Here is a 52,391-nt window from a genome sequence, read left to right on the forward strand (position 1 = left end):
AAAACGATTTCGGCGCCCTCGGCGACACCTCAACTCTCGCCGACCCCTCCGTCGTCGAGGACCTCATCGAAAACCGCGCAAACAAGGGGTGACCGAGCTATGGACGGACAGACCGTGACCGCTGCCCCCGTGCTCATCCTTCTCGGCCCTCCGGGGGCCGGGAAAGGCACGCAGGCGCGCATGCTGGAAGAGAAATTCGGCCTCGTGCAACTTTCCACCGGCGACCTTCTGCGCGCCGCCGTGGCCAATGGCACCGAGGCCGGAAAGCAGGCCAAGGCGGTGATGGAGGCCGGCGGGCTGGTGAGCGATGACATCGTCATCGCCATCCTGCGCGACCGGCTCGCCGAGCCCGATTGCGCCCGCGGCGTGATCCTCGACGGCTTCCCGCGCACCACCGTGCAGGCACAGGCGCTCGACACGCTGCTGGCCGAGACCGGCCAGAAGATCGACGCCGCCGTCAGCCTCGAAGTGGATGACGCGGCCATGGTCGAGCGGATTTCGGGCCGCTACACCTGCGCCGCCTGCGGCGAGGGCTATCACGACAGCTTCAAGCGCCCGGCCAAGGACGGCACCTGCGACAAATGCGGCGGCACGGAGATGAAGCGCCGCTCCGACGACAAGGCCGAGACCGTGGCCAGCCGTCTGGAGGCCTATCACGCCCAGACCGCGCCGCTCATCGGCTATTACGACGGCAAAGGGGCCCTGTCGCGCATCGACGCGATGGGGGCCATCGACAAGATCGCCGCCGATCTCGGCGCGATCGTGGAGGACGCGACGGCCCGCTGAGGGCCGCCGCACCACCGCCCCGGCACCCATGGGGCGGTTTCATACAAGGAGAGGAGGGACCCGCTCATGGCGGATCAAACATCGAGTGGCGAGGCCTACTGGAAGGCCAACCTGCGTATCATCATCGTAAGCCTCATCATCTGGGCCATCTGCTCGTTCGGCTTCGGCATCCTGCTGCGTCCGATGCTTTCGGGCATCAGCGTGGGCGGCACAGACCTGGGCTTCTGGTTTGCCCAGCAGGGCAGCATCCTGGTCTTCCTGGCGCTGATTTTCTTCTACGCCTTCCGGATGAACAAGCTCGATAAAGAGCACGGCGTGGACGAGGAGTAAGACGCCATGGATCAGTTTACCATCAACCTGCTGTTCGTGGGCGCCTCCTTTGCGCTCTATATCGGCATCGCGATCTGGGCCCGCGCGGGCTCCACGTCGGAATTCTATGCCGCGGGCCGCGGCGTGCACCCGGTCACCAACGGCATGGCAACCGCCGCCGACTGGATGTCGGCCGCCTCCTTCATCTCGATGGCGGGCCTCATCGCCTTTGTGGGCTATGACAACTCCACCTATCTGATGGGCTGGACCGGCGGCTACGTGCTGCTCGCGCTGCTGCTCGCGCCCTATCTGCGCAAGTTCGGCAAGTTCACCGTGTCGGAATTCATCGGCGACCGCTTCTATTCGCCGACCGCGCGTCTGGTGGCCGTGATCTGCCTGATCATCGCCTCGACCACCTATGTGATCGGCCAGATGACCGGCGTGGGCGTGGCCTTTGGCCGCTTCCTCGAGGTGGACAGCACCACCGGCCTGCTGATCGGCGCCGTGATCGTCTTCGCCTATGCGGTGTTCGGCGGCATGAAGGGCGTGACCTACACCCAGGTGGCGCAATACTGCGTGCTGATCCTCGCCTATACCATTCCGGCGATCTTCATCTCGCTGCAGCTCACCGGCAACCCGATCCCGGCGCTGGGTCTCTTCGGCAACGCCGCCGACGGCACGCCGCTGCTGCAAACGCTGGACGGCATCGTCACCGATCTGGGCTTCAAGGAATACACCGCCCATAACGGCGACACCTTCAACATGGTGCTCTTCACCCTGTCGCTGATGATCGGCACCGCCGGCCTGCCGCACGTGATCATGCGGTTCTTCACCGTGCCGAAAGTGGCCGATGCACGCTGGTCGGCCGGCTGGGCACTGGTGTTCATCGCCCTGCTCTATCTGACCGCCCCGGCGGTGGGTGCCATGGCGCGTCTGAACATCACCCAGCAGTTCTGGCCCGAAGGCGCCACCGGCGAGCCCGTCGCGCTGGAGACCATCGCCAGCGATCCCGCCTATAACTGGATGAAGACCTGGGAACAGACCGGCCTTCTGGGCTGGGAAGACAAGAACGGTGACGGCAAGATTGCCTATTTCAACGACGGCGACGCAGAGGCCAAAGCCGCGATGGAAGCGGCCGGCTGGGGCTCGGAGAACGAGCTGACCAACTTCAACCGCGACATCCTGGTTCTGGCCAACCCGGAAATCGCCAACCTGCCCGGCTGGGTGATCGGCCTCGTGGCCGCCGGTGGCCTTGCCGCCGCGCTCTCCACCGCCGCCGGTCTGCTTCTGGCGATCTCCTCGGCGGTCTCGCACGACCTCATCAAAGGCTCGATCAATCCGGCGATCTCGGAAAAGGGCGAGCTGATGTCGGCGCGGGTTGCCATGGCCGTGGCCATCGCGGTCGCCACCTATCTCGGCATGAACCCGCCGGGCTTTGCGGCGCAGACCGTGGCACTGGCCTTCGGCCTCGCGGCGGCCTCGATCTTCCCGGTTCTCATGATGGGCATCTTTACCAAGGTGAACAACAAGGGCGCCGTGGCGGGGATGCTGGCGGGTCTGATCACCACGCTGGTCTATATCTTCCTGCACAAGGGCTGGCTGTTCATCCCCGACACCAACTCCTTCACCGATGCGGATCCGCTGCTCGGCACCATCAAGTCGACCTCGTTCGGCGCGGTGGGCGCTCTGATCAACTTCGCGGTGGCCTTCATCGTCTCCAAGGCGACCTCGCCGATCCCGCAGGAGATCAGCGATCTGGTGGAAAGCGTCCGCATCCCGCGCGGTGCCGGCGCTGCCCAGGACCACTAAGTCCAGGGTCTGGCCGCGCCATGCGGCCTTTCCCCTACCCTTTCATCCCGCCCCGCGCTAATCCGGGGCGGGATTTTCTTTCCGCCGATACCGGAGCCTGACCATGCCGCTCGCGCCCGATGACCTCCGCCGTTTCCTGAGCACCGTGCATCCCTACGACACGCTCGATGCCGATGCGATCGAGGGGCTGCTGCCGCAATTCGTGCAGCGCCGGTTGCAGGCGGGCGAAGAGATCTACGCGGCGGGCCAGCCGCTGGAGGGGCTCTATCTCATCCAGTCGGGACAGGCCGAGATCCGCGACGAGAACGATGTCGTGGTCTCGCTGCTGGGACCGCGCAACAGTTTCGGCGAGCGCGGGCTGACCCGCGACGGCATCGCCGCCACCTCGGCCCGCACCGTCGAGGAAACGCTGCTGCTGATGCTGCCGGTCTATGCCTTCAACGCGCTGGTGCGCGACCACGCCGCCGCCAAGCGCTTTTTCGACCGCTCCCGCGCCGCCAAGCCGCGCAAGACCGACCTCGCCCATTCCCGCGTGGAAACGCTCATGGCCGCAAACCCGCTGACCCTGAGCGCCGGGGCCAGCGTGCAGGAGGCGGCCCGGCTCATGGCCGAGCGGCGCGTTTCCTCGGTCTGCGTCACCGAAGGGCCGACGCTGAAGGGCATCCTCACCATCCGCGACGTTTCGGGCAAGGTGGTGGGCGGCGGCCTGCCCTTCGATACGCCGGTGGCGCAGGTGATGACCGCCGATCCGCTCACCCTGCCGCCCTCGGCCATCGGCTCGGACGTGCTGCACATGATGATGGAGCGCCATATCGGCCATGTGCCGGTGACCGAGGGCGGCAAGCTGGTGGGCATCGTCACCCAGACCGACCTGACCCGCTTTCAGGCGGTCAGTTCCGCCGAGCTGGTGGCCGAGATCGCCCGCGCGAGCAGCCCCGCCGAGATGGCCGATGTCACCGCGCGCATTCCGCAGCTTCTGGTGCAGCTCGTGGCGGGCGGCAACCGTCACGAGGTGGTGACCCGGCTGATCACCGACATCGCCGACACCGTCACCCGCCGTCTGCTGGCGCTGGCCGAGGAAAAGCTGGGCGCGGCGCCCGTGCCCTGGCTCTGGCTGGCCTGCGGCTCGCAGGGGCGGCAGGAACAGACCGGGATTTCCGATCAGGACAATTGCCTCTTCCTCGACGACAGCGCCACCGACGACGATCTGGCCTATTTCATGGAGATGGCGAAATTCGTCTCGGACGGGCTCGATCAGGCGGGCTATTACTACTGCCCAGGCGAGATGATGGCGACCAATCCGCGCTGGTGTCAGCGGGTCGGCACCTGGCGGCAGTATTTCGCGGGCTGGATCGCCAAGCCCGATCCGATGGCGCAGATGCTCGCCTCGGTGATGTTCGACCTGCGCCCCATCGGCGGCACCAAGGCGCTGTTCGAGGATCTTCAGGAGGAGACGCTGGCCCGGGCGGCGAAAAACTCGATCTTCGTCTCGCACATGATCGCCAATTCGCTGAAACACACACCGCCGCTGGGTCTCTTGCGCGGCTTCGCGACGATCCGCTCGGGCGAGCACAAGAACACGCTGGATCTCAAGCATAACGGCGTGGTGCCGGTGGTCGATCTCGCCCGCGTCTATGCGCTTCAGGGGCAGCTTGCCGAGGTGAACACCCGCGCCCGGCTCGAGGCGGCGGTGGCGGCGGGGAAACTCTCGGGATCGGGCGGACAGGATCTGCTGGATGCCTACGATCTGATCGCCGAAACGCGGCTCGAGCATCAGGCGGCGCAGGTCAAACGGGGCGAGACGCCCGACAATTATATGGCCCCCGCCGATCTGTCGGATTTTGAGCGAAGTCATCTGCGGGATGCCTTCGTGGTGATAAAGTCGCTGCAATCGGCCCTGGGGCACGGGCGCGGCATATTGGGATAACCCGCGCAAGACGGGGGGGAGGATAGATGTTTCTGGAACTGATCGCCGTGTTCGTGGCCGGCTTCGCCGGCGCCGGAGCGGTCCTGCTGCTGAACAAGCTGACCGGCGGGCGCCTGCCGCGCTGGATGATGCCGGTGGGCGCTGGTCTCGCGATGCTCGCCACCACCATCTCCAGCGAATATAGCTGGTACGAGCGCACCCGCGCGGCGCTGCCCGAGGGCATGACCGTCGCCTCGGTGCACGAGGCCCGGGCCTTCTACCGCCCTTGGACCTATGCGCTGCCGATGGTCGACCGCTTCATCGCGGTCGATCGCGCCAATCGCCGCGCCAACAGCGACACCGAGGGGCTCTATCTCGCCGATCTCTATTTCTTCGCCCGCTGGCAGCCGGTGCAATCGGTCGAGATGATGGTGGATTGCGCCGGCCACCGCCGCGCCGACCCCGCCGGCGGAGACGGCGGCGCGCCGGTCTGGCGCGCCGCCGGGGCCGACGACCCCATCGTCGCGGCGGTCTGCGCGGAGGATGGCGCATGATCTCCAAGCTGGGCCTGCGCCTGAGGATCTTTCTGTTCTTCGTGCTGCTGGGACTGGGCGGCGCCCTCGCGGTGCTGATCGCGCTTTATGTCGGCTATACCCGCGTCGCCGGCAGCAGCGTTGCCAACGGCTTTGTCTTTGCCGGCATCCTCGCGTCGCTGGCGCTGGTCGCGCTCACCGCGGGCATCTGGCTGCTCTTCGACGAGAATGTCGCCAAGCCCATCGAGAAGATCGCCGCCGAGATGCGCGCCCGCGCCCATGCGGGCGTGGCGAAAGAGGTCGACACCCATGCCGCCCGCTACCTCGGCGATCTGGCCCATGCCGCCCGGGCCGTGTCGGACCGGCTGACCGAGGGCGCCATGGAGACCGCGCAGACGGTCGCCTTCGAGACCGAACGTCTGGCCTCGGAAAAGGCCCGGCTCACCGCGCTGCTGACCGAGATCCCCGTCGCGATGATCCTGGTGAGCCCGCGCGGCCAGATCGTGCTTTACGACGGTCAGGCGGCAGAGGTTCTGGCGCAGCTCCATGTGCCCCGGCTGAACGCGCCGCTCACGGATTTCTTCGAGGCCGAAGGGCTGGAGGCCGCCGTGCGCCGGATGCACAAGACCGGCCGCGAGGTACAATTCACCGCCGAGGGCACCGACGGCGCGCAAAGCTATGACGCCAGGCTGAAACCCATGGATGGCGGCGGCTATATGATGGTGATCGAGGGCGCCGAGACGCATATGCCGCCCGAGGCCGAACGTCCGCTGGTCTATGATTTCGACCTGCTCACCCATGACGCGCCCGCCAGCATCGAGGAGGCGCCGCTTTCGGCGCTGAGCTACACGGTGTTCGACACCGAAACCACCGGGCTGCTGCCGCATAAGGACGAGGTGGTGCAGATCGGCGCGGTGCGGGTGCTGAACGGGCGCATCGTGCCCGGCGAGGTGATCGACCAGCTTGTCGATCCCGGCATGCCGATCCCGCCGGCCTCGACCCGGGTGCACAAGGTGACCGACGCCATGGTGCGCGGCCAGCCCGACATCGCCGAGGCCGGCCGGCGCTTTCACCGATTCGCCAAGGGTTCGGTCATCGTGGCGCATAACGCGCCCTTCGACATGGCCTTCCTGCGCCGCCACCGCGATCGCATGGGCGTGCAATGGGATCATCCGATCCTCGACACGGTGCTGCTGTCGGCGGTGCTGTTCGGCGCCAGCCAGACCCATACGCTGGACGCGCTCTGCGAGCGGCTCGGCGTCGAGATCCCGGCGCCGCTGCGCCACACCGCGCTGGGGGATGCCCATGCCACAGCGCAGGTGCTGGTCAAGATGCTGCCGATGCTCGAGGCGCGGGGCATGGCGCGGTTCGGAGAGGTTCTGGACGAGACCCGCAAACATGGCCGGCTGCTGGAAGACCTGAACTGAGATCGTCGAGCGCCGCCTGCAATGCCACGCGCGGCAGGCGGTTCAGCGGCAGCCTTCGCAGCGCGAAGAGCCGCGTGTTCAGCGCCCGATAGGCCGCGTGCAGCGCAATGGCGCGGGGAATGAGCGGCCCGGAGGGCGGCGGCGGCTCCAGCGGCCAGTAGGCGCAGAGCGCGGGCCGCCCGCAGACCGGCAGCGCATCCGCCGCGCGCGGGGTGAGCGCGATGAGGATGCCCCCGGCCGCCTCCGCCAGCGGCGCCTTGGGGATCAGCGGACCGGGATCATGACCGCGCGCCGTCAGAAGCGCCAATGCCAACGGATCGGGCACCGCCGCCGGCGCCAGCCCGGCAGAGCCCACGAGCGCCCGCCCCGCCAGCCGCCGCCGCGACAGAGCTTCGGCAATCAGCGACAGCGCGGCATTGTCGTCGCAAAGGAAGGTGAGCCGCAGCGGGCGCGTCTGCAAGGCCGGCGCCCACCCTGCCCGGCCCAGGCACAGGCTTTCACCGGCCATGCCCAGCGCCTCTCCCAGCCGGTCGGGGGCGGCGCGGTAGAGCCGGGCCGCACCGCGCCGCTCCGGCTCCAGCAGGCCGGCCGCCGAGAGCGCCGACAGATGCGCCGACAGCGTCGACGGCGCAACCGCCAGCGCTTGCGCTAGGGCGCCGGCGGTCATGCCATGCGGCAGGCGGCGCACCAACAGCCCGAACACCCGTGCCCGCAGCGGATGGCCGAGCAGCGACAGCCGTGTGAGAGATGCCCCGTGCATGGCCGATGCCTGGCACAGCGACCCTGAAGACGCGGTTAAGATCGGGCCGGGCAGCAAATCTTTTCGAAAAGATTTGCAAGAGTTTTCGAAAACTCTTGCCTACCCCAACACCGCGCCCAGCGCCTTGTCGAGCTTGTCGACCAGCTCGCCCACCTGATCCTCGGACAGAATGAAGGGCGGTGCCAGCAGCACATGATCGCCGTTCTGGCCGTCGATGGTGCCGCTCATCGGATAGCAGATGAGCCCCTCGGCAAAGGCCGCCTTCTTCAGCTTGCCCGCCACGCCCTTCGAAGGATCGAAGGGCGTCTTGCTCTCGCGGTCCGCGACCAGCTCGACCCCCAGGAACAGCCCGCGCCCGCGGATGTCGCCCACATGCGGGTTCTGCCCGAACCGCTCCTCGAGCGCGGCGCGCAGCAGCGCGCCCGTGGGGGCCACCCGGCCCAGAAGCCCGTCGTCCACCAGCCGCTCCAGCACGGCGCAGGCGCCGGCGCAAGAGGTCGGGTGCCCCAGATAGGTGTGCCCGTGCTGGAAGAACCCCGTCCCGGTTTCGATCGCGGCATAGATCTCGGCCGAGCAGAGCATCGCCCCGATCGGCGCATAGCCCGCGCCCAGCCCCTTGGCCACGGCGCAGATGTCGGGCGCGACCCCGTCCTGCTCGCAGGCAAAAAGCGTGCCCGTCCGGCCCATGCCGCACATCACCTCGTCGAGAATCATCAGGATGCCGTAGCGGTCGCAGATCTCGCGGATGCGCTTGAAATAGCCAGGCACCGCGGGCACCGCCCCCGCCGTGGCGCCGACCACCGGCTCGGCCACGAAAGCCATGACCGTCTCGGGGCCGAGCTCCGTCACCTTGGCCTCGATCTCCGCCGCCAGCCGTTCGCCGTACTGCTCTTCGCTCTCGCCCGGCGCCATGCCACGATAGGCATAACAGGGCGCCACGTGATGCACGTCGATGAGCAGCGGCGCAAAGGGTTCGCGGCGCCAGAGATTGCCCCCCGTCGCCAGCGCGCCCAGCGTGTTGCCGTGATAGCTCTGCCGCCGCGCGATGATGTTCACCCGCTGCGGTTCGCCTTTTTCCAGATGATATTGCCGCGCCAGCTTCAGCGCCGATTCCATCGCCTCGGAGCCGCCGGCGACCACATAGACCCGGTCGAGCCCCTTGGGCGCGAGCGAAATCAGCCGGTCGGCCAGGCGCTCGGCAGGCTCGGAGGTAAAGAACCCCGTATGCGCAAAAGCCACCTGATCGAGTTGCGCCTTCATCGCGGCAACCACCTTGGCATCGCTGTGCCCCAGGCAGGAGACCGCCGCCCCGCCGGAGCCGTCGAGATAGGCCTTCCCTGTGGAATCAAAGAGGTAGACTCCCTCTCCCCGCGCCACCACCGGCGGCGGGGATTTGGTGTGACGCGGAAAAATATGCGACATCCTGGATCATCCTGTAGACTGACGCCGGGTCATTCATAAGCAATATTGCCCTGTTTGCTTCCCTGCGTTCTTCTGGGCACTATCATCATTATAAATTCAATCAAGATCACAGGGAGCAAGATCTGATGAAAAAATCCGTCTTCGGCGCCGTTCTGTCCGGCGCACTCGTCGTTTCTGCCGCCGCCACGGCGCAGGACCAGCAATTCATCTCCATCGGCACCGGCGGCGTGACCGGCGTCTACTACCCGACCGGTGGTGCGATCTGCCGTCTGGTGAACAAGAGCCGCAAGGAACACGGCATCCGCTGCGCCGTGGAATCGACCGGCGGCTCGGTCTACAACATCAACACCATCAAGGCCGGCGAGCTGGAATTCGGCGTCGCCCAGTCGGACTGGCAGTACCACGCCTATAACGGCACCTCGAAATTCGAGGGCAACGCCTTCCCCGAACTGCGCGCGGTGTTCTCGGTGCATGCCGAACCCTTCACCCTGCTCGCCCGCGCCGATTCCGGCGTCGAGAAATTCGAGGATCTCAAAGGCAAGCGCGTGAACGTGGGCAACCCCGGCTCCGGCCAGCGCGCCACGATGGAAGTGGTGATGAGCGCCTTCGGAATCGGCATGGACGATCTGGCGCTGGCGACCGAATACAAGGGCGCCGAGATGGCCCAGCAGCTTTGCGACGGCAATATCGACGCGATGATCTACACCATCGGTCACCCCGCGGCCGCCATCCAGGAAGCCACCACCACCTGTGACGTGAAACTCATCGACGTGGTGGGCGAGCCGATCGACACGCTGGTCGCCGACAACCCCTATTACCGAGTCGCGACCATTCCGGGCGGCATGTATGCGGGCAACCCCGACGACACCACCACCTTCGGCGTCGGCGCGACCTTCGTCTCCTCCACCGACGTGCCCGAGGACGTGGTCTATGTGGTCGCCAAGGCGGTGATGGAGAACCTCGACGATTTCCGCCAACTGCACCCGGCCTTCGCCAATCTCGAGGCCGCGCAGATGGTCAAGGACGGTCTGTCCGCGCCGCTGCACCCGGGCGCCGAGAAAGCCTATAAAGAGCTCGGTCTCATCGAATAAGGCGGATCTTCCGCCACGCGGGCGCCCCTGAGGCGCCCGCAAGCATTTCGGGACTTGCGGGCGCAAAAGACACCGCAAGCCTATAAAAAACATATAATTTCAAAAACGGGGATATGGAGATGGTGGATCAGCCGTCAACGGAACGCAGTGCCGACGATATGGTCGCCGAAGCCGACACCGGCGCGCGCAACCCGACCAACTGGCAAGGCTCGCTCATTCTGGGAACCTGCATCGCCTGGTCGATCTTTCAGCTCTACATCGCCTCGAAGATCCCGGGCATTCTCGCCCAGGCCACGGGCATGAGCATCTTTGCCAATATCGTCGCCCAAGCGCGGTTCGTGCACCTGGCCTTTGCGCTGGCGCTCGCCACCATGGCGTTTCCGCTGACCAAATCCGCCCCGCGCGACCGCATCCCCGCCTATGACTGGGCGCTGATGGTGCTGGGTGTCGCGGCCTGTCTCTATCTCGTGGTCTTCCGCTTCCAGATCGCCGACCGTCCGGGGCTCTGGAGTCCCTCCGACATCACCATGTCCGCCATCGGCATGATCTGCCTGATGATCGCGGTCTATCGCTCGCTCGGCCTGCCGCTAGTGATCATCGCCAGCGCCTTTGTCGCCTTCGCCTTCTTCGGCGGCTATTCCGAATGGGCGCGCAATATCACCAATTACGGCGGCGCCTCGCTGCACAAAGCGCTCGGCCATTACTGGATGCAGACCGAAGGCGTCTTCGGCGTGGCACTCGGGGTTTCGACCTCGATGATCTTCCTCTTCGTGCTCTTCGGCGCCCTGCTCGACCGCGCGGGCGGCGGCAACTGGTTCATCAAGGTCGCCATCGCGCTCCTGGGCGCGCTGCGCGGCGGACCCGCCAAGGCCTCGGTGCTCTCCTCGATGATGACCGGCATGATTTCCGGCTCCTCCATCGCCAACACCGTGACCACCGGCACCTTCACCATTCCGCTGATGAAGCGCATCGGCTTTCCCGCCGAAAAGGCCGGGGCCGTCGAGGTGGCGAGCTCGACCAACGGCCAGCTCACCCCGCCGGTGATGGGGGCCGCCGCCTTCCTGATGGTGGAATATGTCAACATTCCCTATATCGACGTGGTCAAACACGCCTTCCTGCCGGCGGTGATCTCCTACATCGCGCTGCTCTATATCGTGCATCTGGAAAGCCTGAAGATGGGGCTGACCGGGCTCAAGAAGGACGGGCGCAGGATCGGCGTTCTGATGATCATGATCCTGTTCCTGTCGGGCTTCATCTTCCTCGGGCTCTGCACCTTCGCGATGATCGGCATCCGCGCGGCGCTCGACCCGATCATGAGCGAGTCCGTCTATGGCGCGGTGGCGCTGGTGGCGGTGCTTTACGTGGTGCTGGTCTGGGTGTCGTCGAAATTCCCCGACATCGCGATGGACGACCCGAACGCGCCTGTCCCGCACGCGCCGCGCCTGACGCCGACGCTGATCGGCGGGGCCTATTTCGCGCTGCCGATCTTCATCCTCGTCTGGAACCTGATGGTGCGTACCGAAAGCCTGGAACGGCTGTCGCCCGCGCTCTCGGCTTTCTGGGCAACGGTCTTCATGATCATCATCGCGCTGACCCACCGCCCGCTCAAGGCGATGTTCCGGGGCGGTGAGGCGGCAAGCGAGCTCCGCGCAGGATGGGGCGATTTCATCCAGGGCCTGATCCTCGGCGCGCGCAATATGATCGGCATCGGTGTGGCCACCGGCGCCGCCGGCATCATCGTCGGAACGATCTCTCTGACCGGCGCGCATCAGGTCATCGGCCAGGTGATCGAGGTGGTCTCGGGCGGCAACCTGATGGTGCTGCTGATCCTCGTCGCCGTGCTGTCGCTCATCCTCGGGATGGGGCTGCCCACCACCGCGAACTACATCGTGGTCTCCAGCCTCATGGCGCCGGTGATCATCAGCGTCGGCGCGCAGGCCGGTCTGGTGGTGCCGCTGATCGCGGTACATATGTTCGTTTTCTATTTCGGCATCCTTGCCGACGACACGCCGCCGGTGGGGCTTGCCGCCTATGCGGCGGCGGCGATCTCGCGCGGCGATCCGATCAAGACCGGCCTTCAGGGGTTCGGCTACGACATCCGCACGGCGCTCTTGCCCTTCCTCTTCATCTTCAACACCGATCTGCTGCTGATCGACGTGACCTTTGCGCACGCGGTGTTCGTGTTCTTCATCGCGCTGCTGGCCATGCTGCTCTTTGCCGCCGCCACGCAGGGCTATTTCATCGCGAAATCGAAGATCTGGGAAAGCGCGGTGCTGCTCTTCATCGCCTTCATGCTGTTCCGGCCCGGTTTCTTCCTGGACATGGTCGAGGATCCTTTCGTCACCGCTTCGGGCAACGCGGCGCTGGAGCTGATGGCCGAAGAGCCCGACGGGTTCGACCTGCGGCTGATGGTCGAGGGGCCGGATTTCGACACCGGCAAGCTGCGCCCCACCACCGTGGTCATCCCCGCCGTGGCGGGCGATGCGGAGGCGGCGCTTTCGGCGCAGGGGCTGTCGGTCATGGAGGAAGACGGAACGCTGCTGCTGGACGAACCCTTCCCCGGCACGCCGCTCTTCGACCAGCTCGGCACCGAGTACGATTATTACGGCGATAGCCCGGTGGTGATCTCGGCGGTGCAGGTCGAAAGCGAGCGCTTCGCCAAGGAGTGGTTCTTTATCCCGGCGCTGCTGCTGCTGGCGGGGGTCGTGATGATCCAGCGCCCGCGCGCCACGCAACCGGCCTTCTGAGGAGGACAGGCGATGTTCAAGACGATCCTGCTGGCAGTCGATATGAACGACCTGCCGGAATCCGGCCATGTGGCCGAGGCGGCGGTGCGCATGGCGCAATGCGAAGGCGCCAGGCTGCATGTGATCAACGTCATCCCCGGCTCGGGGATGGCGATGGTCGGCTCCTATCTGGGGCCGGATCAGGCCAATGCGATCAAATCCGAGGCGGCGGAAAAGCTGAAGAGCTGGGCCGCCGAGGCGATCCCCGAGGCGCTGCTGGGCGAACTGCATGTGATGCAGGGCACGATCTATCACGAGATCCTCAAGATGGCGCAGAAGGTCGGCGCCGACGTGATCGTGGTCGGCGCCAACCGCCCGGCGCTGAAGGATTACCTCGTCGGCCCCAACGCCGCCCGCGTGGTGCGCCACGCGCCGCAATCGGTGCTGGTGATCCGCTGAGACATCGGCGCAGCTCGGAACACCTGGCAAAAGGTCGTGCAAAGCGTAGTGCGTGCCGTTAAAGGCCTTGCGTTAGTCACATATCGAGAGACCACCAAGCGCATGTTCCCTGATTTCTCTGCGTTCCGGATGCAACATCGCCCGGACGTAAGCGCCCCGATCGGCGTTGGCCTGTCATCCAGCGCCTGTTTCGTCGATTGGTACGGACGGGGCGCCCGGGATGTGCTGGTCTCAGGACACCCATGGTACTTCTCAGGCGGCGTGTATCTTTGCCTTCAAGACTTGCAGAAAAGCGGACCCGACAAACCCGTCTACTTTCCCCCCACCCGTTTGCATGGAATCAACGGGCACTTCGTTTTTCCCGCCCCGCAGCCTGATGGCAGTTTCGATCTACTGAGCTATTCTCCGCGAAATCCAGGACCACGCAGCCGGCAGTCCGGGCGCAGCATCGGTTGGATTCACCGCCACCGAAACGCCGGCAATAGAGACTGCCCGGTCTTTCATGCGCTGCCCGACGATGTTCCCTGCCAAAACGGCTCTCTGGAAAAACAACTGGCGGGCGCGCGCCTTATGTCGATCACGCCGGAATACGACACCGAAGGCCGTCTTTGCGCGGTCATTGTCTCTATCAATACCGACCCAGATGCCTATTGGCCCGACCGTCGCCAGCCCTGGCAACAGGACAACGCCATGAACGCACCCTTCGATTCCCGAGGCGACTGGCGTGGACAAGCCGCAAAGATGCAGGTCCTGCGCTTTCCGTTCGATAAAAACCGCGACCGGCCCCTTTTCGGCAGTCCGAAGATCATCGCAGAGTCCACCAGCCTGTTTACCGTCGATGCTGCACTCCGTCAGGACTCCTCCGGAGAAAAGACGTTGATCATGCGTAGCGATACTGACTTTCTGAGCATCGGCGAGCCAGCCGCTCCCCCGGAGGCGGCGCCCTTACGCATTCGGCTACGGGACCATTTTTTCAACACGCAAATCTTTTCCCCACCCAAGCCATTGCGCGGGACAGCAGATCTTCTGATCTCCGGAAACACTGGCTACATCTCCTATCTGGGTAACTCGAACGAGACCGTTCAGGAAACACGGCTCGAAGCGTTTGGCACGGCGATGCGGGTCGGGACGCTTGCCGTTCCCAGTGCCGTACTGCACGATGGTGGTGTCCGAGTCTATGTGGGAGATGCCACCGGCCATATCCACTGCGCGACGGGCACGCGACAGACTGGGCTCGGCCCATCACAATGCGTGCGAGATCCGGTCGGAGAGATATGCCATCAGGCCGGGCCGAACGGGTCCATTCAGGGCCCGAATGAACGCCGGTGGGGCTATGTCAATCCGCTCGCGACTGCCTGGACACAGGCTCACGCTCCGGATCTGATCGTGAACGATATAACCGGGAGCTGCGTGCTCTACCCCTCGACCGGCGACCCGGATGGGCTTCTTTTCGGCGCCGCTCGCGCGCTGACCCTTGACGGCGCACCGCTATGTCTGACCTGGAGATCTCGCCCCGCTCGCTGGTCATCAACCGAGCTGCTCGTGCATATGGAAGATGGACTTCGGCTTGTTGAGCGGAGTGGAGAAGACCCATACGCTCTGCACAGCGGACGGCGCGTGCGCTTCAGCGACGGTTCTCCCGTTGCTGCGGGGATGCAAGGCGGATTGGCAGGGCGATCCGTACTGCAACGCGTCGACTGCCCTGGCTCGCAGCACAGCTCTGTTCTGGCAGCGATCGACCATCGCTCAGCCGCAGCATTCGGAGCGCCGCAGCTAGCGGGATCGGCAATCGTTCTGTTGAAGGTCGCGGAGGATGCGGAAGACCTTGTGCTCCATCCCGCCATCTTGTTGAAAACGCGCACTGGGAGTCCCTTGATCCTGGGCAGCCATAATCCAGGCGTGAGCTATTGCGCGCAAGGCTGGGACGACGACGAAGGGACATTGATTGCGGGGGCGGAGGATGGACATCTCTATGCCTTTCCGGCTTCCGAATTTCCCGACCTGACGGACCCCAACTGACGCAAAGCTGCAAGACGATGCCTTTTTCTACCCGTCTCTTTTTTCCGGCTCATCATGAGCAGCCTCTCGTTTCCGAGTGGCAACTCCCAGGTCAGTGGTATGCAGGTTATTCCGGCATGACCAAGAACTGACGGGATCACCTGTACTTCGGTCCGGATTTTCGTGGCTAGCTCTGCCGACGTCCCCCCGACCCTACAATGACACGTGCCAGAATGTGCCACGCTCCAAGAGCCGAACAACATTCCCGCTTGGGGAAACCCGCCTATACCCGTGCGATCACCACGACATAGACGCACGCCTCCGCGCCCGGATTGACGAAGGCGCAGCGCTGCGGAGCGCCCAAAGTCAGGCAGTCGTCGGGGCCGAGATCCCAGCACCTCTCGCCCTCCTCGAACAGCAACCGCCCCGACAGCACCCAGACCGACTGCATCAGAAAGCTGTAGGCCTCGGGCGGGAAGCCCACGCGCGCACCGGGCGGCAGGGTCACGCGGATGATGTCGATCCCCTGCCCCGCGCTCATGGGCGCGGCGATGCGTTCGCGCAGATACCCGGTCTCGGGATCCTGCCAGAGCCGCGCCGGGTCCCCCGCCTGCGACAGCCGCGTCACCGCCTGCGCGGGCGCCGCCAGAAGCTCGGACATCGTCAGCCCAAAGGCGCCGGACAGCCGCCCCAGAACCGTCGCCGTCGGGCTGCTCTCGCCGCGCTCGATCCGGTTGATCATCGCGCGCGACACGCCGGACCGCTCTGCAAGCGCGGTCAGCGACCACCCCCGCCGATCGCGCTCCTCGCGGATTTTTTGTCCTAGACCTTCCGTCATGATCGTCTCATATATTAGACAATCTTTGACCCGCCAAGCTCCTTCGGACTCCGCCATGGACATTCTCGACGCCACCGAAGCCGACCTGCCCGGCATTCTGGCCATCTACAACGACGCGGTGCTGACCACCGCCGCGATCTGGAACGAGACACCCGTCGATCTCGGGAACCGCCATGCCTGGTGGCGCGATCGCATCGCCCAGGGCTATCCGGTGCTGGTGGCGCGCGACGGTGGCGAGGTGCTGGCCTATGCGAGCTTCGGCAACTGGCGCGACTGGGAGGGCTACCGCCACACGGTGGAACATTCGATCTATGTGCGCGCCGAGAGTCGCGGACGCGGCATCGCCTCGCTCCTGCTGCCGGCGCTGGTCGAGCGCGCGCGGGATCTGGGCAAACATGTCATGGTCGCCGGGATCGAAAGCGGCAATGCCGCGTCGATCCGGCTGCACAGGCGTCACGGGTTCGAGGTGACCGGCGAGATGCGCGAGGTCGGCGCGAAATTCGGCCGCTGGCTCGACCTCACCTTCCTTCAACGCCGGCTGGACGCGCGCCCCGCCCCGGACGCGCGGCCATGACCGCCGCCGCGATTCTGGCGCTGCTCGCCGCCGCCGGCGCCGCCCTGGTGTTGCAGAACGCGCTGATGCTCGAGGCCCGCGCGGTCTCGGGCTCGGTCTGGGTGGCGCTCTGGCTCAACTCGGCGGTGGGTCTTGTGGTGCTGACAGCAGTGGCGCTGACCTCGGACGGCATCGAAGCCTTTGCCCGGCTCGCCCAGGGGCGGCTCTGGATGTTCCTGCTGCCGGGGCTGCTCGGGACCTTCTTCGTATTCGCAAGCCTGACGGGCTATGCGAGCCTGGGGGCGACGTTGACGATCTCGGCGCTGATCGCCGCACAGGTCACCGCCGGAGTGGGATTCGACCTCTGGCGCGGGAGTGCCATCACCCCGGCGCAGCTTCTGGGGCTGGCGCTGCTGGTGGCGGGCACCGCGCTGGTCTTTGGCGCAAAAGCCTAGAACGGACGGCCGCCGCGCGGAAATTACACGCACTGCGCGATTCGATTCGCAGAGCACGCACGCAGAGCGGGCTCTGCGCCATGATCGCCCATACCGCGCGCGGCCCATGCTAAGAGACGAACCCAGCCCCGATCACGCGCGCGTTTTGTTTTCGTGAGCAGGATGGAAAAATTGACACAGCGCGCCGCGGACACCCGCCGGATCCCACCGAAATCAGTCAGATTACGGGGCCCCTCCCACCCGAGATGACTTATAAAAAATTATATTTTTTACAATAAGTTACAAAGTAACCCTCACCTCTTCGAGATTGCCGCCAGCGGCACGCAACGACAGACGGCAGGATCCCGCCGATGCACAATAATATTAAAGAAAGGTTGAACATGATTTAAATCATTGCTTCGGAATGTGACCTCGGGCCATCTTCAGATCGGAGACCTCGAATGTGAAAACAGCGAGGTCACCCGGGGAGGAACCAGGAGATTACCACCATGACGACCTACAGTTCGACTACGCATGTGTTTTCGGTAGACGATTTGACCGCGACGTTTAGCGGCCTGCAATATCCGGACCTTCCCAGCATGCTCGACACTGCTGGGACGGTCGTGCCCCCTTACATCTCGAAGCCCGGAGAGATCCTCTACGGCATCGACAGCGAGTTCGGATATTACGTGTCCGATTTCATCGGCGCCGAGACCAAGGTGCTCGACGGCGATTATGGCGAAGGCTACGCCGGCAATATCTATGACGGGGACGATGTGGTTGACGGGATTTCCGTCCGCAACGCCGAAACCGATCTGTTCCTGTCCGGCGCGCCGTTCGGCACCTGGTCCGTGGGGCTGGGCGGCAACACCGTCAAGGCATCGAGCGAACATTACTCGGTGATGGCCTCGGTGCTGTCGGATCAGGCCTATCCGGGTGATCCCAACGCGCTCGGCGCGCTCGACGACGACCTCAAGCTGCGCGACCAGCGTCCGACCGACGATCCGAACGTGTTCGAGGACGGCCCGCTGAACGAGCTCTACGTGAGCGAGCTGCTCCAGGCGCTGCAAAACGCCATCGACGTCGTGAACCCGGCGCTGAATGCGGTCCGGTCGGACATCGACTTCGACCGCGACGGCGTCAACGATGTCTACCGGCTCACCAAGACCACCGTCTCTTATGACGCCAATGGCGACGGGGTGGCGGAAGACTATGTCGTCGGCGCCGTGGACCTCGGCAATGACGGCACGCTCGACATCGTCGACAGCTTCCTGAACGGCTATGGCGGCAAGGCCGATCTGACCGATCTGCTCGAGCCGAACGAATCCAGCGTCACCTATAACATCGCCTACGGGCAGGATTATTCGGTCACTCTGAAGGACGACGGCAAGCTGCTCTATCGCTGGGGCGAAGGTGTGAAGCGCCCGAACGACATCCGCATGGAGGTCAATATCGAGCTGCCCAGCGAATGGACCGTCGATAGCAACAACAACGGCATCGCCGACATTCTCGAGGACGGCTCCGGCGGGTACACGGTGACCCGGGCCGAGCTGATCGTGACCCACACGATCACCAACAACCCGAACGACCAGATCCGCCCCGAGGATTACGAGAACGAGGCCGCGATCGGGCGCCTGCCCTCCTATTACGTGGTCACCGACCCCGACAACCCGTCGAACACGCTCTGGGTGTCGCCGGTCGATAGCTATGACGGCACCGGCGAAGCGCTGCCGAGCTACTTCATTCTCGACGATCAGGGCCATATCGACATGACCGTGGTCGGCGGAACGGCGGTCTACCAGCCGGATGGCACGCTTGTGGGGTACCGGAACGAGGATGCCTCCGGCACGCCCATCGGCACGGTGCTGCGCGATATGTCGCTGGCAGCGCTGAACGCGGCGGCCGGTCTCAGCTTCACCACCGAGGATCTTGCCGACGGGTTCACCCCCGCTTGGTACACCAGCACCGACCGCGAACCGTTCGAATGGTCCTATGATCTCTATCCGGACGATCCCTATGCCAATGTCTTCGTGAGCTTCCGTACCGCAGAAGATGCGGCACTGGCCGGTTTCGACGAGGAATCGCTGGTCTCGGGGCCGCGCTGGCGCCTGACGCCGAACAAATTCGGTCAGGATCTGCCCGGGCTCGAGATCCCGCTGACCCCGAACAGCGAACCGCCCTACACCTCGGAAAACATCAAATACGACACCGGCGAACTGATCACCACCACGATCAACCTGCTCGACTGGGAGGGGGTTTCGCCCTTCTCCAACAGCATGGGCTGGATGACCATCGACCCCTCCACGCTGGACGTCGATAATGACGGGCTGATCGACGCGGGCTGGTCGCAGGTGAACGGCACGTTCAACGCCGGCGACGCGGTGCCGGCCGGGCTGATCCTGTCGGCGGTGACGCCGAACGGCGTGGCGCTCGACCAGAACTTCTTCGACACCGCCGTCTATGTGAAGGGCGACCGTCAGGACGCCTCCGAGCTCTACAACATCCAGCTTGTGATCGAGTACGAGCCCAACACCGACGAGACCATCGGCTCTGTCCAGCAGATCGCCGCGGTGAACCACCACGAGAAAACGGCTGCCTTCCAGGGGGCGTCCTTCGACAATCCGGTGGTCTTCGCAACGCCCACCACCCTCAACGGGCCGGATGCGGTGACCGTGGAGTTCACCGAGATCACCGCCACCGGCGCGACCTTCTATCTACAAGAGCCCGACGGTTATGACGGGCTGCATGTGGCCGAAAGCGTCTCGCTCATGGCCTTCGAGGAAGGCGTGTGGGAACTGGGCGACGGCAGCTTGCTTCAGGTCGGCACCACGGAATTCCGCGGCGGCGCGACGAACACCTTCCATCAGGTGAACTTCGACGTTGCCTTCGACCAGGTGCCGGTGCTGCTCTTGCAGGTCCAGACCGCCAACGGCCCGCAATGGGAGATCGCCCGTGTAGGCACCATCACCGAGACCGGCTTCACCTATTCGATCCAGGAAGCCGAATCGATGACCGACGGGCTGCATATGAGCGAGATCATCGGCTGGGCCGCGCTCGACCCCGCCGCTGCGGACGGCGTGATCGACTGGGGCGGGATCGCGGCCCAGGCCTTCGAGACCGGCACCACCGTGACCGACCAGCCGACCGCCTTCGAATTCGCCTCCGAGGTCGGGCCGGACCCGATCGTCTCGGCAATCCTCGCCAGTGCGCGCGGCACGGACCCGGCGAATCTGCGGCTCTATGACATGCTGGACGACACGGTCGTGGCGACGGGCTATTTCGTCGCCAAGGAGGACTGGACCTTCGATGACGAGCTTGGACATATCGCCGAAAACGCGACGGGCCTCGCCTTCGAAAGCGCCGGTCTGCTGGTCGGCACCGCATACGAATACAGCGTCGATCAGTTCGTATTCGCCTGAGCTCCGGCCCTATAAACCCCTCGAAGGGCGGCGATCATCGCCGCCCTTTTTCGTTCACGCTGGAAAGAGTTACGCCCTAATTCTCACCTGAAGAAGCAAGACGTGAACGCCGACTGCGGAGCCAGATTCCGGCCATGCGGGAGGCGCGCCGCCACAGAGGCGGGCCGCCTGTCTGCCATGAAATCGCTGTCAGCCCGCCGCGCACGATCACGCGGCGGCGGCGTAATCCCGGATCCGCTCCACCATCGCCCGCAGCCCGTTCGAGCGCTGCGCCGAGAGATGATCGTTCAGCCCCAGACGGCCCAGCTCGGCGCGGGCGTCGAGCTTTGCCACCTCGCCCAAGGGCAGCCCGTCATAAAGCCGGTGCAGCACCGCGATCAGGCCGCGCACGATCATCGCGTCGCTGTCGCCCTGGAAGTGAAACCGCCCGTCCTCGACCGCCGGGTGCAGCCAGACCTGGCTGGCGCAGCCCTCGACCTTGGTGGCGGGCACCTTCAGCGCCTCGGGCAAAGGGTCCATCGCCTTGCCCATCTCGATCACCATGCGGTAGCGGTCTTCCCAGTCCTCGAGGAACTCGAAATCCTCCACCACCTCTTCGAACGCTGCCTGTGCCATGTGCACCTCCTGCTTCCGGTCCCAGAGGTAGGCAGGCGCGGCGGAAAGGTCCAGCCCCCGAAACGGGATGCTTTTCAAGCCTGACACAATGCGATAACCCCTTATGGCAGGCAGGCAAGGGGCAGTGCGCCATGTTCAAATCTCTCTCGGTCCTAATCGTCGCGGGGGTCGTTCTGACGAGCTGTGGCAGCGTGCGCGAGTCGCGGCTGAACCCGTTCAACTGGTTCGGCGGCAGCGAATCCGTTGCGGTCGATCCCGCGGCCACCGGCGCCAACAACCCGCTGATTCCCAAGCGCCGCGCGTCGGTCTTCCGCGCCAAGGAGGCCGGCTATGCCGGCCACCCGGTCGAGACCGTCAGCGAGCTGCTGATCGAGCGCCGCCCCGGCGGCGCGATCATCCGCGTCACCGGCGTCGCCGACCGCGCCGGCCCCTTCGAGGTGCGTCTGATCAAGGACGAGGATGTCAGCGACGACAACACGCTCGCCTATACGCTGAAGGCGCTGCAATCGGCCGGGCCGCGCAACACCGGGGAACGCGCCCGGATGGTCACTGCGGCGCTGTGGCTCACCGAACAGGAACTGGCCGGGATCCGCGAGATCCGCGTCGCCGGCCGCACCAACGCCCGCGCCTCGCGGCGCTGAGCCGCTCCACCAAAAAGACAAAGACCTTTACAAGGCCGCCCGCATGGCGGCCTGAGACCGTTGCCGCACGCAGCTTAGGCACCCTGCCGGTCGGGTCGGGCCCCGCCCGCCGCAGGGCGAGACAGACCCTCCCCTTCCGAGGCGAAGCGCCTTCGCTCAGGCATCCTCAGATCTCGATGACCTCGACCTCGTTGCCCTTCACACCGAGCCCGATCTCGCCGTCGCAGAGCCGCAGCGCGTCTGCGCCAAAGACCTCGCGCCGCCAGCCGGTAAGCGCCTTCACATCGCGCATTCCCGCCGCGATGGCATCCAGATCCGCCGCCGGGGCAATGAGCCGCGACGCCACGCCCGAGCGCTCGGTCTTGGCCTTGAGCAGCACCCGCAGCAGATCGGCCAGCGCCGGGTTCACCTGCAACTGATCGCGCGAGGTATCGGGCTTGGGCAGCGCCTCCTTGGGGCACTCCATCCCGGCCTGGATCGCCGCGAGAATACCCTCGGCGATGGCCCCCTTGCGCGCCTCGCGCAGCAGCAGCCGCGAGCGGCCCAGATCCTCCATCGTCACCGGCTTGGTCGAGGCCAGCTCGGTCAGCGCGTCGTCCTTGAACACCCGGTTGCGCGGGATGTTGCGGGATTGCGCATAATCCTCGCGGAACGCCGCAAGCGCGCGCACGATGGCCAGGAAACGCGGGCTCGACGAGCGGGTCTTGACCCGCTGCCAGGCGTCGTCGGGACGGGTGATATAGGTCTCGGGATCGGTGAGCACCGCCAGCTCCTCGGCGACCCAGTGGGCACGCTCCGTGCGCGCCAGCTCCTCGGAGAGATAGTCGTAGATCATCCGCAGATGGGTCACATCGGCAAGCGCGTATTTCTTCTGGGCATCGGTCAGCGGGCGCCGCGACCAGTCGGTAAAGCGCGACGACTTGTCCAGCGAGGCCCGCGCGATGCGCTTGACCAGCGTTTCGTACCCCACCTGCTCGCCAAAGCCGCAGACCATCGCCGCGACCTGCGTGTCGAAGAGCGGATCGGGGATCACCCCGTGGTCGATGAAGAAGATCTCCAGATCCTGCCGCGCCGCGTGGAACACCTTGACCACGTCGGTGTTGCGGAACAGCTCCAGCAGCGGATCGAGCGACAGCCCCTCCGCCAGCGGATCGACCAGCACAGCGGTGTCGTCGCCCTTGCCCGGCATGGCAAGCTGGATCAGACAGAGCTTGGAATAATAGGTGCGTTCGCGCAGGAATTCGGTATCGACCGTAATATAGGGCATATCCGCCGCCGTTGCGCAGAACGCGGCAAGCTCTTCCGTCGTGGTCAGTGTTTTCATATGGGCCCCGGCCGCTCTTCTTTCTTTTCTGCACGCCCTCCTACACCCGCAGGCAGGATAGAGCAAAGCAATCGCTAAGGAAAGCACAGGCCTCGCCGCGCGGTGCGGCACGGGGAGCACGCCGCAAACCATTCCAAATCATGATGCACGCCAGAACAAACATTCATTTTCATCATGCAACCACGGTCCCTATATCCGTCGGGCAAGACGATCCCCTGTTTCCCGGAGCTTCTGCCATGACGATTCTCGACCTGCACCACGCCCCTGCCCGCGCGCTCGCGCGGCGCACCCATCCCGCCTGGCCGGCCTGGGCCGCCGCCGCCCTGCTGCTTCTGATCATGGGCCTGCCGGCGCTCGTCGCGCCCGAGTCGCAGCTCGCGCCCGAAAGCTGGCGCGGCAATTCCGCGTCTTACACGGTTCAGCCCTGAGCGAGCCGCAGTATCTCGCGATTGCCCCCGGCAAAGCGCCGCAGCACCGCCGGATAGAGGCGGTGCTCCTGCTCCAGCACCCGTGCCGCGAGCGCGTCGGGCGTGTCGCCCGGCAGTACCGGCACGGTGGCCTGCCCCAGAATCGGGCCTTCGTCCAGCTCCGGCGTGACCTCGTGCACGGTGCAGCCATGTTCCGCGTCGCCCGCCTCGAGCGCGCGGGCATGGGTGTGCAGGCCGCGGTATTTCGGCAAAAGCGAGGGGTGGATGTTCAGCATCCGCCCCTGCCAGTTCTGCACAAAGCTCGCGGTCAGCACCCGCATGAACCCCGCAAGGCAAAGGATATCCGGCGCGGCCTTTTCCAGCTCCGCCTGAAGCGCCGCCTGAAACGCCTCGCGGTCGCCCTTGAAGGGCCGGTGATCGACCACCGCCGTGGGCACGCCCATCTCGGCGGCCTTCGCCAGACCGCCGGCACCGGCGTTGTTCGACAGCACCAGCACGGGGCGGGCCGGATGATCGCCGGTCATGCTCTCGACCAGCTTCACCATGTTCGAACCACCGCCCGAGATGAAGATGGCGACCCGTTTCAAAGGAGCGCGCCCTCATAGGCCATGCCCGGCGTGCCGGTCACTGTGCCCAGCGTATAGACGGTCTCGCCCTCGCCGCGCAGCAGCGCGGTCAGCGCCTCGGCCTGCGCCGCGTCCACCGCCAGCACCATGCCGATGCCGCAGTTGAAGGTCTTGAGCATCTCGGCCTGCGCCATGCCGCCGGTCTCGGCCATCCATTTGAACACCGGGGGCAGCTCCCAGGCGCCAAGGTCGATGGCGGCGCCCATGCCCTCGGGCAGCACGCGCGGCAGGTTCTCGGTCAGCCCGCCGCCGGTGATATGCGCCAGCGCATGCACGCCGCCCGCCCGCACCGCCGCCAGCGCCTGTTTCACATAAAGCCGCGTCGGGGTCAGCAGCACCTCACCCAGCGAGCCCTCGGCCCAGGGGCACTCCGCCTCCCAGCCCAGCCCCGAGACCTCGACCAGCTTGCGCACGAGGCTGTAGCCGTTGGAATGCACCCCGTCCGAGGCCAGCCCCAGCAGCACATCGCCTTCGGCCACGCCGGCGGGCAGCTCGCTGCCGCGCTCCATGGCGCCCACGGCAAAACCCGCGAGGTCGAAATCGCCCGCCGGATACATGCCCGGCATCTCGGCGGTCTCGCCGCCGATCAGCGCGCAGCCCGAGCGCACGCAGCCCTCGGCGATGCCCTCGATCACCCGCGCGGCGCTCTCGGTGTCGAGCTTGCCGGTGGCGAAATAATCCAGAAAGAACAGCGGCTCGGCGCCCTGGCACACGAGATCGTTGACGCACATGGCGACCAGGTCGATGCCCACCCCGTCCACATGGCCGGTGTCGATGGCGATGCGCAGCTTGGTGCCGACCCCGTCGGTCGCCGCCACCAGCACCGGATCGCTGTAGCCGGCGGCCTTGAGATCGAAGAGCGCGCCGAACCCGCCCAGCCCCGAGACGGTGCCCGCGCGACTGGTGCGTTTCGCCGCGGGTTTGATGCGGTCGACCAGCGCGTTGCCCGCGTCGATATCCACGCCCGCATCCGCATAGGTGATGCCGTTCTTGCCGTCGCTCATGCCGCCCTCCGGGTTTCTTGCGCGCGGCTTTAGCGCATGGGCGCCCCGAAGGAAAGCGTCATGCCATGCGGAGAGGGCGCCCCCGAAGAGGCGTATTTGGAAAGAGAAGAAGACGCAGACAGGTCTTAAGCGCCGCGCCCTGCCCTTCTTCTCTTGGCAAAATACGCCCGCCGGAGGCGTCCCGAGCATCCCGCCCGTGCCTCGGGCCGGAAATTCTGCGCGACGCATGACGATCCCCCCTTTGATTCCGCGCGCGTCCTGCCTATATTTCCACCGTTCCCTCGGGAACTATGGACATAAACGCGCTCGTAATAAGCGGATCGGACCCGGGGGCGGTACCCGGCGGCTCCACCATAACACCCCTCGTTGGGGGGAGCATGGGGCCGAAACAGGATCGACGAACGTCTAAAGGGGTTAGCTTTGTCCCGGTGAGCCACCACCGTTATCGGTGCAAATTGCATAATTGCCAACGACAATCATGCTCCGGTTGCTCTCGCCGCTTAATGCGGTGCGATAGACCGAAATCTAAGCCCTTGCGCCTAGCCGCGTAAGGCGGGGTTCGCAGGCACCTGGCAACAGAAGCCTGCACTTCCTCCCCCCATCAGCGCAATTGACCGGCGCGCGACACCCTGCCAGCATCGCGCCATGCTGCACATCCTCTGCCTTTGCCTCACCCTCTGCGCCGCCCTGCCCGCGCGGGCCTGCGAGACCGCATTGCTGCTGGCCATGGATGTGTCGAACTCAGTCGATTCCGCCGAATACCGCCTCCAGGCCCACGGGTTGGCGCAGGCATTGGAGGATCCGGAGATCGCGGCGATTCTGGTGCAGGACCGGGTGGCGCTTTCCGTCATGCAATGGGCCGGCGAGGACCGGCAGCAGACCGCCATCGGCTGGGTCCAGATGACCCGGCCCGAAGACGTGGCGCAACTGGCGGCCCGCGCGCGGGAGATGCCGCGCGCCTTCGTGCTGTCGGACACCGCGCCCGCCTCGGCGCTGCACGGCGCCATCGACCGCTTCGCCTCAGCGCCCGATTGCAAGCGCCGGATCATCGACGTGTCCGGCGACGGCACGCCCAATTCGGGCGGCCCCACCGGCGCCGCGCGGCAGCGCGCCGAACGCGCGGGCATCACCGTGAACGGGCTCGCCATCGAGGCGCCGGGGCGCGGGCTCGCCATCACCAATTTCTACCACCGCGCGCTGATCACCCGCGACGGCTTTGTGATGACCGCACGCGGGCACCAGAGTTTCGCCGAGACCCTGCGGCGCAAGATGCTGCGGGAAATCTCGCGTGTCACGGGCTGAGCCGGGCCGGCGTCATCACGCCGTTACAGAGCCCGGTCAAACCCCGGCCATGCCAAGTTTTTCCCAGCTCTTCCGCGATTTCGGCCGCATCGGTCTTCTGAGTTTCGGCGGTCCCGCCGCACAAATCGCGCTCATGCACCGGGTGCTGGTCGAGGAACGCGGCTGGCTGAGCGAGAAGCAGTTTCTCTCGGCGCTGAGCTTCTGCATGCTGCTGCCCGGCCCCGAGGCGATGCAGCTTGCCACCTATGCCGGCTGGCGGCTGCGCGGCACCGCCGGAGGGCTGCTGGCCGGCACGCTTTTCGTGCTGCCCGGCGCGCTGGTGATCGCGGCGCTGGCGGCGCTTTACGCCAGCTATGGCGCCCGCCCGCAGACCGAGGCGCTGATGCTGGGGGTCAAGGCGACGGTGATCGTCATCGTGGTTCAGGCGCTGGTGCGGCTTTGGAAGAAAGCCCTGACCGGCCATGCCGCGCTGGCCACCGCCGCGCTCGCCTTTGCCGCGCTGTTCCTCTTCGGCGCCCCCTTCCCGCTCGTGGTGGCGCTGGCGGCGCTCTACGGCTGGGCCGCGACCGATCCCGGGGCCACCGCCAGCACCGCCGCGCCCACCGCCGGACAGGCGCCGGCCCTGCCGCGCATCGCGCTCTGGGCGGCGCTCTGGCTGCTGCCGCTGCCCGTGCTCCTTCTCGCCGGGCAGGATCTGCTTTTCGATCTGGGGCTGTTCTTCGCCAAGCTCGCGGTGGTCTCGTTCGGCGGCGCCTATGCGGTGCTGGCCTGGATGGCGCAGGAGGTGGTGCAGATCCGCGGCTGGCTCACCGCCGAGCAGATGGTCGATGCGCTGGGGCTGGCCGAGACCACGCCCGGCCCGCTGATCCTGGTCACCCAATTCACCGGCCAGATCATCGGCCAGGCCGCCGGCGGCTGGCCGCTGGCGCTGGCGGCTTCGGCGCTGACGCTGTGGATGACCTTCCTGCCCTGCTTCCTGTGGATCTTCGCCTTTGCCCCGCATCTCGAGCGGCTGCTGGCGCGGCCTCGTCTGCAAGGCGCGCTCGGCGCGGTCACCGCCGCCGTCCTGGGCGTGATCGCCAACCTGTCGCTGTGGTTCGCGCTGCATGTGCTCTTTGCCGAAACCCGCGCAGCGCCGGCGCCGCTGACCGCAATGCTGCCGGTTACCGACAGTCTCCGGATCGAGGCTCTGCTGCTGGTTGCACTGGCGGCGCTGCTGCTGATCGGGTTGAAACGGTCGGTGCCGCTGACCCTGGGGCTGACGGCGCTCGCGGGCTGGCTGCTGGGTTGAACACCGCCCGCCGAGAAGCTGCATTTTTCCCATCTCAGAGTCTTTTCCTTGGCGTCAAATCGAATATGGTGGCAGCACCGACACAAGGATTTGTGCCATGTCCGGCGGCATCGACTACGGAAATCTCATGCATCGCGCCATGCGCGGCCTGATTCACGACGTTCTGACCGGCGTGCAGCAGCACGGCCTTCCCGGCGAACATCACTTCTTCATCACCTTCGACACCCAGCACCCGGATGTCGAAATCGCCGACTGGCTCTCGGACCGCTACCCGGGCGAGATGACCGTGGTGTTACAACACCGCTTCGACGATCTCGAGGTGAACTCCGAGGGATTCGCCGTGACGCTCAGCTTCGGCGAGGCGCCCGAGCGGCTTTATATTCCCTATGACGCGATCAAGACCTTCGTGGATCCGTCGGTCGAGTTCGGTCTGCGCTTCGAAACCCATGACGACGAGGACGAGGACGACCCGACGCCGCCCGAGGACGATCCGGACGGGCCCGGCGAGAGCGAGACGCCGCGCGACGCCGAGGTGGTCCGCCTCGACTCCTTCCGCAAGTCCTGACGCGGGCCGCCGGTGGGTCTTTCCGAAACGACACGCCGCGCGCTGCGGCTGACAGCCGGCCTGCGCCCCGACAGCGATCTGTCGCTTTTTGTGGGCCAGGCGCTGCGCCGGCCGCAATCGGTTTCGGCGCTGGTCCCCGCCTCTGACCGTCTTGCCGCCGCCATGGCCGCGCAGATCCCCGAGGGGCCCGGCCCGGTGGTCGAGCTTGGCCCCGGCACCGGCAAGATCACCCGCCGCATCCTTGGCCATGGCGTTGCACCCGAGGATCTGCATCTGGTCGAGATCAACGACGAATTCGTCTCGCTGCTGCGCCAGCGCTTTCCCGAGCTCGCGGTGCATCACTGCGGCGCGCAGACGCTCTGCGATCTCGGCCTGCCGCCGCTGCGCGCGGTGGTCTCGGGCCTGCCGCTGCTGTCCTTCCCGGCACCGCTTCAGGCGCGCATCCTGCGGGCGGCCTTCCGCCAACTCGCCCCGGGGGCGCCCTTCATCCAGTACACCTACGGCCCCAGCGTCCCGGTCTCGGCGCGGCTGATGCAGGCGCTGAAGCTGACGGCCCGGCGCCGCAACGTGGTTTGGGGCAATCTCCCCCCCGCGCAGGTCCTGACGCTGCACCGCCTGCACGGCTGAGCCCCCGCCGCCCCATGTTACCGGTATCCCAAGGTATGCAGCCTTGCCTTTCCCGTAACGTGGAGTAAGACATGGCGCGACCCGCGTTCAAAGGAGGTTCCCGTGACCCAGACCCGCACCGAAACCGACAGCTTCGGCCCGCTCGAGGTTCCCGCCGACAAGTACTGGGGCGCGCAGACGCAGCGCTCGATCATGAACTTCCCCATCGGCTGGGAGAAGCAGCCGGTACCGATCATCCGCGCGCTCGGCGTGGTGAAAAAGGCCTGCGCCATGGCCAACAAGGCCAATGGCGCGATGGAGGCCCAGATCGCCGATGCGATCATCGCCGCCGCCTCCGAAGTGATCGAGGGCAAGTTCGACGACAACTTCCCGCTGGTGGTTTGGCAGACCGGGTCGGGCACCCAGTCGAACATGAACGCCAACGAGGTGATCTCGAACCGCGCCATCGAGATGCTGGGCGGCGAGATGGGCTCGAAAAAGCCGGTCCACCCGAACGACCACTGCAATATGGGCCAGTCCTCGAACGACACCTTCCCCACCGCCATGCATGTGGGCATCGCCATGCAGGCGCGCGATGTGCTGCTGCCGGGGCTGAAAAAGCTGCTGGCCGCGCTTGAGGCGAAGTCGGACGAGTTCAAGGACATCATCAAGATCGGCCGGACCCATACCCAGGACGCCACGCCGCTGACGCTGGGCCAGGAATTCTCGGGCTATGCGCATCAGGTGCGCAAGGGCATCCAGCGCGTCGAGGCCTGCCTGCCCGACATCTACGAGCTGGCACAGGGCGGCACCGCCGTGGGCACCGGGCTCAACACCAGGAAGGGCTGGGGCGAGGCCGTGGCCGCGAATATGGCCGAAATCACCGGCCTGCCCTTCGTCACCGCACCGAACAAGTTCGAGGCGCTGGCGGCGCATGACGCCATGGTGATGTTCTCGGGCGCGCTGAAAACCGTGGCGGCGTCGCTCTTCAAGATCGCCAACGACATCCGCCTGCTGGGTTCGGGCCCGCGCTCGGGTCTGGGCGAGCTGATCCTGCCCGAGAATGAGCCGGGTTCGTCCATCATGCCCGGCAAGGTGAACCCGACCCAGGCGGAGGCGCTGACCATGGTCTGCGCCCATGTCATGGGCAACGATGCCGCCGTGGGCATGGCCGGGTCGCAGGGTCATTTCGAGCTCAACGTCTACAACCCGATGATGAGCTACAACGTGCTGCAGAGCATGCAGCTTCTGGGCGACAGCGCCTCGGCCTTCACCGACAATATGGTGGTGGGCATCCAGGCCAACGAAGCGCGGATCGAGAAGCTGATGAAGGAATCGCTGATGCTGGTGACGGCGCTGGCACCGACCATCGGCTACGACAACGCCACCAAGGTCGCCAAGACCGCGCATAAGAACGGCACCACGTTGCGCGAAGAGGCCATCGCGCTTGGCTTTGTCGATGAGGAAACCTTCGACAAGGTGGTGCGTCCGGAACAGATGATCGGCCCCAAGGACTGATCCGCACCGCGCGAAAGCGGCGTGTGACATAGATAGAGCGGTCCGGAAACGGGCCGCTCTTTTTGCAGTTGCGCCCGCGATCCAGGCCAACGCAAAAAAATTGAAAAATTTTTTCGATCCGCGCGGCGGAAATCCCGCTCCGCGACGTACCACCCTTTGGATGCTGCGTTCCGGAGCTTCGGCCCGGCCCCGCGGCGGCCCTCTGTTCCCAACCGTGACAGCCCCGCCGGCTGCGCGCCGGATGGACGGGGCGCGGCATCCGATCCCGGCGCGCGCCCCGCGCGATCCGGCGGGACAGCGAGCCACTCACGGAACCGTCCCGACGCCGAGCGCCCCGTCGCCGACCGTCCCCCAGTGGCGGCGGGGCCCGGCAGCCGGCCGGGACGGGTGCGGAAAATCAACCGTTGCGAAACCGGGCGGGCGGGCTAGATTTGCCGCCATGGGCAAGATCATCAATCTGAATCAAACCAGAAAAGCCCGCGCCCGGGCCGACAAACGGGCAAAGGCCGACGCGAACGCCGTCCAGCACGGGCGCAGCAAGGATCAGAAGGCGCTCGACAAGGCGCGGGCCGAAAAGGCCGCGCGCGAGTTGGACGGTCACAGGCGCGACGAATGACCGGACGGCCGGTCAAACACTCGCTCAGCCTGCGCGGGCACCGCACGTCGGTGTCGCTGGAAGAGGCTTTCTGGAACGAGTTCCGCGCCATCGCACGCGCCGAGGGCAAGGCGCTCAACGCGCTGGCCGCCGAGATTGACGAGACCCGCGGGCTCGAGGCCGGGCTGGCCTCGGCGATCCGGGTCTATGTGCTGAAATACGTCAAGGCCCGCGCCGGGCGTTGAGCGGACCCCTGTCCGGTGCATGCGCCCTTGCCCGGGCGCGCGCCGGAGGCAAGGACGGATGCCTCCGGCGGGAGTATTTTGCGGAAAGATGAAAGGCAGGGATGGGGCGATTACGCGCCTGCCAGTTTCTTTTCGCGCGCCGCGCGCAGCCGGGCGAAATCGTCGCCCGCGTGATAGCTCGAGCGGGTGAGCGGGGTCGCCGAGACCATCAGGAAGCCCTTGCCGAAGGCGGTCTTTTCGTAAGAGGCGAATTCCTCGGGCGTCACGAAGCGGTCGACCGCGTGGTGCTTGGGCGTCGGCTGGAGATATTGCCCGATGGTCAGGAAATCCACATCGGCGGCGCGCATATCGTCCATCACCTGGGTGACCGACTGGCGGTCCTCGCCGAGCCCGACCATGATGCCGGATTTGGTGAAAATAGACGGGTCGAGCTCCTTCACCCGCTGCAAGAGCCGCAGCGAATGGAAATAGCGCGCGCCGGGCCGCACCTCGGGGTAAAGCCCCGGCACGGTCTCGAGATTGTGGTTGAACACATCCGGCTTGGCGGCGACCACCACCTCCAGCACCTCGGGGGCGCATTTCAGGAAATCCGGCGTCAGGATTTCGATGGTGGTGGCCGGCGCGCGGTGACGGATCGCGCGGATGGTCTGGGCGAAATGCTCGGCCCCGCCATCGGCGAGATCATCGCGATCGACGCTGGTGATCACCACATGGTTCAGCCCCAGCTTCTGCACCGCATCGGCGACCCGGCCCGGCTCGAACACGTCGAGCGCATCGGGGCGTCCGGTGGCGATGTTGCAGAAGGAACAGCCGCGCGTGCAGATGTCGCCCATGATCATCATGGTGGCGTGACCCTGGTTCCAGCATTCGCCCGCGTTGGGACAGCCCGCCTCTTCGCAGACCGTCACGAGCTTGTGTTCGCGCATGATCCGGTGGGTTTCCTGATAGCCCTTTCCGGTCGGCGCCTTCACCCGGATCCAGTCCGGTTTCTTGGGCTGAGGGTTGTCCTTGCGATGCGCCTTTTCCGGATGACGCTGGGTCGGGATCTTGAGGTCTCGCACCATTTTTTCCCCGCGATGACTTGGAGTTCGCCTTTTAACATACAACACTGCAGGGGAGCGTACCAGTACAGCCAGCCGTTGTTCAGCGGCGTATCCCCAACGGGTAACGAGTGCCCCCTGCACCATCGCCTTCCCGTGCTACATAGGGCGTGAGAGGGCCCGGGGCAATTCGCACTGGACGGGGCCCGCGCCCTTGGATAGATCGAAGCGCAGACCGGCGTTGCGGGCGTGGCGGAACCGGTAGACGCGCCGGATTCAAAATCCGGTTTCCGAAAGGAAGTGTGGGTTCGAGCCCCACCGCCCGCACCAATCCGGCCGGGGCGCCGTTCAGAACACGATAAGTGAGTCCGGGTTCGGTTTGAGGCCCCGTCTGTCACCTGCACCGCGACCGGGCGTCATTCCGGCACCTCTCTCCCTCCGCTGAGGCCAGAAGAGATCGCCTCTGCAATACCCATCTCCGGACAGAGAAAAGGCGGGCACCATGGCCCGCCTTTGCATTGCGACAGTCCGGTCGGACCGGACTTATTCCGAGGTCTCGACGATCAGCAGCTCGCGCTCGGAGGCACCGCGCGCATGGCTCAGCGCCTCTTGGTATTCGGGCGAGTGATAGCAGGCCTCGGCCGCCTCGACGCTGTCGAACTTCGCCACCACATTGCGCGGCCGGTCGGTGCCTTCGAGCTGCACATAGCGCCCGCCGCGTGCGATGAATGTCCCGCCGTGCTTGGCGATGGCGGGACCGGCGAGCCTGGCGTATTTGCCATAGGCCTCCTCGTCGGTCACGGTCACATGGGCAATCCAGAGTGCCGGCATTCTCGTCTCTCCTCGTAAGCTCGCGGGCTCAGCCCGCCAGAACCGCTTCCGCTGCCTTGATCGCCGCATCCGCCGCGGCGGCATCCTTGGCCCCGCCCTGCGCCAGATCGGGGCGGCCGCCGCCGCCCTTGCCGCCAAGCGCCTCGACCGCCGCCTTGACCAGATCCACCGCCGACACCGTCGCCGTAAGATCCCCGGTCACGCCCGCGGCCACCGCCACCTTGCCGCCGGTGTCGGCGATCAGCAGCACCGCGCCCGAGCCCAGCCGCGCCTTGTGCTCGTCGATGAGCGGCGGCAGGTCTTTGCCCTGCACGCCGGACAGCACCTGCGCCACGAAGGGCACACCGCCCACCTCGCGCGCCTCGGCACCGCCGCCCTGCCCCGCGCCGCCGGCCATGGCCAGATCGCGGCGCAGCTGCGCCACCTCGTTGTCGAGCTTGCGCCGCTCGTCCAGCAGCGCGGCCACGCGGGCCACCGCCTCGGCGCCGTGCACCTTCAGCAGCGCCTCGATCTCGCTCAGCGCCTTGTCGCGGCCGCGCAGCTCGGCCATGGCGGCCTCGCCAGTCAGCGCCTCAATGCGGCGCACCCCCGCCGAGGAGGCGCTTTCCGAGGTCAGCGCGAATGTGCCGATGTCGCCGGTCTGCGCCACATGTGTGCCGCCGCAAAGCTCCAGCGAATAGGTCTGGCCATCCGCGCCCTTGCCGGAGCCCGGCAGCGTGCCCATCGAAACGACGCGCACCTCGTCGCCGTATTTCTCGCCAAAGAGCGCCTGCGCACCGATGGCGCGGGCGTCGCCCGGGGTCATGATCCGTGTCGAGACCGGGCTGTTCTGCCGGATGAAGGCGTTCACCTCGGATTCGACCTGCGCGATCTCCTCCGCCGTCAGCGCCTTGGCATGCGAGAAGTCGAACCGCAGCCGGTCGGGCGCATTCAGCGAGCCGCGCTGCGCGACATGATCGCCAAGCGCGCGGCGCAGCGCCTCGTGCAGCAGGTGGGTGGCGGAGTGGTTGGCGCGGATCGCCGAACGGCGCTTGTGATCCACCTCCATCGCCACCGCGTCGCCCCTGGCGAAACGGCCCTGCGTCACGGTGACCTGATGCGCAAAGACCTTGCCGTCGCCCATCTTCTGGGTGCCGGTGACCTCCGCCAGATCGTGTTCGTCCTCAAGCCGGCGCAGCCAGCCGGTGTCGCCGACCTGACCGCCGCTCTCGCCGTAGAAGGGCGTCTGGTTCAGCACGATCCAGCCGCTTTCGCCCGCCTCGAGCGCCTCGACCTCTTTGCCGTCCCTGAGCAGCACCAGCATCTGGCCCTCGGCGGTCTCGGTGTCGTAGCCGAGGAAATCCGTGGCGCCATGGGTTTCGGCGATGTCGAACCAGATCGCCAGATCGCCGGCCTCGCCCGTGCCCGCCCAGGCGGCGCGCGCCTTGGCCTTCTGCTCGGCCATGGAGGCGTCGAACCCCTCGGTGTCGACCTCGCGGCCACGCTCGCGCAGCGCGTCCTGCGTCAGATCGAGCGGGAACCCATAGGTGTCATAAAGCTTGAACGCCGCCGCGCCGGGCAGTTTCGTGCCTTCGGGAAGATCCGAAAGCTCGTCGTCCAGCAGCTTCAGCCCGCGGTCGAGCGTCTGCTTGAAGCGGGTTTCCTCCAGCTTCAACGTCTCCTCGATCAGCGGCTGCGCACGCACCAGCTCAGGGTAAGCCGCGCCCATCTGGCGCACCAGCGACGGCACCAGCCGGTGCATGACCGGATCCTTGGCGCCCAGCATATGCGCGTGCCGCATGGCCCGGCGCATGATCCGCCGCAGCACATAGCCGCGCCCGTCGTTCGACGGCATCACCCCGTCGGCGATCAGGAAGGAGGTCGAGCGCAGATGGTCGGCGATCACCCGGTGATGGGTCTTGCCCGGCCCGTCCGGGTCGGTGCTGGTGGCATCGGCGGAGGCCTCGATCAGCGCGCGGATGAGATCGGTGGCATAGTTGTCATTGGTGCCCTGAAGCAGCGCCGCGACCCGCTCGATCCCCATGCCGGTGTCGATGCTCTGCGCCGCCAGCTCGCGGCGGGTGCCGTCCTCGAACTGCTCGTATTGCATGAAAACGAGGTTCCAGATCTCGACAAAGCGGTCGCCGTCCTCTTCCGGCGAGCCCGGAGGGCCGCCCCAGTATTTCTCGCCGTGATCGAAGAAGATCTCGGTGCAGGGGCCGCAGGGGCCGGTCGGGCCCATCATCCAGAAATTGTCGTTGGTGGCGATGCGGATGATCCGGTCTTCCGGCACGCCGGTCTTCTTCCAGATCTCGGCGGCCTCGTCATCGGTGTGATAGACGGTGACCAGCAGCCGCTTGGCGTCGATGCCCAGCTCCTTCGTCACCAACTCCCAGGCAAAGGGGATGGCGTCCGACTTGAAGTAATCGCCGAAGGAAAAATTTCCCAGCATCTCGAAAAACGTATGGTGCCGCGCGGTATAGCCGACATTGTCGAGATCGTTGTGCTTGCCGCCCGCCCGCACGCATTTCTGCGCGGTGGTGGCGCGCTTGTAATCCCGGTGCTCGACCCCGGTGAACAGGTTCTTGAACTGCACCATGCCGGAATTCGCGAACATGAGCGTCGGGTCGTTGCGCGGCACGAGCGGGCTCGAAGGCACCACCTGGTGGCCCTGTTTCTCGAAATAGCCCAGAAAGGTTGAGCGGATGTCGTTCAGGCTCTGCATGATCGTCCTTGAAAAGCTGGCGTCTCAGCGGTCCGCGCAGGTGTATCGCCCCGCCCCGCCCCTGTCCATAAGCCGCAACAGAAAAGCCCGTCCCCCGCCCCTGTCTTCTTCTCTTGAAAAAATACGCACCTGGCAGCGGTGCCGCCCGCACAAGCGTCCGAGGGTCCACAGGGCCTCCCCGCCCTGAAACGCAAACGGGGCGCTCCCTCGGAACGCCCCGTCAAACCCTCTGCCGGCAGAGCCTCAGCTCTCCATCACGTCGCCATCGTCGTCGCGGCCCTCGCGGTCGTCGTCGGACATGTGGAAATCGAGCCCGTGGGCGGCGCGGATCTTGTCCTCGATCTCCAGCGCGACGCGGGTGTTCTCTTTCAGGAAGTTTTTGGCGTTCTCGCGGCCCTGACCGATGCGCTCGTCGCCATAGGAATACCAGGAGCCGGACTTATCCACGACACCGGCCTTCACCCCCAGGTCCAACATCTCGCCGGTCTTGGAGATGCCCTCGCCATACATGATGTCGAATTCCACCTGCTTGAAGGGCGGCGCCACCTTGTTCTTGACCACTTTCACGCGGGTCTGGTTGCCCACCACCTCGTCGCGGTCCTTGATCGAACCGATGCGGCGGATATCCAGACGCACGGAGCTGTAGAATTTCAGCGCATTGCCGCCGGTGGTGGTTTCGGGCGAGCCGAACATCACGCCGATCTTCATGCGGATCTGGTTGATGAAGATCACCATGCAGTTGCTGCGGCTGATCGAACCAGTCAGCTTGCGCATCGCCTGGCTCATCAGCCGGGCATGCACGCCGACGCTGGAATCGCCCATGTCGCCTTCCAGCTCGGATTTCGGCGTCAGCGCCGCCACCGAGTCGACCACCACAAGGCTCACCGCGCCCGAGCGCACCAGCGTGTCGGTGATCTCCAGCGCCTGCTCGCCGGTGTCGGGCTGCGAAATCAGCAGCTCGTCGAGATCGACGCCCAGCTTCTTGGCATATTGCGGGTCGAGCGCGTGTTCGGCATCGACAAAGGCGCAGACACCGCCCTTTTTCTGTTCCTCGGCCACCACATGCAGCGTCAGCGTGGTCTTGCCCGAGCTTTCCGGCCCGTAGATCTCGATGATCCGGCCCTTGGGCAGGCCGCCGATCCCCAGCGCGATGTCGAGCCCCAGAGAGCCGGTCGAGGTCGCCTCGATGTCCCTCATGGCGTTGTCACCGCCAAGTTTCATGATCGAGCCCTTGCCGAATTGCCGCTCGATCTGGGCCAGCGCAGAATCGAGCGCCTTTTGCCGGTCTGCGTTTTTCTTGCTGTCCATTGTCAGAAGATCTGCCGTTGCCATGCGTTTCGATCCTTATTTCACACCCCATCCGGGGCGGCAATCGCTGCTTTCGTTCGCCTCTTGTTCTCACACCTTATGAGATCAAAAGGAGAACATTTCAAGTTGAAATTTCATGGACCACTGTTCCGGCTCAGGGTTAAAGAGTGGTTTACAGGTGCAGGAAAACACGGGGGTCGGGCGCATGCTGGTATTCTGGAAGGCGCGGCTGGTGCTGCTGGCGGTGCCCAAGACGGGCAGCTCGGCCTATGAGACGGCGCTGGCGCCCCATGCCTCGATGACGGTGCTCGACCCGCCCGAGCTGAAACACGCGCCGGTCTATCGCTACAACCGCTTCTTCCGCCCGATGTTCGAGAAGATGGGCGTCGAGCATATGGAGCTGATGGCGGTGATCCGCGAGCCCGTGTCCTGGCTGGGATCGTGGTACAGATACCGCCAGCGGCCGTTTCTCGATGGCCGACCGACCTCGACCAAGGGGCTCAGCTTCGACGATTTTGTCGATGCCTATGCCCGCGGCGACCGCCCGCCCTATGCCAATGTGGGCAGCCAGGCGAAATTCGTCGAGCCGCGCCCCAACGGCACCAATGTCACGCAGCTCTTCCGCTACGAGAATCAGGCCGGGATCCTCGACTTTCTCGAGGACCGGCTGGGCGTGACGCTGGATCTCCCGCGCGAGAACGTCTCGCCGCGCGCCGATCTCGCCCTCTCGCCCGGGACCGAGGCGAAGCTGCGCCGCAAATGCGCCGCCGATTTCGAGATCTGGGAGCGCGCGCAGTGACCGGCCCGCTCAATGCAACTGGCGGTGCACCGTCTCGGTCAACTGGTTGAGCGAGAAGGGTTTCGGCAGGAAGACCGAATTCGGCACCTCCTCCTGCCCCTCGGCGAAGACGTCCTCGGCATAGCCCGAGACAAAGACCACCCGCGTATCGGACCGGGTCTTGAGCGCCTCGCGCACCCAGGTCGGCCCGTCCATCCCCGGCATCACCACATCGGTGACGAAGATGTCCACCTTGACCGTCTCGTCGCTGAGCACCTCCAGCGCGTCCTCGGCATTGCCCGCCTCGATCACCGTATAGCCGCGCAGCCGCAGCGCGCGGGCAGCGAAGGCGCGCACCGGTGCCTCGTCCTCGACCAGCAGCACCACGCCGGTGCCGGTCTGCGGCAGCTTGCGCGCCTCCTCGCCCGGGGGCGCCGGCGCGGCGGCGACCGGCGCCTCGTAGGCCGGGAAGAGCAGGGTGAAACAGGTGCCCTGCCCCACCGCGCTATCGACGAAGATGAAGCCGCCGGTCTGCTTGACGATGCCATAGACCGTGGACAGCCCCAGCCCGGTGCCCTCGCCGGTGCGCTTGGTGGTATAGAACGGCTCGAACACCTTTTGCAGCTTGTCCTGCGGAATCCCGCTGCCCCGGTCGATCACCTTGACCGCCGCATATTCCCCCGGCTCGACCAGCGCACGGTCGCGCTTGAGCGGGTCCAGCAGCGTGCGGCGCTCGGTCTCGATGGTGATCTCGCCGCCCTCGGGCATGGCGTCGCGGGCGTTCACCACAAGGTTCATCATCACCTGTTCGAGCTGCCGCCGGTCGCCGCGGATCGCCGGCAGAACCGGGTCGTGGCTGAGCGAAAGCTGCACCTTCTCGCCCACCAGCCGGTTCAGCAGATGGGTCAGGTCGGAGAGCGTGTCGCGCAGGTCGAGCACCTCGGGGCGCAGCGTCTGCTTGCGCGAAAACGCCAGAAGCTGGCCCACCAGCGCCGCCGCGCGGTTGGCGTTCTGGTTGATCTGCACCAGATCGCCGTAATCCGGATCGCCCTGGTCGTGGCGCAGCAGCAAGAGGTCGCAATGGCCCGAGATCGCGGTGAGCAGATTGTTGAAATCATGCGCCACGCCGCCCGCAAGCTGGCCGATCGCCTGCATCTTCTGGCTTTGCACGAACTGTGCCTCGAGCGTCTTGAGCTCGGTGGCGTCGTTCAGCACGGCCACCAGCTCCGCCTGCCCCGCCGTCCGCGCGCGGCTCAGCGTCACCTGCACAAAGACCTCGCGGTCGGGCCGGGTGAGCCGCAGGAATTCCGACCGGTGCAGCCCGCGCCCCACCGCCGCCTCGCTCAGCCAGCCGGTGATCGACCGGCCAAGCCCCTCCATATATTCGGTGATGTTGCGCCCGTCGGCGCGGTCCACGTCGAGCAGCTTGCAGGCGCCGGCATTGGCGCGCAGGATGCTGCCGTCGGGGCTGAGCCGCAGCAGCGGCACCGGCAGATCGTCGAACCCGGTGGGCGCGGCGCCTTCGGCCTCCGCCGCCTCGACCGGATGCAGCACCAGCTCCTGACGGCCCACGCCGGCATCGGCGCAGCGCAGGGTGAAGCTGCGCGGCCCGTCCGGCGTGACGAAACGGTGCACGGCGCCGGGGCGCAGCGGCCCATCCTCCAGCACATCCTCCAACCGCTTGATCCGCCGTCCCAGCAGCATCCGCGCTGGACCGTTCATGTAGAGCACCGCGCCGCTGCGCCCCAGGGTCAGCACCGGCGCCTCCGCCTCGGCGGGCTCGCCATCGCCCCGCACGACGCCCGGCTCGATCCGCCACAGGCCGCGCCCGCCCTCGAGACAGCGCAGCGACAGCCGGAGCCGCCCCGAGGGCGTCGCCACGTCCTCGCGCGCGAAACCGCTGTCCTGCGCCTGGGTCATCAGGCGGTGCAGCACCCCCTCGGCGCCGGCGACGACCGGGGCCAGCAGCGCACCCAGCACCTGCCCCGGCGCCTCGCCGAAGCGCTGGCAGGCGGCGTCATTGGCAAAGATCACCCGCTGCGCGGGCCCGGTGGCCAGCACCGGCACGCTCTCGTCCTCGGCAAAGCGGGTCACAACAGAGAACTCGCGCCGCGCACGGCGGCGGCGCAGCAGACCGGCCAGCGCGGTCAGCAGCGCCATGGTGGCAAAGGTCGCCCCGGCGGCCAGAAGCCCGAGCTGCGCCGCCGCGCCGCCGGCGAAGGCGGCCAGCCCGGCACTGCCAAAAGCCAGTCCCAGCAACAGCGCGGCGCTGCGCATCGCCCCGGGCGCCCGCCGGGAGCGCCGGTGCCCGGTCGCCGAAATCTCCGCCACTTGGCCCCCTTTCGCCGGTCACGTCTCTCCCGAGATGTGCCACGACAGGGCTTAACCAAAAGTAAACCAAGCAGCAGATACACCCCTGAGTTGTATCAAGAACTATGCTCAGCCGGGGCTTGCAAGGCAAGCGACAAAAAACCCGTCGCCGCCGTCGCGCGGCAGAAACTGGCGGCTGCCGGTGCAGCGCCAGCCGGGATGCGCGGCGAGAAAGGCCGCGCTCTGCGCGCCGTTTTCGCAGTCGAGCACCGAACAGGTGGCATAGGCCAGCGTCCCGCCCGGCGCCACCAGCCCGGCGGCGGTCTCCAGAATGCCGGCCTGCACGGTGCAGAGCTCGGCCAGCCCCTCGGGGGTCAGCCGCCACTTGCCTTCCGGCGCCCGGCGCCACGAGCCGCTGCCGGAACAGGGCACATCGCACAGCACCAGATCGTAGCGGCCCGCGGGCCGGTCGCGGCGCAGGATCTCGGCCCCGGCGCGGGCGGCGCGGGCGGGCAGATCGGCCATGCGGCCGGGATTGGCGTCATGCGCCTCGACCGGGCCGCCCGTCCGCGCCGCCATCGCCAGCGCCTTGCCACCGCCGCCGGCGCAGTAATCCAGCACCCGCAGCCCGGGCGTCAGCGGCAGCGCCGCCACCACCGCCTGGCTGGCGGCGTCCTGCAACTCGACCAGCCCGGCGGCAAAGGCCCGGGACCGGGCGATCTTGCGCGCCCCGCCGGTGACCTCCAGCGCCGTCGCAGCCAGCGGATGCGGGCGCGTCTCGATGCCGTCTTCCGCCAGCGCCGCCATGGCCTCTTCGGATGTCGCACGCAGGCTGTTGACCCGCAGGAAGACCGGCGCCCGGTGGCGCAGCGCCTCGGCGGTCGCCGCAGCGTCCTCGCCCAGCGAGTCGCGAAAGCGCGGCCAGAGCCAATCGGGCAGATCTCCCGCCTCGGCGCCCTCGGAGGGCGCATGACCAGCGGCACGTTCGGCGGCGCTCAGCGGAGCGGGCGCGTGGCCCTCACCGGTGAACAGCGTGTCGGGATCGGTGCCCTCCTGACGCAGCAGGCCCAGCAGGCGCGCCCGCCCGGTCTCGCCGCCGCCGGTCGCGGCGGTAGAGCGCCAGCGGCGCAGCACGTCGAAGACGTGATCGCGCACCGCCGCGCGGTCCTTGGACCCCGCGAAGCGCGAGGCGCGCGCCCAGCCAAGCAGCGCCTGCTCGGCCGGCGTGCCCTCGGCGATCCGGTCGAGAATCCCGGCGGCGGCGGCGATGCGCGCGGCGGGGGTCACGGAGCAATCCGGCGATACCCGCCGGCATCGCGGGTGAGCCGGGCGAACTTTCCCGGCCCCAGCATATGGCTTCCCGACCAGAGCAGACCGCGCGTGACGATCTCTTCCAGCGCGGCCAGCCGGGTGCGGGTCGCGGTCGCGGCATCGTCGTCGTAGCGGCTGGCACAGGCGGGATCGGGAAGCTGCATCGCCTCGGAATGCAGGATGTCGGCCACGAGAACGAGGTCTTCGCCAAAGCGCAGCCCCATATGTCCGGGCGTATGACCCGGCAAATGCCAGCTCCGCAGGTCCCGCCCGAGATCCTCCCCGTCCGCAACGGTGCGGATGCGGCCGGCCATGGCCGCGAGCAACCGCCCGCCGGGCGCATCGACGCCCTGCCAGCGCGGCAGCTCTGCCGCGTGCAATACCAGCTCGGCCTCCGGAAACACCGCCGCACCATCGCGCGTGCCGCCGCCCGCGTGATCGCCGTGCAGATGGGTCATGATCAGGCGGTTCACCTGCGCGGGCGCGATGCCAAACGCGGCAAGCTGTCCGGCCAGCGCCCCGCCCGCATCTCCGAAGGCGGTGCCGCAGCCGGTATCGACAAGGTCGATACCGCCGTCATCGTGCCGCAGCAGATAGGCGTTATAGACCGTGTCGATGGCCTCCAGCCCGGCCGCGGCGAGACGCGCGGCGCGGGTCTCGTCATCGGCCGAGGGGAAGACATCGGCCCCGAAACGGCCGCCGCCATCGACCAGACAGGCGATCTCGGTGCCGCCGACACGCCAGGTCGCGGCGGCAGAGGAGGCGTGAGCACTCATCCGATGCGGTAGTTCGGCGACTCGCGGGTGATCTGCACGTCATGGACGTGGCTTTCCTGAAGGCCCGCATTGGTGATCTTCACGAAGCGGCAGTTCTTCCGCATCTCCTCGACCGTGGCGCAGCCGGTATAGCCCATGGCCGCGCGCAGCCCGCCCACGAGCTGGTGGATCACCGCGCCGGCCGGCCCCTTGTAGGGCACCTGCCCCTCGATGCCCTCGGGCACCAGCTTGTCGGAGGCGGCATCCTTCTGGAAGTAACGGTCGGCGGAACCGCGCGCCATGGCGCCGAGGCTGCCCATGCCGCGATAGGCTTTGAAGGACCGGCCCTGGTAGAGAATGACCTCGCCCGGGCTCTCGTCGGTGCCCGCGATCATGCTGCCCACCATGGCGCAGGAGGCGCCCGCCGCGATCGCCTTGGCGAAATCGCCCGAGAACTTGATGCCGCCATCGGCGATGACCGGCACGTCGCCCGCCGCCGCCGCGCATTCCATCACCGCGGTGAGCTGCGGCACGCCGACGCCCGCCACCATACGGGTGGTGCAGATCGAGCCCGGGCCGATGCCGACCTTGACCGCATCCGCGCCCGCGTCGATCAGCGCCCTGGTGGCCTCGCCGGTGGCGACATTGCCCGCGATCACCTGCACCTCGTTCGAGAGCCGCTTGGCGCGGCTCACCGCGTCGAGCACGCCCATCGAATGGCCATGCGCGGTGTCGATCACCAGAATATCGACGCCGGCATCGACCAGCGCCTCGGAGCGTTCGAACCCGGCCGCGCCCACGCCGGTGGCCGCCGCCACCCGCAGACGGCCGAGATCGTCCTTGCAGGCGGTGGGGTTGAGCACCGCCATTTCCGTGTCCTTGAGGGTCAGAAGACCGGTGAGCTTGCCCGCCTTGTCGGTGACCAGCAGCTTTTCGATGCGCCGCGCTTTCATCAGGCTGATCGCCTCGTCGCGGTCGGCGGGCTCGCGCAGGATGGCGAGGTTGTCGGCGGTCATCATCACCCGCACCGGGGTGTCGTCGCGCTGCGCGAAGCGCATGTCGCGGTTGGTGACGATGCCCACCACGCGGTGATCCTTGTCGACCACCGGGAAGCCGGTGAAGCCGTAGCGCTCGGTCAGCGCCTTGGCATCGGCGAGGGTCTGGTCGGGGGTCAGGGTCACCGGGTTGTAGACGATACCGCTTTCGAAGCGCTTGACCCGGCGGACCTGGCGGGCCTGTTCCTCGACCGAGAGGTTCTTGTGGATCACCCCGATGCCGCCGGCCTGGGCCATGGTGATGGCCATGCGCGATTCGGTCACCGTGTCCATCGCCGAGCTGAGCAGCGGAATGTTCAGCGCGATGGATTTGGTCACGCGGGTGCGGGTGTCGGCGGTGCTGGGCAGCACGCTGGACGCCGCGGGAACGAGAAGAACGTCATCGAAGGTGAGCGCCTCGCGAATCTCCATGGGTCGGCTCCTTGGGAGGGGATCGGTTGGCGCGTCCCTATCGCACGGATAGCGGGCGGGGGAAAGACCCCCTCTTGCCGCGCGCGCTCCGCCGTTGCGGGGGGCGTTGCCCCTCGCGCGCCGGGGCGCGCTTCCCCCGCGTATTTGCAAAGAGAAGAAGCCGCAGAGATTGCGCTTTTCCGGCTCCGGGCGCAGGTTGACCCGGACGCGGGGCCACGAGGAGCGGGACATATGGCGCATGGCTATCAGACGGGGCGGCTGGACCTGCCCTTCACCGGGATCTGTACCTTTGCCAGAAAACCCCATGTGGCGGACTGGACGGCGCTGGAGGCCGATGCCGCGATTCTGGGGGCACCCTTCGACGCGGGCACGCAATGGCGGGCGGGGGCGCGGTTCGGCCCCCGCTCGGTGCGCGAGGCCTCGACGCTGTTTTCCTTCGGCCACGCGGGGGCCTATGATCACGAGGACGACGTCACCTATCTGGGCGAGGAGGTGCGGATCGTCGATATGGGCGATGCCGACATCGTGCATACCGACACGCTGCAAAGCCACGCCAATATCCGCACGGGCGTCGAGGCGGCGCTGAACGCGGGCGCGCTGCCGGTGGTGATCGGTGGCGACCATTCGGTGAACATCCCCTGTATCGAAGCCTTTGAGGGGCGCGCGCCGTTCCATCTGTTGCAGATCGACGCGCATCTGGATTTCGTGGACGAGCGCCACGGGGTGACGCGCGGCCATGGCAATCCGATGCGGCGGGCGGCGGAGAAGGGCTGGGTCTCGGGGCTGACGCAGGTGGGCATCCGCAACGTGAGCTCGACCGCCAAGGAAGGCTATGACGCCGCCCGCGCCATGGGCTCGGACATCCTGTCGGTGCGGCAGGCGCGCCGGCTGGGGCCCGAGGCGGTCGCGGCGCGGATCCCGGCGGGGGTGCCGGTCTATATCACCATCGACATCGACGGGTTCTGCCCGTCGATCGCGCCGGGCACCGGCACCCCCTCGCATGGCGGGTTTCTCTATTACGAGGTGCTGGAGATCTTGCAGCAGGTGACGCGCGCGCATCCGGTGGTGGGCATCGACCTGGTGGAAGTGGCGCCCGACTACGATCCCACCGGATCGACGGCGATTCTGGCGGCGCAGCTGCTGATGAACCTGCTGGGCTTCGTGTTCCACGCCCGGAGCGCCGGCGCCTAGGGCGGCAATTCCGCAGGCGGAACAAGGCGCAAGCGCCCGCTGCCGTCGCGCATCGGCGGGGACAGGCTCATCGCGGAGCGACAGGCTTGCGCGGGGGCCCGGGCTGGGGAAAGCTGGTCCGGAGCAGCCCCCGATTTCATGAGAGCCAAAGGCCCATGTCGCTTCCCCTTGCCGACGTCACGATCGTCGATTTCAGCCGGATTCTGTCCGGCCCCTATGCCACGATGATCCTTGCCGATCTGGGCGCGACCGTGATCAAGGTCGAGCGCCCGGGCCGCGGCGACGGCGCGCGGGCGCTGCCGCCGCTGAAGGACGGCAAGAGCGCCTATTTCGCCGCCGTGAACCGGGGCAAGCGCTCGATCGCGCTGGATCTGGAGGACGAGACCGACCGCGCCCTGCTCGGGCGGCTGCTGACGCGGGCCGATGTGCTGGTGGAGAATTTCCGCCCCGGCACCATGGCGCGGCTGGGGCTGGGCTGGGAGGATCTGCAACCGCGCTTTCCGGCGCTGATCTATGCCTCGGTCAGCGGCTATGGGCAGACCGGCCCCGATGCCCGGCGCCCGTCCTATGATGCCATCGTGCAGGCGCGCGGCGGGCTCATGGGGCTGACCGGGCAGCCCGGTGCACCGGCGCGGGCCGGCAGTTCCATCGGCGATCTCGCCGGGGCGCTGTTTCTGGCCCAGGGCATCCTCGCCGCGCTCTACGACCGCACGAAGACCGGGCGCGGGCGGCGCGTCGATGTCGGGCTGCTCGACGCGCAGCTGGCGCTGATGGAACAGGCGGTGGCGCAGACCGCCATCGGCCCGGCGCCGCAAGCGGCGGGCACGCGGCACCCGGCCATCGCCCCCTGCGAGGCGGTGGCGGCCTCGGACGGGCCCTTTCTGCTCGCCGCGGGCACCGATGCGCAGTTCGAACGGCTCTGCCTCACCCTGCAACTGCCGCTTGCCGACGACCCGCGCTTTGCCGACAACACCGCCCGGCTCACCCATGCGCGGCTGCTGAAGCGGCTGATCGAGGCGGCGACGCTGGAGCATCCGCGCTCGCACTGGCTGGCCCGGCTCACCGCCGCCGGCATCCCCTGCGCGCCGATCCAGCCGATGGATCAGGTGGTGAAGGATCCGCAGCTTCTGGCCCGCAACATGATCGTCGATGTGCTCGACCGCTTTGGGCGCGCCGCCTTCAAGGCCGCCGGCAACCCGATCAAGATGTCGGAGATGGAGGACCGCCCCGCCCGTCCCGCCGCCCCCGAGCTCGATGGCAATCGCGGCGATATCCTGCGCTGGCTGCACGAGGACTGACGCTGCCGGGCCCTGTGGCGTCGCTTCGATGCTGTCGCGACGCGCGCCGTGGCGTATCCTGGTGGCGAGGAACCGCACAGGACCGATCATGACCAAAGACCCGCTCGTCGTCTTCACCCCCTCGGGCAAGCGCGGCCGCGTGACCGCGGGCACCCCGGTGCTGACCGCCGCCCGGCAACTGGGGGTCGATCTCGACTCGGTCTGCGGCGGGCGCGGGATCTGCTCGAAATGCCAGATCGCCCCGGCCTTCGGCGAGTTCCCGAAACACGGCATCCGCTCGGCGGACAGCGCGCTTTCGGAGTGGAACGCGGTCGAGGCGCGCTATGCCGAGACGCGCGGGCTGGCGCCCGGGCGGCGGCTGAGCTGTCAGGCCCGGATTCTCGGCGATGTGGTGATCGACGTGCCGCCGGAAAGCCAGGTCCACCGGCAGGTGGTGCGCAAGGCCGCCGCGGCACGGGTCATCGAAATGGACCCGGCAACGCGGCTCTATTACGTCGAGGTGGAGGCACCCGACATGCACGAGCCGAGCGGCGATCTGGAGCGCCTCACCCGGGCGCTTGCGGCACAATGGGGCATCGAACCGCTTTCGGTGGCGCCCGCAATTCTGTCCCGATTGCAACGTATTCTGCGGGATGGCCTGTGGAAAATTACCGTCGCATTGCACAAAACCGATCATTCCGCCGTTCCGCGCCTGATCGCCGCCTGGCCCGGGCTGCACGAGCGCGGCCTTTACGGTCTGGCGATAGATCTGGGCTCGACCACCATCGCCGCGCATCTCACCGACCTCGACAGCGGCGCGGTGGCCGCCTCGTCCGGCATGATGAACCCGCAGATCCGTTTTGGCGAGGATCTGATGAGCCGGGTCTCTTACGCGATGATGACCCCGGGCGGCGCGGAGGAGATGACGCAGGCCGTTCGCGAGGCGATCTCGGCGCTGGCGGGCGAGGTCGCCACCGAGGCGGGCATCGACCCGACGCTGATCCTCGAGGTCGTCTTCGTCTGCAACCCGGTGATGCACCACCTGCTGCTGGGCATCGACCCGGTGGAGCTGGGACAGGCGCCCTTTGCGCTTGCCACCTCCTCGGCGCTCAATCTCACCGCCGCCGATCTGGGGCTGGTCGCCCTGCCCGCCGCGGCGCAGGTCTATATCCTGCCCTGCATCGCCGGCCATGTGGGCGCCGATGCCGCCGCCGTGGCGCTGTCGGAGCAGCCCGGGAAATCCGAGGATCTGGTGCTCATCGTCGATGTCGGCACCAATGCCGAGATCCTGCTGGGCGACAGGACGCGGGTGCTGGCCTGCTCCTCGCCCACCGGCCCCGCCTTCGAGGGCGCGCAGATCAGCGCCGGCCAGCGCGCCGCTCCCGGCGCCATCGAGGCGGTGCGCATCGACCCGGTGACCAAGGAGCCCCGCTTTCGCATCATCGGCAGCAAGTTCTGGTCGGACGAGCCGGGCTTTGCCAAGGCCGCGGCGCGCAACGGCATCACCGGGATCTGCGGCTCGGGCATCATCGAGGCGGTGGCCGAGATGCGCATGGCGGGCCTGCTGGATAGCTCGGGGCTGATCGGCTCGGCGGAGCAGACCGGCAGCCTGCGCTCTCTGCCCGATGGCCGCACCCATGCCTATCTGCTGCATGACGGGCGCCCCGAGGGCGGCCCGCTGATCACCGTGACCCAGGGCGACATCCGGGCGATTCAGCTTGCCAAATCGGCGCTTTACGCCGGCGCGCGGCTGCTGATGGACGAACGCGGGGTGGACAGGGTCGACCGCGTGGTGCTGGCGGGCGCCTTCGGCGCGCATATCTCGCCGCTGCATGCCATGGTGCTGGGGATGATCCCCGATGTGCCGCTCGACAAGGTGACCTCTGCCGGGAACGCCGCCGGCACCGGCGCGCGGATCGCGCTCTGCAACCTCGCGGCGCGGCGCCAGATCGAGGCCGAGGTGCGCGCCATCACCAAGGTGGAAACCGCCATCGAGCCGCGCTTTCAGGAGCATTTCGTCGCCGCCAACGCCCTTCCCCACGCCAGCGATCCCTTCCCCGAGCTCGCCCGCGAGGTCACCCTGCCCTCGGTGCGCTTCAACGCCGGCGGCGACAACGGCGGCCGTCGCCGCCGCCGACGCGGCTGAGCGCCCGGAAACCGGGCAGGACGAGACATGGCGACCACAGCGGCGGCCTCTACACAATTTCGTCGGTTGCGCCCGGCCTCCCGCCGTGGTTCCTGCGCATCGGAAAACCGGAGACCGCCGATGCTGCGCCGCCTGTACGACTGGACCATGTCGCTCGCCGACCATCCGCGGGCGCTCTGGGCGCTGGCGGCGGTGTCCTTCATCGAAGCCTCGGTCTTTCCGATCCCGCCGGATGTGCTGATGATCCCGATGGTGCTGGCGCGGCCGAAACGTGCCTGGCTCATCGCACTGGTCGCCACCGTCGCCTCGGTGCTGGGCGGGCTTGCCGGCTATGCGATCGGGCATTTCTTCTTCGAAGGCATCGGCCGGCCGATCCTCGAAAGCCTCGGCAAAGCCGATCACATCGACGCCTTCAACGCCCGCTTCAACGGCGTCGGCTTCTGGGCGGTGCTGATCGCCGGGGTGACCCCCTTCCCCTTCAAGGTGATCACCATCATGTCGGGCTGGACGGCGATGCCGCTCGGCACCTTCCTGATCACCGCCATCGTCGCCCGCTCGCTGCGCTTCTTCGTCGTCGCCGGGCTGCTCTGGGCCTTCGGCGCACCGGTCCGCGATTTCATCGAACGGCGGCTCGGGCTTGTCTTCACGGTCTTCGTGCTGCTTCTGGTCGGAGGCTTCTACCTCGTGAGGTATCTTTGACACTCTCCCGCAACACCCTCATCTTCCTCGCCGCCGCCGGCTCTGCCGCGGTGCTCCTGGGCGCCTTCGGCTTCCAGTATCTGGGCGCCCTCGCCCCCTGCAAGCTCTGCCTCTGGCAGCGCTGGCCCCACGCCGCCGCCGTTCTGATCGGCGCGCTCGCGCTGGCGACCCGCAGCGCGGCGCTGCCGCTGCTCGGCGCGCTCTCGGCGCTGGCCACGGGCGCCATCGGCGTCTATCACACCGGCGTCGAACGCGCCTGGTGGCCCGGCCCCGACAGTTGCACCGCCTCCGGCCCGATCACCGGCCTCAGCCCCGACGAGCTGCTGGCGCAGATCATGACCTCGGAAATCCAGCGCTGCGACGAGGTGGTCTGGGATCTCTTCGGTCTCTCCATGGCAAGCTGGAACGCGCTGGCCAGCGCCGCCTTTGCCGCGCTCTGGATCGCCGCGGCGCTGAAAACCCGGAACAAACCGGCCTGAACCAAAGTTGCAGCCGGGCCGGACTGCACCTTCCGGCCCATAGCCATCCGGCACGACGCCGCTCACCTCCTGTCACCGTGGCACGGATCCCCGTGCCGACACATCGGAACAACAGGAGATCCGAGATGACCAAATTCATCGCCGCCGCGCTTGCCGCCCTCACCCTTGCCGCGCCGGCCATGGCCTCGCCCGAAATCGACGCGAGCACCGCCGCCCAGGTCCGCGACAAGCTGGCCGCCGAAGGCTATGAGGTGCGCCAGATCGACAGCGAAGACGGCATGATCGAAGTCTACGCGCTCAAGGACGGCGCGCGGGTCGAGCTGTATCTGGACGCCGACCTCAACGTCGTGCGCTCCAAGACCGCAGACTGAGCCCCGCGCGGTGCGGCCCCGCTCCGTCTCCGGAGCGGCCGGGGCCGCGCCCCTCCCGTTTCCCTGTCCTGAGGATTCCTCCCATGACCCGCCATCCCGTCTGGGACCCGCTGCTGCGGTCGTTCCACTGGAGCCTTGCGGGGCTCTTCGCGGCCAACGCGCTGTTCACCGACGCCGAAAGCAACCTGCACGAATGGATCGGCTATGCCATCGGCGGCCTGCTGGCGCTGCGCCTCGTCTGGGGCTTTGTCGGCCCGCGCTCTGCCCGCTTCGCCAGCTTCCTGCCGACCCGTTCGGGCATACGCGGCCAGTTGACCGACCTGGCCACCGGGCGCCGCCGCGTGCATCTCATGCACACGCCGCTGGGCGCGCTGATGATCTACAACCTGCTGCTGACGCTCGCGGGCATCGTGACCACCGGCTATATGATGACCACCCTGACCTTCTGGGGCGTGGGCTGGGTCGAGACCACGCATGAGGCGCTGGTGAGCTGGGCCGAGATCTCGGTTCTGCTGCATATCGGTGCGGTGATGCTGGAAAGCCTGCGCACCGGCGTCAACCTGCCGGGCGCCATGATTACGGGTGTCAAAAACGTTCCGGACGGTGCAAAGATCGACCCATGATGCCAAGGCCGAGTCTGGCAGAGAACGGATCCGTATCCCTGCTCGCCCTGATCGCCGTGCAGAGCCTCTGCGCGGCCTTCTTCCTGTTCGACGTCGCCAGCGACGGGATCGAGATCGGCTGGCCGCCCTTCACCCATTGGGAATTCGTGGTCGAATTTCTGGCGGCGCTCAGCCTGATCGCCGCCGTGGCGATCGAGCTGCGCTGGCTGATGGCGCTTCTGCACCGCAAGGCGCATCTCGAACGGCAGCTTTCGCTCGCCGCCGGCGCCTTTCACGACATCGCGGCGGCGCAGTTCCGAAGCTGGGGGCTCACCCCCTCGGAACAGGACGTGGCGATGTTCACGCTCAAGGGCCTGTCGATCCACGAGATCGCGGACATTCGCGGTTCGGCCGAGGGCACGGTGAAATCCCATCTCAACGGCATCTACCGCAAGGCCGGCGTCACCGGGCGCGGCGCCTTTCTGAGCCTGTTCATCGAGGACCTGATGAACGCCCCGACGCCGGACCGCGCAGAAGGCGCGTGACAGCGCCGCCGTGCTCTGGCATGACCCCCGTCATGACCAACCGGATCGCGATCTGGATCGCCCTTCTGATAGTGGCCGCGCTGGCGGTGGATGGCTGGATGTTCGGTATGGAACATCTGCTCTTTCTCGCGCGCAAATTCTTTGTCCTGCTCGACTGGATGGCGTTCTGGCGCTAGCGCCCTCGCGTCTGCTGGCGCTAAACCTGCGGCGCGGCCTCTGGCGCAGGTTGACTTACGTGGGGCAACCTGATGACCTGCCCGCAACTGCCGGATACCGTACAGCAAGGAGATATCCATGACCGTCAAAGTGGCCATCAACGGCTTCGGGCGCATCGGGCGCAACGTATTGCGCGCCATCATCGAATCGGGCCGCACCGACATCGAGGTGATCGCCATCAACGATCTGGGCCCGGTCGAGACCAACGCCCACCTTCTCCAGTTCGACAGCGTGCATGGCCGCTTCCCGGTCGAGGTGAAGGTCGATGGCGACAGCATCGACGTGGGCCGTGGCCCGATCAAGATCACCGCGATCCGCGACCCCAAGGAACTGCCCTGGGGCGATGTGGACGTGGCGCTGGAATGCACCGGCATCTTCACCGCCCGTGACAAGGCCGCGCTGCATCTCGAAAACGGCTCCAAGCGCGTGCTGGTCTCCGCCCCCGCCTCGGGTGCCGACAAGACCATCGTCTTCGGCGTGAACGACAGCGTGCTGACCGCCGAGGACATCGTGGTGTCGAACGCCTCCTGCACCACCAACTGCCTTTCGCCGGTGGCCAAGGTGCTGAACGATACGATCGGTATCGAAAAGGGCTTCATGACCACCATCCACAGCTACACCGGCGACCAGCCGACGCTGGACACGATGCACAAGGATCTTTACCGCGCCCGCGCCGCGGCGATGTCGATGATCCCGACCTCGACCGGTGCCGCCAAGGCCGTGGGTCTGGTGCTGCCGGAACTCAATGGCAAGCTCGACGGTGTGGCCATCCGCGTGCCGACGCCGAATGTCTCGGTCGTGGACCTGGTGTTCGAAGCCAAGAAGACCACCACCGTGGACGAGATCAACGACGCGATCCGCGCCGCCGCCGATGGCCCGCTGAAAGGCATCCTCGGCTATACCGACAAGCCGAACGTGTCGATCGACTTCAACCACAACCCGCATTCGTCGATCTTCCACACCGATCAGACCAAGGTCATGGACGGCACCATGTGCCGGATCCTCACCTGGTACGACAACGAATGGGGCTTCTCCAACCGCATGGGCGACACCGCCGTGGCGATGGGCAAGCTGATCTGATCGCGACCGCACAGGCGCATCACGACCTTGAGGGGCGGGGCCGGGAACCGCC

At 66.8% G+C, this 52,391-nt stretch carries 48 protein-coding genes, 1 tRNA gene and 1 other RNA gene; 35 read left to right on the plus strand and 15 right to left on the minus strand.

Annotated features, from left to right (window positions below; genetic code table 11):
• The first annotated feature begins 99 nt into the window (after positions 1-99).
• From M4578_RS17495 to M4578_RS17520, 6 genes are all read left to right on the plus strand, one after another.
• Positions 100-786 (plus strand): adenylate kinase, encoded by a 687-nt coding sequence (locus tag M4578_RS17495; RefSeq protein WP_258094587.1) that lies wholly within the window; start codon positions 100-102, stop codon positions 784-786.
• Between the two features lie 66 nt (positions 787-852).
• On the plus strand, positions 853-1,116 hold the full coding sequence (locus M4578_RS17500; RefSeq protein WP_258094588.1) for a DUF4212 domain-containing protein: 264 nt from the start codon (positions 853-855) through the stop codon (positions 1,114-1,116).
• A gap of 6 nt (positions 1,117-1,122) precedes the next feature.
• On the plus strand, positions 1,123-2,904 hold the full coding sequence (locus M4578_RS17505; RefSeq protein WP_258094589.1) for a sodium:solute symporter family protein: 1,782 nt from the start codon (positions 1,123-1,125) through the stop codon (positions 2,902-2,904).
• A 103-nt stretch (positions 2,905-3,007) separates the two neighbouring features.
• Positions 3,008-4,831: a putative nucleotidyltransferase substrate binding domain-containing protein gene (locus M4578_RS17510; RefSeq protein ID WP_258094590.1), complete on the plus strand. Its 1,824-nt coding sequence runs from the start codon at positions 3,008-3,010 to the stop codon at positions 4,829-4,831.
• 26 nt (positions 4,832-4,857) lie between these two features.
• The gene (locus M4578_RS17515; RefSeq protein ID WP_258094591.1) at positions 4,858-5,364 is read left to right on the plus strand and encodes a hypothetical protein; all 507 of its coding nucleotides are present in this window, start codon (positions 4,858-4,860) and stop codon (positions 5,362-5,364) included.
• Positions 5,361-6,770, plus strand: a complete 1,410-nt coding sequence (locus tag M4578_RS17520) for a 3'-5' exonuclease (protein ID WP_258094592.1) — start codon at positions 5,361-5,363, stop codon at positions 6,768-6,770. Before M4578_RS17515 ends, M4578_RS17520 begins: the two co-directional genes overlap by 4 nt.
• Here the strand turns inward: M4578_RS17520 and M4578_RS17525 are convergent.
• A complete protein-coding gene (locus tag M4578_RS17525; protein ID WP_258094593.1) occupies positions 6,670-7,530 on the minus strand; it encodes a helix-turn-helix domain-containing protein in 861 nt (286 codons plus the stop codon). The two genes, M4578_RS17520 and M4578_RS17525, sit on opposite strands and share 101 nt — an antisense overlap.
• Positions 7,531-7,629: 99 nt before the next feature.
• Positions 7,630-8,952: an aspartate aminotransferase family protein gene (locus M4578_RS17530; protein WP_258094594.1), complete on the minus strand. Its 1,323-nt coding sequence runs from the start codon at positions 8,950-8,952 to the stop codon at positions 7,630-7,632.
• Positions 8,953-9,077: 125 nt separating this feature from the next.
• Here M4578_RS17530 and M4578_RS17535 point away from each other — a divergent pair, with 125 nt between their 5' ends.
• The 4 genes from M4578_RS17535 (at position 9,078) to M4578_RS17550 (ending at position 15,247) form a co-directional block, all read left to right on the plus strand.
• Positions 9,078-10,043, plus strand: coding sequence for a TAXI family TRAP transporter solute-binding subunit (locus M4578_RS17535; RefSeq protein ID WP_258094595.1), 966 nt, complete (start codon positions 9,078-9,080; stop codon positions 10,041-10,043).
• A gap of 119 nt (positions 10,044-10,162) precedes the next feature.
• Positions 10,163-12,790 carry a TRAP transporter permease gene (locus tag M4578_RS17540; RefSeq protein WP_258094596.1) on the plus strand — a complete coding sequence of 876 codons (2,628 nt, stop codon included), beginning with the start codon at positions 10,163-10,165 and terminating at the stop codon, positions 12,788-12,790.
• 12 nt (positions 12,791-12,802) lie between these two features.
• Positions 12,803-13,228: a universal stress protein gene (locus M4578_RS17545; RefSeq protein ID WP_258094597.1), complete on the plus strand. Its 426-nt coding sequence runs from the start codon at positions 12,803-12,805 to the stop codon at positions 13,226-13,228.
• A 102-nt stretch (positions 13,229-13,330) separates the two neighbouring features.
• On the plus strand, positions 13,331-15,247 hold the full coding sequence (locus M4578_RS17550; protein ID WP_258094598.1) for a hypothetical protein: 1,917 nt from the start codon (positions 13,331-13,333) through the stop codon (positions 15,245-15,247).
• A gap of 262 nt (positions 15,248-15,509) precedes the next feature.
• Here M4578_RS17550 and M4578_RS17555 read toward each other — a convergent pair whose 3' ends face one another.
• A complete protein-coding gene (locus M4578_RS17555) occupies positions 15,510-16,064 on the minus strand; it encodes a helix-turn-helix domain-containing protein (protein WP_258094599.1) in 555 nt (184 codons plus the stop codon).
• Positions 16,065-16,119: 55 nt separating this feature from the next.
• Here M4578_RS17555 and M4578_RS17560 point away from each other — a divergent pair, with 55 nt between their 5' ends.
• The 3 genes from M4578_RS17560 to M4578_RS17570 all read left to right on the plus strand — a co-directional run bounded on the left by M4578_RS17560 (position 16,120) and on the right by M4578_RS17570 (position 20,470).
• Positions 16,120-16,638 (plus strand): GNAT family N-acetyltransferase, encoded by a 519-nt coding sequence (locus M4578_RS17560; RefSeq protein ID WP_258094600.1) that lies wholly within the window; start codon positions 16,120-16,122, stop codon positions 16,636-16,638.
• A complete protein-coding gene (locus M4578_RS17565) occupies positions 16,635-17,072 on the plus strand; it encodes a DMT family transporter (RefSeq protein ID WP_258094601.1) in 438 nt (145 codons plus the stop codon). Before M4578_RS17560 ends, M4578_RS17565 begins: the two co-directional genes overlap by 4 nt.
• Before the next feature lie 488 nt (positions 17,073-17,560).
• Positions 17,561-20,470, plus strand: a complete 2,910-nt coding sequence (locus M4578_RS17570) for a hypothetical protein (protein WP_258094602.1) — start codon at positions 17,561-17,563, stop codon at positions 20,468-20,470.
• Between the two features lie 207 nt (positions 20,471-20,677).
• On the opposite strand, the gene M4578_RS17575 is transcribed toward M4578_RS17570, so the two are convergent.
• On the minus strand, positions 20,678-21,085 hold the full coding sequence (locus M4578_RS17575; RefSeq protein ID WP_258094603.1) for a SufE family protein: 408 nt from the start codon (positions 21,083-21,085) through the stop codon (positions 20,678-20,680).
• 131 nt (positions 21,086-21,216) lie between these two features.
• Here M4578_RS17575 and M4578_RS17580 point away from each other — a divergent pair, with 131 nt between their 5' ends.
• Positions 21,217-21,726 carry a hypothetical protein gene (locus M4578_RS17580; protein ID WP_258094604.1) on the plus strand — a complete coding sequence of 170 codons (510 nt, stop codon included), beginning with the start codon at positions 21,217-21,219 and terminating at the stop codon, positions 21,724-21,726.
• 166 nt (positions 21,727-21,892) lie between these two features.
• Here M4578_RS17580 and rnd read toward each other — a convergent pair whose 3' ends face one another.
• Entirely contained in the window at positions 21,893-23,050 is a 1,158-nt protein-coding gene (gene rnd / locus M4578_RS17585) for a ribonuclease D (RefSeq protein WP_258094605.1), read from the minus strand.
• A 236-nt stretch (positions 23,051-23,286) separates the two neighbouring features.
• On the opposite strand from rnd, the gene M4578_RS17590 reads away from it, so the two are divergent.
• On the plus strand, positions 23,287-23,478 hold the full coding sequence (locus M4578_RS17590; protein ID WP_258094606.1) for a hypothetical protein: 192 nt from the start codon (positions 23,287-23,289) through the stop codon (positions 23,476-23,478).
• On the opposite strand, the gene purN is transcribed toward M4578_RS17590, so the two are convergent.
• Together purN and purM are read right to left on the minus strand one after the other, a co-directional pair.
• Positions 23,469-24,065: a phosphoribosylglycinamide formyltransferase gene (gene purN, locus M4578_RS17595; RefSeq protein WP_258094607.1), complete on the minus strand. Its 597-nt coding sequence runs from the start codon at positions 24,063-24,065 to the stop codon at positions 23,469-23,471. The two genes, M4578_RS17590 and purN, sit on opposite strands and share 10 nt — an antisense overlap.
• Positions 24,062-25,108, minus strand: coding sequence for a phosphoribosylformylglycinamidine cyclo-ligase (gene purM / locus M4578_RS17600; protein ID WP_258094608.1), 1,047 nt, complete (start codon positions 25,106-25,108; stop codon positions 24,062-24,064). Before purM ends, purN begins: the two co-directional genes overlap by 4 nt.
• Before the next feature lie 236 nt (positions 25,109-25,344).
• On the opposite strand from purM, the gene ssrA reads away from it, so the two are divergent.
• From ssrA to M4578_RS17640, 8 genes are all read left to right on the plus strand, one after another.
• Positions 25,345-25,698, plus strand: a transfer-messenger RNA (tmRNA) gene (gene ssrA / locus M4578_RS17605).
• 55 nt (positions 25,699-25,753) lie between these two features.
• Positions 25,754-26,410: a DUF1194 domain-containing protein gene (locus M4578_RS17610; RefSeq protein WP_258094609.1), complete on the plus strand. Its 657-nt coding sequence runs from the start codon at positions 25,754-25,756 to the stop codon at positions 26,408-26,410.
• A 49-nt stretch (positions 26,411-26,459) separates the two neighbouring features.
• A complete protein-coding gene (gene chrA, locus M4578_RS17615) occupies positions 26,460-27,701 on the plus strand; it encodes a chromate efflux transporter (protein ID WP_258094610.1) in 1,242 nt (413 codons plus the stop codon).
• A 97-nt stretch (positions 27,702-27,798) separates the two neighbouring features.
• The gene (locus M4578_RS17620) at positions 27,799-28,266 is read left to right on the plus strand and encodes an SspB family protein (protein WP_258094611.1); all 468 of its coding nucleotides are present in this window, start codon (positions 27,799-27,801) and stop codon (positions 28,264-28,266) included.
• Positions 28,267-28,278: 12 nt separating this feature from the next.
• Positions 28,279-28,893 carry a class I SAM-dependent methyltransferase gene (locus M4578_RS17625; protein WP_258094612.1) on the plus strand — a complete coding sequence of 205 codons (615 nt, stop codon included), beginning with the start codon at positions 28,279-28,281 and terminating at the stop codon, positions 28,891-28,893.
• 102 nt (positions 28,894-28,995) lie between these two features.
• Positions 28,996-30,390, plus strand: coding sequence for a class II fumarate hydratase (fumC, locus tag M4578_RS17630; protein ID WP_258094613.1), 1,395 nt, complete (start codon positions 28,996-28,998; stop codon positions 30,388-30,390).
• Between the two features lie 439 nt (positions 30,391-30,829).
• Complete coding sequence (locus M4578_RS17635) at positions 30,830-31,006, plus strand: DUF4169 family protein (protein WP_258094614.1); 177 nt, start codon at positions 30,830-30,832, stop codon at positions 31,004-31,006.
• Positions 31,003-31,230: a ribbon-helix-helix domain-containing protein gene (locus M4578_RS17640; protein ID WP_258094615.1), complete on the plus strand. Its 228-nt coding sequence runs from the start codon at positions 31,003-31,005 to the stop codon at positions 31,228-31,230. The genes M4578_RS17635 and M4578_RS17640 overlap by 4 nt, the downstream gene beginning before the upstream one ends.
• Positions 31,231-31,340: 110 nt before the next feature.
• On the opposite strand, the gene lipA is transcribed toward M4578_RS17640, so the two are convergent.
• Positions 31,341-32,291 carry a lipoyl synthase gene (gene lipA / locus M4578_RS17645; protein WP_258094730.1) on the minus strand — a complete coding sequence of 317 codons (951 nt, stop codon included), beginning with the start codon at positions 32,289-32,291 and terminating at the stop codon, positions 31,341-31,343.
• A gap of 222 nt (positions 32,292-32,513) precedes the next feature.
• On the opposite strand from lipA, the gene M4578_RS17650 reads away from it, so the two are divergent.
• Positions 32,514-32,600 (plus strand) — tRNA-Leu (locus M4578_RS17650).
• A gap of 213 nt (positions 32,601-32,813) precedes the next feature.
• Here the strand turns inward: M4578_RS17650 and M4578_RS17655 are convergent.
• The 3 genes from M4578_RS17655 to recA form a co-directional block, all read right to left on the minus strand.
• Positions 32,814-33,101 (minus strand): DUF1330 domain-containing protein, encoded by a 288-nt coding sequence (locus M4578_RS17655; RefSeq protein WP_258094616.1) that lies wholly within the window; start codon positions 33,099-33,101, stop codon positions 32,814-32,816.
• 28 nt (positions 33,102-33,129) lie between these two features.
• A complete protein-coding gene (gene alaS / locus M4578_RS17660; RefSeq protein ID WP_258094617.1) occupies positions 33,130-35,805 on the minus strand; it encodes an alanine--tRNA ligase in 2,676 nt (891 codons plus the stop codon).
• A gap of 243 nt (positions 35,806-36,048) precedes the next feature.
• Positions 36,049-37,137 (minus strand): recombinase RecA, encoded by a 1,089-nt coding sequence (gene recA, locus M4578_RS17665; protein ID WP_258094618.1) that lies wholly within the window; start codon positions 37,135-37,137, stop codon positions 36,049-36,051.
• A gap of 181 nt (positions 37,138-37,318) precedes the next feature.
• Here recA and M4578_RS17670 point away from each other — a divergent pair, with 181 nt between their 5' ends.
• Positions 37,319-37,912 (plus strand): gamma-glutamyl kinase, encoded by a 594-nt coding sequence (locus tag M4578_RS17670; RefSeq protein ID WP_258094619.1) that lies wholly within the window; start codon positions 37,319-37,321, stop codon positions 37,910-37,912.
• 9 nt (positions 37,913-37,921) lie between these two features.
• On the opposite strand, the gene M4578_RS17675 is transcribed toward M4578_RS17670, so the two are convergent.
• The 4 genes from M4578_RS17675 to guaB all read right to left on the minus strand — a co-directional run bounded on the left by M4578_RS17675 (position 37,922) and on the right by guaB (position 43,733).
• Positions 37,922-40,168, minus strand: a complete 2,247-nt coding sequence (locus M4578_RS17675) for an ATP-binding response regulator (protein WP_258094731.1) — start codon at positions 40,166-40,168, stop codon at positions 37,922-37,924.
• Between the two features lie 162 nt (positions 40,169-40,330).
• On the minus strand, positions 40,331-41,488 hold the full coding sequence (locus tag M4578_RS17680) for an RsmB/NOP family class I SAM-dependent RNA methyltransferase (RefSeq protein WP_258094620.1): 1,158 nt from the start codon (positions 41,486-41,488) through the stop codon (positions 40,331-40,333).
• A complete protein-coding gene (locus M4578_RS17685) occupies positions 41,485-42,288 on the minus strand; it encodes an MBL fold metallo-hydrolase (RefSeq protein ID WP_258094621.1) in 804 nt (267 codons plus the stop codon). Before M4578_RS17685 ends, M4578_RS17680 begins: the two co-directional genes overlap by 4 nt.
• Positions 42,285-43,733 carry an IMP dehydrogenase gene (guaB, locus tag M4578_RS17690; RefSeq protein WP_258094622.1) on the minus strand — a complete coding sequence of 483 codons (1,449 nt, stop codon included), beginning with the start codon at positions 43,731-43,733 and terminating at the stop codon, positions 42,285-42,287. The genes M4578_RS17685 and guaB overlap by 4 nt, the downstream gene beginning before the upstream one ends.
• A 231-nt stretch (positions 43,734-43,964) precedes the next feature.
• Between guaB and speB the strand changes: the two genes are divergently transcribed.
• The 10 genes from speB (at position 43,965) to gap (ending at position 52,339) form a co-directional block, all read left to right on the plus strand.
• Positions 43,965-44,924, plus strand: a complete 960-nt coding sequence (gene speB, locus M4578_RS17695) for an agmatinase (protein ID WP_258094623.1) — start codon at positions 43,965-43,967, stop codon at positions 44,922-44,924.
• A 155-nt stretch (positions 44,925-45,079) separates the two neighbouring features.
• A complete protein-coding gene (locus M4578_RS17700) occupies positions 45,080-46,222 on the plus strand; it encodes a CaiB/BaiF CoA transferase family protein (protein WP_258094624.1) in 1,143 nt (380 codons plus the stop codon).
• A gap of 88 nt (positions 46,223-46,310) precedes the next feature.
• On the plus strand, positions 46,311-48,347 hold the full coding sequence (locus M4578_RS17705; RefSeq protein WP_258094625.1) for an ASKHA domain-containing protein: 2,037 nt from the start codon (positions 46,311-46,313) through the stop codon (positions 48,345-48,347).
• A gap of 120 nt (positions 48,348-48,467) precedes the next feature.
• On the plus strand, positions 48,468-49,046 hold the full coding sequence (locus M4578_RS17710) for a YqaA family protein (protein WP_258094626.1): 579 nt from the start codon (positions 48,468-48,470) through the stop codon (positions 49,044-49,046).
• Positions 49,043-49,525, plus strand: coding sequence for a disulfide bond formation protein B (locus tag M4578_RS17715; RefSeq protein WP_258094627.1), 483 nt, complete (start codon positions 49,043-49,045; stop codon positions 49,523-49,525). Before M4578_RS17710 ends, M4578_RS17715 begins: the two co-directional genes overlap by 4 nt.
• Positions 49,526-49,650: 125 nt before the next feature.
• A complete protein-coding gene (locus M4578_RS17720) occupies positions 49,651-49,896 on the plus strand; it encodes a PepSY domain-containing protein (RefSeq protein ID WP_258094628.1) in 246 nt (81 codons plus the stop codon).
• Between the two features lie 83 nt (positions 49,897-49,979).
• Complete coding sequence (locus tag M4578_RS17725; protein ID WP_258094629.1) at positions 49,980-50,519, plus strand: cytochrome b/b6 domain-containing protein; 540 nt, start codon at positions 49,980-49,982, stop codon at positions 50,517-50,519.
• Entirely contained in the window at positions 50,516-51,043 is a 528-nt protein-coding gene (locus tag M4578_RS17730; protein WP_258094630.1) for a helix-turn-helix transcriptional regulator, read from the plus strand. The genes M4578_RS17725 and M4578_RS17730 overlap by 4 nt, the downstream gene beginning before the upstream one ends.
• A gap of 32 nt (positions 51,044-51,075) precedes the next feature.
• The gene (locus M4578_RS17735) at positions 51,076-51,219 is read left to right on the plus strand and encodes a hypothetical protein (RefSeq protein ID WP_258094631.1); all 144 of its coding nucleotides are present in this window, start codon (positions 51,076-51,078) and stop codon (positions 51,217-51,219) included.
• Between the two features lie 118 nt (positions 51,220-51,337).
• On the plus strand, positions 51,338-52,339 hold the full coding sequence (gap, locus tag M4578_RS17740) for a type I glyceraldehyde-3-phosphate dehydrogenase (protein WP_258094632.1): 1,002 nt from the start codon (positions 51,338-51,340) through the stop codon (positions 52,337-52,339).
• The last annotated feature ends 52 nt before the right edge of the window (positions 52,340-52,391 follow it).

It is taken from the genome of Salipiger pentaromativorans, assembly GCF_024721115.1.
GTDB lineage: Bacteria > Pseudomonadota > Alphaproteobacteria > Rhodobacterales > Rhodobacteraceae > Salipiger > Salipiger pentaromativorans.

Coding starts and splice junctions, on each gene's coding strand:
- M4578_RS17495 (WP_258094587.1), top strand. CDS start 100: ATGGACGGACAGACCGTGACCGCTGCCCCCGTGCTCATCCTTCTCGGC.
- M4578_RS17500 (WP_258094588.1), top strand. CDS start 853: ATGGCGGATCAAACATCGAGTGGCGAGGCCTACTGGAAGGCCAACCTG.
- M4578_RS17505 (WP_258094589.1), top strand. CDS start 1,123: ATGGATCAGTTTACCATCAACCTGCTGTTCGTGGGCGCCTCCTTTGCG.
- M4578_RS17510 (WP_258094590.1), top strand. CDS start 3,008: ATGCCGCTCGCGCCCGATGACCTCCGCCGTTTCCTGAGCACCGTGCAT.
- M4578_RS17515 (WP_258094591.1), top strand. CDS start 4,858: ATGTTTCTGGAACTGATCGCCGTGTTCGTGGCCGGCTTCGCCGGCGCC.
- M4578_RS17520 (WP_258094592.1), top strand. CDS start 5,361: ATGATCTCCAAGCTGGGCCTGCGCCTGAGGATCTTTCTGTTCTTCGTG.
- M4578_RS17525 (WP_258094593.1), bottom strand. CDS start 7,530: ATGCACGGGGCATCTCTCACACGGCTGTCGCTGCTCGGCCATCCGCTG.
- M4578_RS17530 (WP_258094594.1), bottom strand. CDS start 8,952: ATGTCGCATATTTTTCCGCGTCACACCAAATCCCCGCCGCCGGTGGTG.
- M4578_RS17535 (WP_258094595.1), top strand. CDS start 9,078: ATGAAAAAATCCGTCTTCGGCGCCGTTCTGTCCGGCGCACTCGTCGTT.
- M4578_RS17540 (WP_258094596.1), top strand. CDS start 10,163: ATGGTGGATCAGCCGTCAACGGAACGCAGTGCCGACGATATGGTCGCC.
- M4578_RS17545 (WP_258094597.1), top strand. CDS start 12,803: ATGTTCAAGACGATCCTGCTGGCAGTCGATATGAACGACCTGCCGGAA.
- M4578_RS17550 (WP_258094598.1), top strand. CDS start 13,331: ATGTTCCCTGATTTCTCTGCGTTCCGGATGCAACATCGCCCGGACGTA.
- M4578_RS17555 (WP_258094599.1), bottom strand. CDS start 16,064: ATGACGGAAGGTCTAGGACAAAAAATCCGCGAGGAGCGCGATCGGCGG.
- M4578_RS17560 (WP_258094600.1), top strand. CDS start 16,120: ATGGACATTCTCGACGCCACCGAAGCCGACCTGCCCGGCATTCTGGCC.
- M4578_RS17565 (WP_258094601.1), top strand. CDS start 16,635: ATGACCGCCGCCGCGATTCTGGCGCTGCTCGCCGCCGCCGGCGCCGCC.
- M4578_RS17570 (WP_258094602.1), top strand. CDS start 17,561: ATGACGACCTACAGTTCGACTACGCATGTGTTTTCGGTAGACGATTTG.
- M4578_RS17575 (WP_258094603.1), bottom strand. CDS start 21,085: ATGGCACAGGCAGCGTTCGAAGAGGTGGTGGAGGATTTCGAGTTCCTC.
- M4578_RS17580 (WP_258094604.1), top strand. CDS start 21,217: ATGTTCAAATCTCTCTCGGTCCTAATCGTCGCGGGGGTCGTTCTGACG.
- rnd (WP_258094605.1), bottom strand. CDS start 23,050: ATGAAAACACTGACCACGACGGAAGAGCTTGCCGCGTTCTGCGCAACG.
- M4578_RS17590 (WP_258094606.1), top strand. CDS start 23,287: ATGACGATTCTCGACCTGCACCACGCCCCTGCCCGCGCGCTCGCGCGG.
- purM (WP_258094608.1), bottom strand. CDS start 25,108: ATGAGCGACGGCAAGAACGGCATCACCTATGCGGATGCGGGCGTGGAT.
- M4578_RS17610 (WP_258094609.1), top strand. CDS start 25,754: ATGCTGCACATCCTCTGCCTTTGCCTCACCCTCTGCGCCGCCCTGCCC.
- chrA (WP_258094610.1), top strand. CDS start 26,460: ATGCCAAGTTTTTCCCAGCTCTTCCGCGATTTCGGCCGCATCGGTCTT.
- M4578_RS17620 (WP_258094611.1), top strand. CDS start 27,799: ATGTCCGGCGGCATCGACTACGGAAATCTCATGCATCGCGCCATGCGC.
- M4578_RS17635 (WP_258094614.1), top strand. CDS start 30,830: ATGGGCAAGATCATCAATCTGAATCAAACCAGAAAAGCCCGCGCCCGG.
- M4578_RS17640 (WP_258094615.1), top strand. CDS start 31,003: ATGACCGGACGGCCGGTCAAACACTCGCTCAGCCTGCGCGGGCACCGC.
- M4578_RS17655 (WP_258094616.1), bottom strand. CDS start 33,101: ATGCCGGCACTCTGGATTGCCCATGTGACCGTGACCGACGAGGAGGCC.
- alaS (WP_258094617.1), bottom strand. CDS start 35,805: ATGCAGAGCCTGAACGACATCCGCTCAACCTTTCTGGGCTATTTCGAG.
- recA (WP_258094618.1), bottom strand. CDS start 37,137: ATGGCAACGGCAGATCTTCTGACAATGGACAGCAAGAAAAACGCAGAC.
- M4578_RS17670 (WP_258094619.1), top strand. CDS start 37,319: ATGCTGGTATTCTGGAAGGCGCGGCTGGTGCTGCTGGCGGTGCCCAAG.
- M4578_RS17675 (WP_258094731.1), bottom strand. CDS start 40,168: ATGCGCAGCGCCGCGCTGTTGCTGGGACTGGCTTTTGGCAGTGCCGGG.
- M4578_RS17685 (WP_258094621.1), bottom strand. CDS start 42,288: ATGAGTGCTCACGCCTCCTCTGCCGCCGCGACCTGGCGTGTCGGCGGC.
- guaB (WP_258094622.1), bottom strand. CDS start 43,733: ATGGAGATTCGCGAGGCGCTCACCTTCGATGACGTTCTTCTCGTTCCC.
- speB (WP_258094623.1), top strand. CDS start 43,965: ATGGCGCATGGCTATCAGACGGGGCGGCTGGACCTGCCCTTCACCGGG.
- M4578_RS17700 (WP_258094624.1), top strand. CDS start 45,080: ATGTCGCTTCCCCTTGCCGACGTCACGATCGTCGATTTCAGCCGGATT.
- M4578_RS17705 (WP_258094625.1), top strand. CDS start 46,311: ATGACCAAAGACCCGCTCGTCGTCTTCACCCCCTCGGGCAAGCGCGGC.
- M4578_RS17710 (WP_258094626.1), top strand. CDS start 48,468: ATGCTGCGCCGCCTGTACGACTGGACCATGTCGCTCGCCGACCATCCG.
- M4578_RS17720 (WP_258094628.1), top strand. CDS start 49,651: ATGACCAAATTCATCGCCGCCGCGCTTGCCGCCCTCACCCTTGCCGCG.
- M4578_RS17725 (WP_258094629.1), top strand. CDS start 49,980: ATGACCCGCCATCCCGTCTGGGACCCGCTGCTGCGGTCGTTCCACTGG.
- M4578_RS17730 (WP_258094630.1), top strand. CDS start 50,516: ATGATGCCAAGGCCGAGTCTGGCAGAGAACGGATCCGTATCCCTGCTC.
- M4578_RS17735 (WP_258094631.1), top strand. CDS start 51,076: ATGACCAACCGGATCGCGATCTGGATCGCCCTTCTGATAGTGGCCGCG.
- gap (WP_258094632.1), top strand. CDS start 51,338: ATGACCGTCAAAGTGGCCATCAACGGCTTCGGGCGCATCGGGCGCAAC.